This window comes from Photobacterium kishitanii (assembly GCF_000613045.3).
GTDB lineage: Bacteria > Pseudomonadota > Gammaproteobacteria > Enterobacterales > Vibrionaceae > Photobacterium > Photobacterium kishitanii.
Map to the genome: position 1 here is coordinate 519044 of NZ_LN794353.1, position 57671 is coordinate 576714.

Below are 57671 nucleotides of genomic sequence, written 5' to 3' on the forward strand. Positions count from 1 at the left end.
ACCTTGTGCCAAGGCACGATTAATAAATACAACGAGTACTAAAGAATCATTCACTACCACACCAGACAATGCCAAAATACCAAACACACTCAATAAATTAAGTGAGATATCAGCAAAATAATGCCCTGCAATAGCACCGATAATACCAAATGGGATCACCGACATAATAATCAACGGTTGAGTGTATGAACGTAAAGGGATCGCCATTAATGCAAAAATAGCAAATAGTGCCAATACTGCATCTCGAACTAAACTACCTTTTGTTTCACTCTCTTCTTTAGCTTGACCATCTAATTGAATTTTCACCGTTGGATATTGCTGGCGCAATAAAGGCAAATAACTATTATTGATAATGGTATATATTTCAGAGGGAGAAGCTTTATCTTTCTGCACATTAGCGCTTACCACCAGCGTGCGGTGTTTATCAACCCGATGAATACTATTCAACGCTGGAATAAAATTAATTGTTGCCACTTGTGAAAATGGCACCAGACTGCCATCTGATAATACCACCTTCATATTTTGTAAGTCGCCAACACTACGTCGTTCATGTACGGGATAGCGCACCATTACTTTAACTTCTTCGTTATTACGTAACAGACGTTGGACTTCAATACCTTGAAAAGCATGTCGAACTTGATTTGTAAGGTTAGCCACTGATAGGCCCAATAGTTTTCCAATTGGAGTTAGCTTGATATTGATCTCTTGAGTAGGCGCAGATAAATCATCTTCAATATTAAATACTCCTAAATAACGCCCTAACTGTTGCTTTAGTTGGGTTACTGCTTGCACTAATTGCGCACTATTATCACCTTGTAAACTATATTGAATATCACTTTTTTGACGATCAATAGATGCCTCATAAGCAATAGATTTAACCCCAACCAATGGTGGTATATTACTTTTCCAGTTAGCTAAGATATCAAAGCTCGTTATTGGCAAACTCTCACTTTTCTCCAATTCAACCAGTACAAACATATCGTTACTATCTCGCATATTAACAAAACTATGTTTTACTACATGAACGCCTTGCTGCTGATATATTTCCTCATCAGTTTTATAAAGAGCCTGTTCTAATTGATTAACAACCTTAATATTATTTGCCACTGAATTAGAGTCATTCATTTCCACCAGCACTTGAATATAATCAGAGGGTAGTTTAGGAAAGAATACCCACCGCAATTGCCCACTAAACACCAAAGCCAATGCTAAACATAATACGCCAACGAAAGTCGCTAATACGTTATATCGGTGCATAATAGCAACCATAATAAAACGTCGATAATGGACATCAATAAATCTATTTACAGCCTGATTAAAACGCCGTTTAACTCGTACTAGTGGATTGTTCCATTGCCGCTGCTGTACTAATCGGGATCGTGCTAAATGCGCAGGTAAAATCAGTTTAGATTCAATCAATGAAAAGGTTAAACATAATATAACCACCCACCCAATAGCCTTGAAAAATTCCGTACGAGGATTATCAGACAATAGCATTGGAACAAAAGCTGCCATGGTAGTTAACACCCCAAAAGTTGCAGGAACCGCGACCCGCTTAGCACCTTGAATAACATGCTCAATCGTTTGTCCTTGTTGCTCTACTTCAGAATAAACACTTTCACCAACAACAATCGCATCATCAACCACAATCCCTAGCACTAAAATAAAACCGAATAGCGACAATAAGTTAATCGAAATATTAATACTTTCTAGCGGCATAAATAACAATGTGCCTAAAAAGCAAAATGGCAGTCCAAGTAGCACCCAAAACGCTAACCTAACTTCTAGAAATAACGCCAGAATAATAAAAACTAATAATCCACCATATGCCATATTAGATAGCATCATGTTAAGTCGACCTTCTAGGTAATGCGACATATCTGCCCATTTATCAATATGTACCCCTTGCGGTAATTTGGCTTTTTTATTCGTTATATACTCACTGATTTGCTGCGATATTTGAGTCGCATCTTGGTTGGGAAGATTACGGATTTGTATGACTGCGGCGCGTTGTTGATTAAATCGATTAAGCACTGATTGCTCAACAAAACCATCTGTTACTGTGGCTATATTGGATAACTGGAGTTGACTTCCATCGGGATTAGTACGTAACACAACAGCCGCAAATTGATCGCCTTGATAAAGTTGTGCCGTGGTACGCACTAACACATCACCATCTTGCGCTTTTATTGCACCTGCGGGTAAATCCAATGAACGTTGCTGTAAGGCTTGTGCGACTTGCTCAATAGTTAAATTATAATTACGTAGTTGCTGAGATGATATTTCAATCGCAATTTCATCATTTTTAACCCCAGTAACAGTAACTGCGGTTGCACTGGTTTGCTGAATAATTTCATCTTTAACCACTTGGGCATAGCGTTTAAGTTGGCGATCACTCAATTCACCATATAGTGATAAAAACATCACATTACTCATAAACTCTGCCCGTTGAATCAACGGTGGTTCCATTTGAGCTGGAAAGGTAGTTATAGCATCAACACGTTGTTTCACTTGATCTAAAATCTTATCAAAATCAGCATCATTATCGAGTTCTAAGGTAACAACGCCTACCCCTTGATTAGCAACAGCGGTAACACGTTTAATATCAGCAATATCATCCACTGCTTGTTCAATTTTAACAATAATCCCTTGTTCAATATCCGCTGCTGCAGCGCCGGTATATTGACTGGTAATGGTTATTTTATTGGTACCAAAAGCTGGGAATATTTCTTTATTAATAAGATTGACTGAAAATAAGCCACCAATCATCACTAGCAACATCAATAAATTAGCAGCGACATGATTACGCGTAAACCAAGCAATGATTCCCGATGATTCCATTCACTACTCTCCGTTATCTACATCCTTAGAATGAATAACCGTCAGTGGAGGTTGCTCAATGAATTGAGGTGGATTTAAAACGGTTGTTACTGCAGTCCCTTCTAAGTAATTATCAGGCCAAGTTAACGACACTAATTCACCATCTTCTAATCCCGCACTGATATAGGCATATTTAAGATCCGTACGCGCAACCACCACTTTCCGCATTTGAGTTAAACCATTACTATCGACTAATACCACCTGATCATTTCGAATCACGTGCCGATGTAATTTAACCGCATTAGCAATCGGCTTCGCTGCAATTTTAGCCGTCACAAAAGCCCCAAAATTTAATACACCGGTTCGTTGTTGAATAGATAAGCGCCGTTGATAAGGATCAATAACATCAACAATGAGATAAACCATTCGACTTTGAGGATCAATCACGCCCTCTGTACCGATAAAACGTGCTGTCCAATGCTGAAAATCTTGGCCATGGTGCTCATTGGTTAGAATGACTGTTGTATTAGGCGAATTTGGATCAATAAATGAAAAAGCTTGAGGGGTAACAGGAAGACGAATACGAGCAACATCAGTACCGTATATAATCCCTAATTGCTCACCAATATTGACATGGCTGCCAACATTGATATGTTTTTCAGTAATTAAACCATCAAATGGGGCAGTAATAATAGTGCGAGCAACATTCCGTTGCGCCCGAGCTAATGCTGCTTGAGCAAATTTAACATTAGCTTGTTGTTGTTTTCGTTGAGGAATACGCAACCCTAACGCTGATTGCTTAGTTGTAGAGATATGACTTAAGGTTTTTTTTGCCACGATACCGCGAGCAATTTCTTGCGCCAAGAGTGCCTTTGCTTGAGCGAATGTTGCCTCAGCTTGAGCGAGATCAGCATGATAATCAGCGTCATCTAAATGGGCTAATACCTCACCTTTGCGGACAAACTGCCCTACCGCAAAAGCAGGCGACAAACGGTTAACAACGCCACTCACCTGCGCGACTAATTCTGCTTGATGCTTCGGCTTAACCATACCATAAGAACTAACATTAAATGCTAATTGTTGCTTTTTCACCGCCATCACTTCAAGCACAGGCACTATGGTTTCGACGATTTTTTGCTGAGTCTGTGGCCGATTTAATAATAGCGCTGCGGATAAACCCGCAAACAACAATAAAATCACTACCGGTAAATAACGCCGGATAAAAACACTCATGCTATTGAATCCCTTACTAGCAAACCAAAACGAAATATCGCTTTAATTTCAGTGTAGAGCATGAGTACATGGTGTGATGTTCATAAACGTAATTAAGCCATAATAACCGTCAAATCATAGCCACATCGATAGTTCATAATGGTAATGTTACCGATTAAGAAGTTGGCCAAAATTAGGCGCCTTATTACCATAGATTTTATGCATCAATACCATTAATAGCTCACCACAAGCTATCGCATCAAATAGTGAATTATGTGCCTGATATTCGGGTAAACCGACACTACAACGCGCACTGCCTAAACGGGCATCATGATGTAATATTTGGTTGTTATATAAAGATTGATACAGTGGTAACGTATCTAGCCACAACAATGGACAGTCATGAAGTTGATATTTATGCTGTAAATAAGTACTAATAAACCCTTGTTCCATAAAGCAGCCATGGGCAATACCGACTTTTCCCGTTAATGCCACCAGCAACCGCATCATCACCTCATCGAGTGCCTGTCCCTGTAATAACATTGCATGATCAATATGATTAATCACCGCGCTATCTGGTTTGATAATTGCTGTAGAATTCACCAATTCATTAACACTCGTACTGAGATCTACAGCGTTGACCATCATAGAAACATACCCTACCGATAAAATCTGATCTTGCTGCGCATCAAACCCTGTGGTTTCAAAATCAATCGCTAATAATGGCCATTGGTTAATCAATGTTAAAGGTTGTGGTAGCGGCGCACTAAATAACGCTTTAATCGGCAGAGGTAAATCTGGATGTTGCTGTAATAAGGTAATCCGTCGTTGATGTAAATCTCGCAGATAATTACCAAATAAGCGTTGCCACCATTGATGCCGCTGGAACATAAAGAGGGTTTTATTATTGGTAACCATTAGCAAAACTTCATTTTCATTATTTCTTGATAACTAGTGATCAACTTAAACGTTTCACGTAAATGGGTGCGCTCGAAGCTATTAAACGCATTCGGGTTGATATGATTATTCGGTATTTTACCTTGCTGTAATGCTTGAAGTTGATGGCTATAACGGATTTGAGAAATAAATTGAAACGCCCCTAATAAATCCTTAAATGTCGCATCATTAATAACCTTGTGCTCTAACAATAACTGCAATCTTTCTTCAGTATTAGCTTTATAAACCACAGCACCATCCGTGGTAAATAATTGTGCCGTGAGTTGTAAATATTGCACGCGTACTAGGTTTACAATAATACTCAATGCCGCGCTTTTAATATCAAGAGTATTCGCATTTTCACCTTCTTTAACCAAGACCCAATTTCTAAAAATACTCAGTGGTGGTTTTTGTAATAAGGCATTACGCGCTAATGCTGATATCACGCGCGCATTATGAACAAGTTGTTGACACATACATGCTTGTAAATCATTCACTAACTGTGGGTTTCCCGTAATATAACGACTATCAAGAAAAACACTCATCTCAAGCAACAAATCATATTCAGGATTAATCGCCCACTTTTGATAATAAGCTTTCCACACTGCTAATGGCTGACACCATTTATGAGTCACCGCCATAAAACGCCCACTACATAACTCATAGCCACATAGTGCCATCCCTTTACTGACATACATGGCTAAATGGTGAAAGTACACTTTATCAGCATCAGTCGCATTATCAGCTAAAATCAAACCGTGATCTTGATCAGAAAGCATGTGAACTTCATTGCGAGCATGTGAACCTGCAACTATCCAGCAATAGTCACACGGAGCGGCACCTAAATAAGCTTCAGCCATCACGACTAAACGCCGATTGTAGGCATCCATAATCATAGCCATTACTTGTCCAATCACACCAATGGCCACTTTAGCTTCAACTAACGCTTCAAAAATAGCTTGTCGTTCAATAGTCAGTTTAGCGAGCTGTTCTAAGCGTTCGATCTTATTAATTTTATCAATTAAAAAAATTGCTTGAATACGATGATTTTGCACTAAATCCGATGGCGTAATTAAGCCTATTGGTATCCCGTTATCAACCACCGGAATATTTTTTATTCCGTGTTGCATCATTAACGCTGCCGCCGTGATCACTAAATCCCCACGTTTAACACTATAAGGATTTTCCGTCATGACTGCAGTGATCATCTCTGTGGTCGAAATACCTTCAGCAACCACTCGCTTAGTCATATCTTTATCGGTGATCAGCCCTACAAATTGATTATTTTGCATAATAAACGCGCAGGATGAGTTGGCATTAACTCGCATCGCTTTCGCAACAGCCTGAATAGTTTGGGTACTTTCAACTAATACTATTTGTGAATTAAGCACATCGATAATCGGCTTAAAAAATAACCCTTTCTCATGCTGTGACCACACAACATTTAATCCACTCTGAAGCCTACTTTGCGCATGCGATCCAAAATGGGCTAAAGCATCCGGTTGATCTTTTAACTTTAGTAATAGCGCATTAATCGGTAAACAATAAATCAACGCATCTTCAATCACCGTAATAGTATAAGGATCACTAGCTGTATTCGTTTCAGCTTGTGTTAATCGAGAAAAACCAAAAAAGTCTTCTGCGGCTAATCTAGCCCTTAAAGTACCATCAAGGTTCCGTTGCTCAACCGCCCCAGTTCGTAGTAAATACAACTGATCACTTTCTTGTAAATCAATCACTTCACCTTTGCCAAAATAGCGAATAGTGATCATTCCAGCAACATCGCGTAACGTTTTTGGGGTTAATTTATCGAACGGATCAACCGCGGCCATAAATTCAATAATATTAGGAATCAAAGTTTCAGACATATCATTAATCGCTCGTATCACTTAACCATTATTTTGTAATCGTTACCATCAATAAAAAAATACTGATTGTTGGATAAATCACAATAAAATGAGAACAAATCTTATGATCTGCTCTCATTATTTCATCTCATAACAGTACTATTACCAAAACACCGAATAGAGTACTGCAAGAATAATTAAGATCGCGTAAGCCCCAAGATTAAACATCTTATCGGTTTTAAACATCTCAGGATCTAAATCAATCGCTTTCTTATCTACCGCTGATGTTGAACTACCTAAACTCACTAGCACGATCACTGCCATTGTAAATAATAAGGTATACATCATCTGATCCAAAAACGGCATATTTAATGGCATAAACTTCAGGAACAGTGCAAATGGGATTGATAATAGCACCCCGACAATTGCCCCTTTACTGTTCGTTTTATGCCAAAATAAACCCAATAAGAATACAGCTAAAATACCAGGACTAACTAAACCAGTATATTCCTGAATATATTGGAACGCTTGACCAATACCACCCAACATTGGCGCAACAATACACGCAATAATCAATGCAATAATCGCACTTGCACGGCCGACATTCACCAATCTGCTATCACTCGAATCAGGTGAAATATATTCTTTATAAATATCCATGGTAAAAATAGTTGCGGTTGAATTCAACATCGAGGCTAACGACGAAACTATCGCAGCAGCAAGAGCTGCAAACACCATACCTTTAAGACCAATAGGTAAAAATTGGGTTAGCCATGGATAAGCTTTATCTGCATGGGCAAAGGTAGGAATATTGGTTTGGCCTATATCGCCTAAACCAGCAAGTAAACCACTATCGTTAGTAATAACATAGGCAGCAATACCAGGAATAACAACAAGGAAAGGCACGATTAATTTTAAAAACGCTGCAAAAACAATACCTTTCTGAGCTTCACCAATTGATTTTGCAGCTAATGTACGTTGAATAATATATTGATTAAATCCCCAGTAATAAAGGTTAGCAACCCATAAGCCACCAATTAAAACAGCAATACCAGGTAGATTCATATACTGCGGATTATCTTGATCAAGGATCATTGTAAAATGTTCAGGTGCAGCGGCAGCCATACGCGATAAACCGCCCAAAAGTCCATCCGTACCACCAATATAAAGTACAGCGATCACTGTCGTAATTAAACCGCCAACAATAAGGAAGAAGACTTGAATAACATCAGTCCATACTACCGCAGATAAACCACCATAAATTGAGTAAACCAATGCAAAAAGGGCAAGTCCTAAAATAGAATAAACCAAAGGGATACCAAGAATAGTTTGTAGTGCTAAGCCACCTAAATACAATACAGACGTTAAGTTTACAAACACATACAGTGCAATCCAGAACACCGCTAAAATAGTCTTCAAATTTTTATTAAAACGTTGCTCAACAAATTCAGGAATAGTGTAAATACCTTTACTAATAAATATCGGTAGAAAATATTTACCAACAATTATCAAGGTTAATGCCGACATCCATTCGTAAGATGCAATCGCAAGGCCAATCGAGTAGCCAGAGCCAGACATACCAATAAACTGTTCTGCTGAAATATTCGCCGCAATCAGTGATGAACCAACCGCCCACCAAGGTAAAGATTTACCCGCGAGAAAATAATCCTCTGTGGTTTTGGTGTGTCCTTTTTTATTACGAGAAACAAATAACCCTACCCCAATAATAATTAATACATAGATAACAAAGACTGCAATATCTATACTCGATAACCCTAAGTAAGACGACATGATGTAACTCCATGATAAATACTGTAACCAATTGTAAACGTTATCATGAGATAAATAATGCGAAACCTCACACTCTGTGTTACTGGTATTTACTGATCACTGATACTGTGTAGTAGATCTCAATCATGGTTAAAAACGAATATATTACCCATTATGATAGCTAGCATGTGATAACGACAACAGAAAAAAGCGTTGATTTCGTTTAGGTCATTAATAGATCTATATAAGGATTGAAAATGCTTTTTTTGCCCTTATCTATATATAAAGAGGCTGTAAAGATACGGTTAAATGTCGATGAATTATCAATAGGGTCTCTTTACAATAAAACACAGTACATTTTTTATGTTGATATACTTTTTAAAAATCAACATGTTAATAGTAATCGTTAAAAAACATTAGAAAAACTAATCAAAAACTATTGACGATAACTCACCGGAAGCATATATTAATTACACGAACTGCCAGATGGAGTTCAAACCGCTATTAAGATTCGCCTTATTAGGGAATGCCTTATTAGCACTTATTATACCGAATCAATATCTTAACGGATTGATTCACTTAGTTCGCTGTTAAGTCGCCTAGTCGATAACGACATACTTAACAAACAACTAAGGCTATTGCTTATTATTGAGGATAGTTTTATGCGTAATGTAGATTTTACTCCCCTATACCGCCACGCTATTGGTTTTGACCGCTTATTTAACCTTGTTGAAGCAAGCAGTACTAAAACCCAAGCTGCGGGATACCCTCCGTACAATATCGAACAAACGGATGAGAACAACTACCGTATCACTATGGCAGTTGCTGGTTTCTCTGAAGAGCGTTTAGATCTTACTCAAAACGAGAATATGCTTGTTGTTACTGGTACTCGTGCACCAGAAGAAGACAAGAACTTTATTTACCAGGGTATTGCTGAACGTAACTTTGAACGTAAATTCCAACTTGCTGATTACGTAAGTGTTGTTGGTGCGAATCTAGAAAATGGTTTACTTCATATTGACCTTTTCCGTGAAGTACCAGAAGCAATGCAACCACGTAAAATTGCAATTGGACAATCAGCATCAGTAGCACCAACTGCCGAGTAAAACTCGCCGTTGTAAGTGCTCCTCTAGTAATAACGTTGAGCTATTAGCATCACCAATAACGCCTGTATTTAGGCTATGACTAATAGCTCCGTCACTATTCAACCCTATTATGGGTTATTCAAAAATTTAGTTGGATTGATTATTGTTATTCCAAAGGCTCACATGAACGATTTTCATGGACCTTAACGGCACACCTATTAAGCCGTGATTCGAATAAGAAAAACTAATCAACTCAGCGCACAAAGGATATTAAAATATGAGTAAGATTATCGGTATTGACTTAGGTACAACTAACTCTTGTGTTGCTGTTTTAGACGGTGATACACCACGTGTTATTGAAAATGCGGAAGGTGAACGTACCACTGCATCAATTATTGCTTACACTGATGGTGAAACCTTGGTCGGTCAACCAGCAAAACGTCAGGCAGTCACTAACCCTGAGAATACTTTATTTGCGATTAAGCGTTTAATTGGTCGTCGTTTTGACGATGACGAAGTTCAACGCGATCTTGATATCATGCCTTACAAAATTGTAAAAGCAGATAACGGCGACGCATGGGTTGAAGCGAAAGGCCAAAAAATGGCAGCACCACAAGTTTCTGCTGAAATATTGAAGAAAATGAAAAAAACAGCAGAAGAATACTTAGGTGAGAAAGTAACAGGCGCGGTTATTACCGTTCCGGCTTACTTTAATGATGCTCAACGTCAAGCAACAAAAGATGCTGGTCGTATTGCAGGTCTAGATGTTAAGCGTATTATCAATGAACCAACAGCTGCCGCATTAGCTTATGGTCTAGATAAAAAAACTGGCGACAGTGTGATCGCAGTTTACGACTTAGGTGGTGGTACATTCGATATTTCTATCATCGAAATTGATAATGTCGATGGTGAACAAACATTTGAAGTACTAGCTACAAATGGTGATACTCACCTTGGTGGTGAAGACTTTGATACTCGCTTAATTAACTACCTTGTGAGCGAATTTAAGAAAGATCAAGGTATCGACCTTAAAAATGATCCGTTAGCGATGCAACGTGTAAAAGAAGCCGCTGAAAAAGCGAAGATCGAATTATCATCAGCACAACAGACTGATGTTAATTTACCTTACGTTACGGCAGATGCAACAGGTCCTAAACACTTGAATGTTAAGATCACACGTGCAAAATTGGAATCACTGGTTGAAGACCTAGTACAAGGTACACTAGAGCCTGTAAAATTAGCATTAAAAGACGCTAACTTGAATGTGAGCGATATAACTGACGTTATCTTAGTCGGTGGTCAAACACGGATGCCTATGGTACAAAAAGCAGTAACAGACTTCTTTGGCAAAGAGCCACGTAAAGATGTCAACCCTGATGAAGCCGTTGCTATGGGGGCTGCAATCCAAGCCGGTGTATTAGCCGGTGATGTTAAAGATGTGCTATTACTTGATGTAACACCACTATCATTTGGTATTGAAACCATGGGTGGCGTGATGACAACCTTGATTGATAAGAATACGACGATTCCAACAAAAGCGAATCAAGTGTTCTCAACTGCTGAAGATAATCAAAATGCAGTAACGATCCATGTTCTTCAAGGTGAGCGTAAACAAGCAGTACATAATAAATCATTAGGTCAGTTTAACCTTGAAGGTATTCAAGCTGCACCACGTGGTATGCCACAAATTGATGTCACATTTGATTTAGATGCGGATGGTATTTTGAATGTATCAGCCACAGACAAAGCGACAGGTAAAGCACAAAAGATCACTATTCAAGCATCAGGCGGTTTAACGGACGCTGAAATTGAGAAGATGGTTCAAGAAGCAGAAGCTAACAAAGACGCAGACAAACAGTTTGAAGAGTTAGTCATTGCGCGTAACCAAGCAGACCAATTGATTCATAACACCCGTAAGCAAATGACTGAAGCCGGTGATAGCTTCCCTGAAGCAGAAAAAACAAATATTGAAGCAGCTATCACAGCACTTGAAGCGGTTAAATCTAGCGATGATAAAGCCGCAATAGATACTCAAACTCAAGCACTGATGACAGCGGCACAAAAAATAATGGAACATGCTCAGGCTCAAACCCAAGCAAATACTCAAGGACAATCTGACGCGAACCAGCAACAAACCGCGAAAGATGATGATGTTGTAGATGCTGAGTTTGAAGAAATGAAGTAAAACGTTACTGTTGCTGCCTCGATAATAGGCAGCACATAACATAAACTTCACAATAACAATGGGCGTAGGGATTTTAATCTCTCGCCCTTTTCGACGATCACAATAGAGAGAATCCCATTAGGCTAACTATCTGTGCCCTTTTAAATCATTAACCACTTAAGCGTAATGCTATTTTTGGTTATTATATGTTTAGACGTACGATTTAGAATGTTCCAGATAGTTGTCCCGATAGGGATAAGAGGTGTTACCAATGTCAAAACGCGATTTTTATGAAGTTCTTGGTGTCGCCAAAACTGCATCTGAGAAAGAAATTAAGAAAGCTTACAAAAAGCTAGCAATGAAATTTCACCCTGATAAAAACCCAGATGATCCAACTGCAGCAGATAAATTCAAAGAAGTAAAAGCTGCCTATGAAATTTTAATGGATAAAGAAAAACGCACAGCTTACGATCAGTTTGGTCATAATGCGTTTGAAAATCCAGGTATGGGTGGGGGTCATGGCGGAGGTCATCAAGGCTTTGGTCAGCAAGGTGGTTACAGCGATTTTGAAGACATGTTTGGTGGTGCTTTTGGCGACATGTTCTCTAATGCACGCGGTGGTCGAGGTGGTTTCGGTGGTCGTCACTCAACTCGCCCTCAAAAAGGTGAAGATCTTCAATACACCATGGAAATTGATCTAGAGGATGCGATTAACGGCGCATCACGTGTTATCGATTTACCGGTGTTTGAAGGTAATACACAAACCAATAAAAAACTTAACATCAAGATCCCTGCGGGGATCGAAGATGGTGGTCGTATCCGCTTAACGGGTAAAGGTCATCCTGGTATTAATGGTGGTGCTCAGGGTGATGTTTATATTCAAATGAATATTCGTCTTCATCCACGTTATACTCGTGAAGGTAATAATCTTCTTTGTAAAGCGACCACTGATTTTGTAACCGCAGCATTGGGCGGCAAGGTGGAAGTAAATACCTTAGGCGGCGCAATCAGTTTGAAAATACCGGAAGGTACTCAATCAGGTCGTAAATTCCGTCTTAAAGGTAAAGGGGTTACGGATCGCAAAGGCAACACTGGTGATTTAATTGTCCAGCTTGTCATTGAAACACCACTGAACCTTAGCGAACGCCAAAAAGAATTGCTGAATGAGTTTGCAGCAGCTTAATCAGCGCTAAAATAGACCCATTCGATAATGAAGCCAATATCAACGAATGTTATCATTCCAAGATATTGGCTTTTTTGCATTCAACTTAGATTAAAAGTAGGAACAACTATGCTAAAAAAAATCATTACCACTAGTTTGTTAGTGATTACTGGCATCAGCTTCACTGCCTCTTGTGCATTTGCTGCAAACGTCATGGATATCAACCGGGCTGTAGAAAATAGTCGTCATTTGCTTGAAGGAGAAACCTTCACTCTCGATGAGCCTTGCCGTTTATTTGCTAACTACAATTACAAGATCTACCACTGCCAAGCAATGATCGCTCCACTCGCATTAATTAAAGATAAAACCTTAGCTGCGACCAAAGAGGATGACAACCTACTCCATCGTCAAATCGCTTTTGTACATAAAGAAGATGGCTTTGCTATATTTCGATTACTGCCCGTTTCCACTCACCCTATCGCTGAAGAAAATGACGACGATAGTAGCTATACACCACCAGCGGCGGCCAAAAAACAACTGTCATTTTTAGGGTTTAAAGGTAGTCATAAAGAAGAAAAATGAGTTAATAATCGCTCACCTTAAATGACTTAATAACGTAATCATCTACACTAAAATCACTTTGTCATGATCTGTAAATAATTCAGTAAAATTAACTACGCCTTTGGCTAAAGCCGATCTAGAATACGCAGCAATCACTATGCTGCGTTATTTCTATACTAAATTTATGAGTCTGATCTTTACCCGTTATGATTGAACATAAAATTGAACAATGGGGCATTCGCCGCGTTGAAAAACACCTTAGCCGTAATCAGCCCTTATTTACGCGAATTTCAGATAAAAGATTATGTCAGCTTTGTGTTGGCTTATCATTCTTGATTGGTTTTATGACAACGTTCGTTATCGTCGCGTTTGAAATTTATCTTGAGCTATTAGGTGAGAATTGGTTAGCGTGGGACAATTTGGCCAAACTACTAACGATCAATATTGTTTTTATTGGCTTAGAATTATTACTATTGTTTGAAATCGGTTTTATAACCACCGCACTACTGATCAACCGCGCCAGTGCAGAGAATCACTTCTGTGACAAAATGAAAGCATCATTAGTCCGAGCTGTAATGGAACTCTCAGAGCCCATTGATAATATCCACGGCATCAAACCATATAGAGCACTGAGTAAGTTTCGCTATATCAAAGTTGCCCTTTATTCAGGTAAAGATATTCTGAGTAACTTTCTGATCAAAGCGGTATTACAAAAATCAATTTCACGCAGTAGCGTACGAGTTTATATACCGTTAATCTCAACCTTAATCACAGGATTTTGGGATGCATGGGTCCAACAAAAGGCATTACGTGAAGTGAGATTACGAATTTCAGCGCGTATTTATGTACTGAATCAAGTCACTATCCACCAACAGAAACCAGTATCAATGACTTATCGCACCGCCCTACTACGTTGTATTGCTGTGCGCCAAAGTTATAAACAAGAATGTGATGTTAATTTAGAATTATTCTATGACGAGATTTATAAGCAAGCCCCAGTAATGCTAACGGATATAGAATCGCCAACATTGCTATTACAAAGTTTAAACCTATTAAACTCTACAGAATATAACGATGTGATCAATATACTCACAACCTTGCTCTTTTTCCGCCAGCGTTTAACAGCAAATGAGAAAAAACTCTTGGCTCAATGCGGTATTATTCAGCAGCAGAAAATCAATCCGTTATTAGCCTAAACATCTAGATTACGGGTTATTTACTTTTAATCAGTAAGAGTAAATAACCCACATTCTATTTATAATTGATCACTCACCACCATAACTAAAGAATCATTCATCTATACTAATGGCAGCGTTTATTTATTAATCTTTATTCTGCATCTGCTTTTTAAGGCGGGCTAAATTAATTGGGTTAGAGCGCACAGTGAAAGTAATATGTTCATATTCATATTCTTCCTTGGTCACACTCATGCTTGAACGAATTTCACCAATAATACCATTAGCGGTATACGGCACGACGATTTGATCTTCAATCATCTCGCCCTGCGCCACACTCACGATATATTGATGTAATTTAGTGATATCAGCCGGATTACGGGTCGATGTCATGATCGCATCAGGAAATTCAGCCATCAATGATTGCTGTTGCTCTACGCTCAATTGATCAGATTTATTTAACACTAATTGCTTAGGGATGTCATCCACGCCCACTTCATGCAGTACTTCATGTACAACATCAAGCTGCGAACGGAAAGAAGGATCCGATGCATCAACCACATATAACAATAAAGAGGCATCATGTGCTTCTGCTAGTGTCGAGTGGAATGAGGCCACTAAGTCATGGGGAAGCTTTTTAATAAAACCAACCGTATCTGAAACTAAAATACGAGGCTGAGTAATTGGCTGTAAGGCACGAACAGTAGTATCAAGGGTGGCAAACAATTTGTTCTCCACGAGCACTTCACTGCCTGTCAATGCACGCATCATCGATGACTTGCCCGCATTGGTATAGCCCACTAATGCCACACAAAACAATTCAGATCGTTGAGCACGACGACCTTTAAGCTCATCTTGTACACTAACGAGTTCACGTCGTAACTCAGCTAATTGATCGCGTATTTTACGACGATCTAACTCAAGGGTCGTTTCACCTGCACCTTTACCCATTTGGCGTTCTTTATTGCCACTGGTTGACTCACGCAAGCGTGGTGCTAAATAATTAAGACGAGCGATTTCAACCTGTAATCGTGCTGTACGAGTACGAGCATGACGGCTAAATATTTCAATAATAATACCGGTGCGATCAAAGACCTCAACACCTAATTGATTTTCCACATTACGTAATTGTGATGGACTTAAATCGCAATCAAAGACCACAACATCAGCACTACCAAACGGCAAGTCTTCACTCAGTAGTTCACTAAAAAGCATCTCATCAACAATATCATCGTCATCGTCGAAATCATCCACAATACCTTGATTACCCGTCAAGTGCGCTATTTCAGCCATTTTACCGGAACCAAGCACATTCATGCGTTGGGTTGAACTTAGCTTTTGTGATTGAGTACCGACAACTTTAAAACCAAGAGTGGTAACTAGACGTGCCAATTCAGCTAATGATGCTTTGGCTTCATCACCTTTAAACTGCGGCGTTTGGATTGAAATCAGTAAAGCGCGATTACGCGAGGCTTTTGCTGTTAATTGCATATTTTTCTATTGTGCACATACGCGCACCCTATTTTTTATATTTCCTCCATCCTACGCTGTTATCAATCAGCTTTATATAAAAATAGCCCTTCGTTTAGATTATCGCTTAAACGTATTAGTCTTTACGTTCTACTTTCTCAAATAACGGCGAGTGTTATCAGCTAATATCAAGGTTAACTGCTCAACTGATATTTGATGGTAGTTAGCTACTGCGGCGATAATATCAACAATCATACATGGATCACCTATCTTGCCGTTATATTTACATGGCGCATCAGATTCAACCAGCATCATCGAGAGTGGTATGGCTTGCACAAATTGCCAATAATGATCATCGACAAAAATCCACGGGCTAACTGAGATAAAATGACCTTGTTGATGCAATTGCGTTAGATGAGATAATGATCCTTCATACCAATGGAATAACGCACCTCCAACACCATATTGGTTTAATATTGGCAATGCTAACTCAATATCATCCTCCACAACATGTAAATTGACAGGTAAATTATAATCCGCAGCAATTGCGACAAAACGTGTCATTAACTGTGCGCCTTGCTGTTTTAACAACTGTTTCTGTAAAGCTGTTTTGTCGTCAAGATAAAAGAAAGGAATACCAATTTCACCAATACCACTCAGCAAATGATGATGTTGATGGATCAGCGCAATAACTGCTTCTATCATAGCTTCATCTGTGGCAACTTCCGGATGAATACCTAAAAACAATTCAATCGCATCAGGGTATTGTTGCTTTAGTGCTAGTACTTGTATTGCACTTTTAAAGGTCATTGATACTGCCCCAATGTTGTTACCTGCGGCAATAAAAGAAGCAATACTTTCAGGCGCTACAGATTCTAAGTGGCAATGAATATCAGTGATCATCATTAATATCTATCAAGTAAAACAAACACCATACGCAAAATGCTCTCAAGCTGCCATCACTGACTAATGATATAAACCAATAAATAACAAAAACCCTCTATTAACTATAATGTTAATAGAGGGTGATAACATTACATTATCCACTAATATTCACTGGATAATACAATCGATTTATTTAGTAACAGCAGTCGCATCTGTAGACGTAGCAACTGTTGATGCACTATCTTTTGCTGGTGTAGCAACATGAGTACTTAATTTAACTTGCGTAGGTGAAGTTAATCCAGCTTGTTTAAATTGCTGCTGCATTGCTAACATTTGTTGCTGTTGCTGATGCATTAGCTTCGTCATGTTAGATTGCATAGTATTAAAATCACCGGGATTACCCATAGTGTTCCAAGCGTTCGCAAATGCTTGATTCATATCAATTTGTTGTTTTTGCATTGCATCAAAAAATTTCTTATCTACTTTTTGATTATGGCCGTTACCTTGGAATTGTACTATCTCATAATGGAATGGACCTTGTGGTGTTTGAACAACACCTTTAGTCACACTTTTCTCACCATCTTTAGTTTTTACTGTATTAGTCGTTTGATCTGGTAACACCTTAGTATTCGCTTTGGCTATCATTTCTCGATCAACACTTTGAATCCAACCAGTATTACCATTAGTAGTATCACCTACTTTTTCCCAACCATTATTTTGATAAATGGTAATTAATGGCACAGCCGATTTTATTGTTTCCACAACAGGAGAACTAACGCTTGGGTTTTCATAGACCTTAATCGTTTGAATACTGCTATCCGCCCATGCTGCTGTACTTAGACAAGTGACAGCGACAATACCTGTAATTGCCATTGCTAAACGTTTCATATCGACCTCTGATGCGTATTTAAATAACTTAAAATTAAATTAAAATTGTGGCTATAAATAAATCACTAGCTAACAGCTATATTAAGAAATTAAAATGAATCCAAAATGAATAACAGTCTTTTTATATCATATATAATAAGACTAAAATGAAATTTAACTAATTAAAAATCATTCATTACATTATACCTAATTTATTTATTCTTATAAGAACGTTAATTATTCATAAAAAACAAATAAACGTTCTATCATTATTTATAATGCTAGGAATTATTTTTAATCTTGCCTAATAATAATTTCACGAGGATAATACTTTTCTTTTTCATTAATATCATACTCAGAAGTCCCTTGACCTAAATCGCTAATAGGCGCTTCAGTTGCGATCTCAACACTGACCCCAAATTCATGCTCACGTGCTTTAAACGCATCAAAGATAGCTTTTTCAGCCACCGTTAAATGAGTAAGATCCTTACCTTCAAGAGAAAGTATTTGATCAAGGAGTTTTTTATCTGCAGGAGACATAACAACCAGCCTTAATAATTTAATTATAATAGAAATATTCTAATTAAAGAAGATACGCCATTACGCTTAATATACTAGTCTCTTATTGTTATAGAACTTGAGCAATAATTTTTCATTTGTGTCGCTTTATTTTATTACATTCATACCATTAGTAATTAATTGTCGTAACCATTGATGACTAGGATCTAAATCAAAGTGTTTATTCCATAATAAGAAATATCCGCCAGGTTCTAATTCAATAGGAATAGGACGACTAACAAGATCTGTATCTTTAATCATTGCTAATGCTGCAACTGAGGGATAACACATAAATAAATCACTCTGTTCGCACAACTTTACCCCGGCGTAGAAGTCGGTCATGTTTACGGCATTATCAAGTTGTTTATGCTCTAGTGCTAATATTTCATCAAGCAGCCACCGCTTAAGGCCACCTATACTGACTTGTAAATGACGATATTTCAAAAACACATCCAGGCTCCAAGGCTCACTCAATGCTGGATGGTCTTTACGCATTAAACACACTGGGTAGTCTCGCGCTAGTTCAATATAATTCAATGATGGTGGTACATGACGATAATGGCTTGATGAACGTTCATCCCATTCAAAAATACCAATTCCAAAATCAATTTCACAACGTAATAAACGCTGCAAACTATCATCATTCCACGTTTTGCTGGTTAAGCTAATATCGGGAGCTTGTTGTAGCAATTGAGGCATAAAACGAGGGTAAGTTAATGAATAAGCAGTTTCTACGAGATCAATATGAAATTGACGTTGACTCAATGCAGGATCAAACACTTCCGCACGTGTTAATTGATTAACCTGCTGTAAGATATCATACACAGAATCTGATAATAACAGTGCTTTCGGCGTTGGTCGCAAACCATAAGGTGTCCGTTCAAACAAAGGATCAGCAAACGTTTGACGCAATTTCGCCAACTGTTTACTCACCGCAGATTGACTTAGATGAAGTCGCGCAGCAGCAGCAGTAACACTCTGCTCTTCTAGCAATACATTTAATATACGTAATAAATTAATATCAAAATTTTTCATTTGCTACTTTCCGAAATATCTAAGCCCACCTGCTACCGTCACAACGACTCTATTCTGCTACGCAGATGTTGATGAGCCGCATCTGAAATATCATTCCCCCATACTTGACGTTGTAATCGTTGTGCTGCAACTAACGTTGAACCAGAACCAAAAAAAGGATCAGCGACAACATCACCAGCAACAGAACTTTGTTCAATTAACGTTTCAAGTAACGGAACGGGTTTTTCTGTTGGATAACCACGATAAACACGCTTAAATTCAAGTACATCTGGAATAGATAAGTTAGCTAACTTACGCTTCCCTTTTTCAAAAAAAAGAATAAATTCATAACGAGCGCGATAATGATACCCCATACCAATCGCGACTTTATCCCATACAATCGGCTTCCAAAACTTAAACCCTGCCTGCTCTGCTATTGGCTTAATATAGAACATGGTTTCTTGATCACAAAACAAATAAAAATGACTATTGGGTTTTAAAACACGATAAGCTTGCTCAAATAAGGTCTGAAATCGTTGATTCGGAAAAATATCAAACCATTGATTACTTGAGGATTTACTGTTTTTTAAGCGCGTTGTAGTGCCTATTTTTCGATGCTTTTCTAACGACTCATACGGAGGATCAGTAATCAAAAGATCGATACTATTATCCGCTAATGAAGACAGCCATTCGACGGCATCTTGTTGATATAATTGCATTGAAAAACCCACACTAAACATTAAAAAGCAATAACGCCTATACATGGTCGAATAGGCGTTAATTTCGTTAAGTGTTGTAGCAAAAAAAGCACAATATAGATAGTAACAAACCATCAATCATCAGTAATTTTAATCAACTGTGCTATTTACCATCATTGTGAGTTTTCTTGCTTCACGTCGACACAGTGGCGTTAATAAGGTCATATTGTTTTTGATAAAACTATCGACGAATGCAAAATTAATTTGGCTATAGGCATTTAACACTTGCCCCATAGCTTGCTGTACTAGCATCGATTTATCAGCGGCAAGGTATAAAATAGTTTCACTTAAAAGCGCTTCATTCGTTTGTTGCTTATGCTTTAAATGTACTAAAACCGATGCTCGTTTCAACCATACACTGTCAGACTCGCGCCATTGAATAAGGTAGCTTTCTAAGTCTCTTTCTTGAAGGATAACTTTGCCTATCAAGTTTGTAGCAAGACGATCTAATGTATCAACATTATCGGCTGTTTCTAACATTTCAAGATAAATATCAAAAGATGCCAACGTTTGATATTCAGAATAGTATTCACCAGCATCTAATGCTAAATAACGTTCTTCTCTATAAACACCAGACCATAACCACAACAATAATCGGTGATAATTTTCAATTGTATCAATATGGGTATGTGCAATAGCTAATTGAAATATTTTATGGCGCTTTTCTGAACTAACACCATAAAAAGGTTGTTGAGTATTAAGATCATACTGCATTTTTTTTGCAACAAGTGTGCTGCCTTCTGCTGCTAAATGCTGCTGCATAAGGATAACCATTGGTATAACTAATGACATAGTCTTTCCTCTTTGTTAGCTCTCATTACTGCTGAGCATTAATGCAGGTAATGGTTAATAACTTTATTATAATCAACGTTATTGTGTTTTTTTAGCTTACAAAAACAACTACCTTGACTTTTTCATATTGCAGCCAAAATCTCAAATCATTTATTGCAGTTTCGAGAAATTCATCCCTATAAACGCAAATAATAATAACATTTACTTATATTTGAACTCTAAGTTTCCATTTATCGCAGTTCAAAATAATAATTATTCTCATTAGTATTCGCTAAAATTATCCTATGTAGGTATCATCGTGAAAACTAAACTAAAAATTCTTACACTTTGTGCAGCTACTCTTTGGTCATTACCCTCTTTTGCAGCTACTTACCCTATTACTGTGACCGATGTAGCTGGACGTACGATTACTTTTAACCATCCTCCACAAAATATTGCTCTCTCAACTAGCCGTATTTTTCCATTACTTGAAATTATTTACCAACAAGATGCTGCCAAACATTTAGTTGCGGCACGTAATGATATGCAAGTTTCTGCACCTAGCATGTATGCCAATTACATAAAGCATTACCCATCTCTCAAAAATGTTGCCAAAATTGGGCTAATAAAATCAGGGGAATTTGATGCTGAAAGATTTATTAATTTAAAACCTAAACCTGATTTATTCATTGTTGACCTATCCAATATTAAATTGGCACAAGATAACGGCTTGTTAAAAAAATTAGCCGCAGCTGGTATTAAAGTCATTGCTGTAGATTTCCGTGAAAATCCAATTAAGAATACTGTTCGCTCGGTTGAATCGGTGGCTAAAGCTGTTGGACGTGAAGCTCAAGGACAAGCATTTGCCCGTTATTACCTTGATCACGTTGCCGAGCTTCAGAAAAAACTCGCCCAGTACCCAAATTTGAAGCCCAAAAAAGTCTTTATAGAACGAGCAGCCGGTTACAGTGATTCTTGTTGTCGTACCTTTGCTGGCGGTAATATGGGTGCTTATATTCCTTTTTTAAAAGCGATTAATATTGCCGATAAGCCACTTGATGGCGCGATAACAGGTCAAATGTCGCCTGAAACAGTGATCACAGCTCATCCTGATGTTTATATTATGCAAACAACCGGTTGGGTTAATGATAAAGGTCAACCAACTCACGGAATTCCATTAGGTTATAACCCTAACCCTGCTGCAATAAAAGCCGCTACATCAGCATTAATGGATCGTGACTGGTTACAAGCTGTCAGCGCCTACCAAACCAAAAATGTCTATTCGATTTATATGCCATTTTATAATTCGCCTTATAATTTAGTCGCAATGGAATACTTTGCAAAATGGATTCATCCAAATGTATTTAAAGATTTAAACCCAGAAAAAACCTTTGAAGAAATGAATAAGCAATTTGGTCACCGCATTGTCAGTGGCGATTTTGGCCAGAATAACTTTAAGGCCATGCAATAATGACATCAATCTTACTTGAGTTAAAAACACATAAAATCCGTAACCGTAACAAAAAAGTAGCATTAATTTGTTTTTTCGTACTCAGTATTATTTGTGTGGTTGCCGATATTTTTATTGGCTCACAAGGTCTGACATTTTCTCAAGTTATTCACGCGCTAATTCATCCTCAAAGCAGTGATATTGCGAGTAAAATCATTGTCTGGGATATTCGTATGCCAATGGCTCTTATGGCACCATTAATTGGTGGTGCCTTAGCCCTAGCTGGCGCACAAATGCAAACCACATTAAACAACCCCTTAGCCGATCCTTATACTTTTGGAGTCTCAGCTGCTGCTGGGTTTGGGGCTTCATTGGTGATCACTAATGTCATCGCCATTCCTTTTATTCCGGCTCAGTATCAAATAGCGTTAATGGCCTTTATTATGTGCTTATTAACCACTTTTTTAATTGCCGCTATTTCATCAGTAAAGCGAATATCAATTGAAGGGGTAATGCTGTTCGGTATTGCGGTAATGTTTGCTTACGACAGCTTGCTAACCATGATGCAATACGTCGCCAGTGAAACGCAGTTACAAACGTTAGTGTTTTGGCAAATGGGATCACTTGATCGTGGTAGTTGGGAGAAGATTACTGTACTTGCGATCGTATTACCGATTGTATTATTGATCATGATGAAAGATGCATGGCAATTATCGACACTGAAAATTGGTCATGAACGAGCTCAAGCGATGGGCGTTAATGTTAAGCGATTACGTGTTAAAACTCTGTTATTAGTGTCGGTTATTACTTCGCTTGCAGTATCATTTGTCGGTGCAGTTGGTTTTGTTGGCTTAGTTGCTCCGCATATTGCACGTATGGTACTAGGTGAAGATCAACGTTACTTTTTACCAGCATCGTGTCTTGTCGGCGCAGTATTACTTGAACTCGCCTCTATCGCTAGTAAAAGCATCATGCCGGGAATTATTTTACCGCTAACGGTAGTGATGTCGATAATCGGCATTCCTTTCTTTATCTATTTGATCATTAAAAAAGGAGGGCGTTTCTAATGGCACTTACAATTAATAATATTTCAGTGACATTTGGCGACAAAACAATTCTAGATAAATTGTCGCTACCAGTTATTAATGCTGGTGAAATGGTCGCTATTATTGGTAAAAATGGGGCAGGAAAATCAACTTTATTGCGCCATATCACTCAAGACTTACGCCAACATTCACAACAAATATTATTACATAATAAGCCGCTCACTTTAGATAGCATTGGTTATTTACCTCAGGATCATCGTATTTCGGCCACAATTACTGTCGTTGAATTATTAATCACCACCTTAAATATGCGCTCACATTCTTTATTTGCTAAAGCGAACAGTGCTGAAAAAAGCTTACAATTATTAGAGCAAATGGGAATTTTACATTTAGCCAATAAAGTGTGTACTGAATTATCAGGTGGGGAGAGCCAAATGGTTGGACTTGCGCAAGCGGTAGTTAATCAACCTAAAGTGCTCATTCTTGATGAACCAACATCAGCCCTTGATATGCATAACCAGATGAAGCTACTTGATTTTGTTAGACTATACACCCAAGAAAACCAAGCTTGTGTCTTAATGGTTATCCATGATCTTAATTTAGCGATTCAATATTCCACTAAGGTTGCAGCACTGCATCAAGGTCAACTTTTCGCTTATGGCAACCCAATAACCACCATCACCCCGCCACTAATTTTATCTGTATTTGATGTTGATTCACATGTGGCGATTATCGATGAACGTCCAATTGTCGTTGTGAAATCAGCTCGCAATGCTAATTCCAATAAACCTTAGCTATCAAAAAAGCCTATATTAGCATCATGCTTATATAGGCTTTATTACATACAAACTATGCATTAACTTAATCGTGAGTCGTGATAAGTACTTTCTTCGCTAATGACATCGCCAAATTATTATCGTAATAAGCTGCTTCATTGATGAAATGTGGAAAGGCTTCATAATCACCATCCCAAAAAATTTCACTGCCATCGAATAACGTGAAGATCGGATCACCTCCGTGTAGCGGCTCAAAATCATTATCTTGTACCGCACGGTGCACCATACCGATACGCTGTCCTTGGTCATCTAAAGGTAATGATAACGTTTCATGATAGCGAAATGCTTCATAGCTTGGAATTAACGGTAAGAGTTCATCGGTGTTATATAAATGCACGAAATCAAGAATATGCCTCGTCATTTCATCCATCCATTCAAGAACGTCCTGACGGATCACAGATTGAGGCTGAGGACCAATTTCAACAATAACCCCTTGAGCTGAAATTGAACTCAGGAAGTGATGTTGCTCAACTGAAGTGTGATCTTCAAGAACAATAACCGCATCAGGCATATGCATTTTTACATACGCCCCTAATTGACGATTAAAACTATCAGATTGTAACAAAATTAATGAAGGCCCCATGTTACTGGTCGTGTTGTGTAAATCGATAATAAAATCGACCTTAGCATCACCTTTTGGACCAATCTGTTGATTTATCGCTTTAGCTCGGCTCTGTTCGTAACTCGCCAACTCATTATTTTCTAAATCAGCCAAACTAAATTGACGATTAAGATCATGATCAACATACCGTTTATTATCATCATGGGCTTTAGGGTTAGCAAATATTGTCTCAACACTAAAACTATCACGGGCTAGCGTTGTTGATTGCTGCCATTTACGTAATAGGTAAATACCACTAAATTCATTACCATGTGTACCACCCACAACTGCTACTTTTTTTATTTTACTCATCCGTGTGTCCTAATATTCAGTTATTAATTTCAGTGTACTGAATTTAATCGCTATTGGAAGTGTATTTATCAGACAAAAAAGCTATTAGATATGGCTAAATTGGCCGAGTTTGTGCCAATTTCAAATAGGAATGCAGCTCATCATTTTTATATTCGATAGCTGAATGAATACTCACGTAGCGGTTAGCATATACGGCACAGCGATAGCGATTATCACCTTTGATTATTTCAATCTCGATAACCCCATCAACTAACTGCCAATGCCCTTGCGTATGAAGACGATTAAACAGAGTATATTCATCTAAAGTACCATTGGCATGTAAACGTAACTCAGTAATATAACCTGCGCTGCAAGTCTTAATCCAATACTGCTCACATATTTCATCAAGTTGAAAATTACGTTTAGTTTCAAGCCATTGATTCATAACTTGCTGAAGCTCAAGGTCTAATGGTGGTAATTGATTAACATCAAATAAGCGTACACGTTCTGTTTCGCGATAAAACAATTGTAGTAATTGTAGCGTCTTTTTTTCAAACATCCTTGTTCACCAACTGATTAGCTAATGTTTCGGCTTGCAAGCTGTTATCTTACTAACCGTATAATCTTGTAAGATATTAATAGATAGCAACAACAACGACTAACAACTAACGTAATAATGCAATCAACGTCACATAAAATATGTCAGAACGTAAATAGCAATAACCTGCTCGTTATTTACAGTTACATTTGTACTTTACCTCGTAACTGTTTGGTTTGACCTCGTTGATTTTTCTTATCCATTCTTCGTACCTGAGAACCCTTCGTTGGCTTAGTTGCTCGACGTGCTTTTTGAGTTGTCATTACGCTTTGAATCAATTGTTTTAAGCGTGATAAAGCCTCTTCGCGGTTCATTTCTTGTGTGCGATGCTGTTGGCTTTTAAGAACAATCACGCCATCTTTCGTTATGCGACTATCAGATAATTTAAGTAAGCGTTCTTTGTAAAAACCTGGCAGTGATGAACGATTGATATCAAACCGTAAATGGATAGCGCTCGACACTTTATTAACATTTTGCCCACCCGCCCCTTGTGCTCGAATGGCTGTTAATTCAATCTCCCAATCAGCTAAGGTGACAGAATTAGAAATCACTAGCATCGATATTTACCCCTTCAACGCTATATTTATATTAACTCTATAATATCACACTCAGCGTCCTAATAAGCGCAGTCTACAAGTAAACAATAACTTGTAGAATATTATTAATTAGCCCACTTCTTTTTACATACAATCATTTACGCTCATAAGTAATCACAATTGATTAACTCCATTTACAAACCTTGCACTAAGCTGACATTTGAACGCTGTTTTTAATTATGATCGAGATATTGATATTGCGTCACAAAGAACATCGAGGTTATTACATGCAAAAATTATTACTCCTAGCTGCACTCGTGATTTCAAGTTCTGTTTTTGCGATGCCCCACGGTAATCCCGCATCTATTTATTGTGTTAACCATGGCGGTAAATCCGTTATTGTTGATGGTCAAGGCTATTGCCGTCTCCCTAGTGGAAAAATGTGTGATGAATGGGCTTTTCAAAAAGGTCAGTGTTCATCATCACAACCGAAACAAAATAAATGGATAAAATACTGTGTTAAACATAAAGGCACCGCAATTGGTTCTAATTGCCACTTTAATAAGCAAGGCACAACCTGTGATCTAAAACAATTCTACAATGGCACCTGTAAGAAAAAGCCTAAACACCCAAAAGTGTATTAATTAATCTACTGCCATAAAAATAATGCTCAACCTATTCATAATAGGTTGAGCATTATTATTTTCTTAAATTTTAATAACAACAATTAATATTGTGAATTTATGACTACCTCTTCGCCATAAATACCATTTTTGGCAATCGGACGATTGGTTGAATTTGCAGCTCGCATTACACGAATACCAATAGCGCCTGCATCACGAGCTGCGGTAATATCACCATCAGAATCACCGTAATAAACTTTAATATTCTCAGCTTTTATATATGGTGTTTTGGTGTTTGTTGTTTTACTCGAACCTGCAAAAATAACTTTGTGCATATTTTTAATACCAAAGACATCTTTTAGATATTGAGTAGTAATTTCACATTTCGATGGATCGCGACCAGTAATAAAGTAAATATCATCACCGCGTTTTTGATGCATTGCGATTAACTCTTTACCTATTTGCTTAGGAAGGCTGAATTTTTCCCAATCACAATTCATTTTATCCCAGAATTTCTGATCTTTTAAATAACTAAAACTGTTTGGGGAAAAGACTTGTTTGCCGCGATAAAAACCAGGAGAACTGAACAACACTGTATCATCAATATCAAAGCCGACAGCCATTGGTGGCTTACCTTTGAGTTGTTGAGCAATTTGATCGACTGTCACCCAATCAACACTTTTAGGTTGACCCATTTGCGTTAACTGAATAGTACTGTAACCTGTCTCTGTTGCAGGTACTTTTGGCTCTGCCATTACAGAAGTAGAAACAAGACTAAAGGCTAGTAAAGAAGAAATAGTAATCGCAGTAAATGTCTTTTTCATTTTAGAATAAATCATCAAAAAAATTGAATGGATAATCTAACTATTCATCTTTACATATAAAGTGACAATTATCACATGACTCATTATTTTATATGCAATATAAGATCCATAAAAAATGAACGTAAAAAATAACATTCCTTTTCACTAGTGATATTTATAAAAATAGTTATCAGTTATTATAATTATTAAGAACTAACATTTTACTGAAACAGATTGAACTAATTTATTCTACTATTACTCTAACCGATAAATATTTATAGTGATTGATAATACAATGAAAAAACTGCTTCTACCTATAATGCTGGGTGCATTACTTACAGGCTGTAATGAAACAACAACCGTTAGTAATAATGGTGATTTTACAGCTCAACAAAAAGCACAAATTGAACAGATTGCTAGCCAATATATTATTAACCATCCTGAGGTGTTAGTAAAAGCCTCAAAGACCTTGCAACAACAACAAATGCAAGCGCAACAAAATGACGCTAAACAAGCTGTTATTGCGAATGCAGATCAACTTCTAAAAGATAAAGCAACGCCATTTATTGGTCCTAAAGATGCCAAAGTAAATGTGATTGAATTCTTTGATTATCAATGCATGTACTGTTCTAAGATTGCTGATGTAGTTAAGCAATTAGAAGCTAAAAACCCAGATGTGAAATTCATCTTTAAAGAAACGCCAATTTTCGCATCGCGCTGGGAAGCTTCAAAATATGCAGCAGACATGGGTAACTGGATCTACCAACAAAAAGGTGGCGCCACTTATGCTAAATACCACAATGCTGTATTTGCAACAGGTAAAGATGAAGGTAAATTAACCAAACAAGATATCAACACTATCGCAACCAGTGTTGGTGTAGATGTATCTAAATTTGATGCTAACAATACATTTATGAATAACTTTGAGTTATTTAGCAAGTTAGGCTTCCAAGGAACGCCTGCGCTAATTGTTATGCCAAGTAACAACATTACCGAAGATAATATTCATATTATTAATGGTTATAACCCTGATGCGTTAGCAAAAGCAATCAGTGACGTAAAAGCAAGCACTAAATAACCATCGCGGTTATTCAATATAATAAACACAACAAGGCCTTATTTTTAGCCTTGTTGTGTTATTGAGCTTATTTAAGCTTTATTTTAGTAATACTGAAACATCTGCTGAACTTCTTTATAATTTTTGGTTTGTGTTAACGATAGCATTAATAAAATCCGTGCCTTTTGTGGATTAAGTGTACCCGCAGCAACAAAACCATATTTTGCGTCATCAACTTCAGCGGCTAATGTCGTCGACCCCGTTGGTACTCGTGAACTACGCACCACCATCGTTCCCTCTTTACTCGCCTTTGCTAATTCATTAAAAATTGCTTTATACATATTACCGTTACCAACACCGGCACTGACAATTCCATCAAATTTAGCATTCACTAACGCGGTTACTGGCAATGGTGATGCATTTGAATAATTATAGACAATCCCTACTTTAGGTAAGCTCGTTAATTTTGACACGTCGAAATGCGCAGCTGTCGTATGATGACGCTCTGGCGCGCGTTGATAGGTAACGTCACTATTATGAATATAACCTAGTGGACCAAAATTTGGTGCCTGAAATGTATCAACGGCCGTCGTGTTAGTTTTAGTCACATCCCGCGCATCTAACACCGTATCGTTCATTGCTAACAATACTCCACGCCCTTTTGAATCTTCATCAACAGCAGTAACAACGGCATTATATAAATTAGCAGGGCCATCAGCACTCACTGCTGTTGATGGTCGCATCGAGCCAACAAGAACAACGGGCTTATCACTTTTAATTGTCAGATCAAGGAAATAAGCAGTTTCTTCCATCGTATCAGTACCATGGGTTACCACAACACCATCAACATCGTCTCGAGCTAATAATTCATTAATACGTTTAGATAAAGTGAGCCATACTTGATCATTCATATCTTGGGAGCCAATATTAACCACTTGCTCACCGGAGATATCCGCAATTTTAGTCATTGCAGGTACCGCTTTAATTAATGCTTCAACCCCAACTTGACCAGAAGTGTATGCAGATTCTGTTGCCGATTGCCCTGCCCCTGCAATGGTTCCTCCTGTTGCTAAAATTTTAATATTGGGTAAATCATCAGCAGCGGTAGCCAACGAACTAATACACAAACCAGCGATCAGCATAGCAACACGGATAGGATTTTTATTCATCACTCACACCATAAGTTATATTATATAAGTTTATTTATGGTATGAATGTTATTGTTAATGGGATATTTTTTTGTGCTCAATATCACTGTTTATGCACACCCCTAGTGACCACAATCACACAAGAGTAACAGCACCCACAAACAACAACAAAAAATAAACACCTACATAACAAGTGCTTATTTATATTTCATATAAGAACTTGAGCTATTATTGTCACTTCTTAATCAATAATTGGTTATGCAATTGCCGTCATAGGATCAATGCTATAATAATCACTTTGACACTCATCACCCACAGTCGTATCAATATATTGTTGGATATTATCAATATGATCTGCTTCCCATAAGCACTGAAAATAGCCTTCTTTTATATAAACAAATGTTGAGTGCAATACCATATTATTTGGTAACCCCACTTCAAAGACAGCAACCTCATTCACATTTTGTTGTAAATTAAGGAGTTGATGTTGACTTACATAAAACATAAAGCGCACACCTTTTAAAATAATTGTCAATTAAGTGTAGACATAATTATTCAGTGTATTTTCATCAGTGCAAAATATCACCAGTATATTAATTGTTTATATCGATACATATATATTCTATAGATGATAAATATCACACTAAATTCCTGTCAAAATAACCTTGCTTTTAATGTGATGAATTACTTTATGGTAAATGGATTAAACCACCTAATTACTGATATGTTAGAATTTATTAATAATGATTTTTTATTTTACACTTTTAGTTGATTATTTGAACAATGAGAGCAATAACGCACAAATTAACCTCACAAGGTTTTTGGGTGTCACTTTTTATAAGGGGTTAACAAGCATTTTACTGTATCCTAGAAGTCCTTTATATGCTTGCCGCTATAATGCGACCAGCTGAACAAATGCTCCTTACTTAGACATTTTTATGCATTTCAACCAAAATATACCAGTACGCTTCCCTAAAGGGATTTTCGCAATGTGGAGTGTTTACAGCTTCACAGGTGCCGCTATTCTCGCTTCAATCGTGTTCTCACTATTGTTGTTTTTATCTATTGATGATGACCCACTGATGAAATTCCTCTTTGGTGGCTTAGCAGTCATTTTTGAATTGGGTAAATTCTTTGCGTGGTACGAAGTTGGAGAACGCAAAGCACGCCGTAATTACAGCGGCACTTTCACCGCATTTACGTTTTATGCAGTACTAGCGGCTATTTCTATTGGTGGTTCTGTTGGCGGTATTAATAGTGCAACCAATAAAGCACACAGTGAAGCGAACGTGCAGCAAAGTAAAATCAATGCGTTTAATATGCAAATTCAAGCGATTGAAAAGCAAATTGATCTAAATAATATTGCCGCTGAGAAGTACATCCAAATGGAGCGCATTGCTTCTGGTGTAACACGTATCCAGAAAGAAAATGAAGCACTACGTAAACAGCAACAGCAAATCGCAATTGAACGTGATACAACGCCAATTGTTGGTCAGGGTTCAGTACTTGGACTGATTGATAGCCTAGCAACAACATTCAATGTTAGTAATCAAGCTGCTCAACTTGGCTTGGTTATTTTCTTATCGGTATTGCTTGATTTCTTTGCCGCATTTTTTGTTGGTCTTATCGGTGAGGAAAATCGTTTCCGCTACCAATTTAAGCGTCAGCAATTACTATCGGTCAATGGTTATAACGTCCAGGATCAACCGCAGTTACTAACTCATTTTGATCCTTCTTCCATAGGCACATCATCTATCACCGATATTAGTGACGAAGATGAAATTATTGTTGAAGAAGTTGAACCAGAGCCGCCAAAAACAGCCTATGAGCAAGCTGTAGAAGCACTCACTAAAAATCAAGTTAACTGCAGTAAACGTGCCGTTAGTCAGTTACTAAAACTAACGACTGACGAAGTCGATGCCATTTTTCACGAACTATTAACTCAAGGTATCGTAAGTAAAAAACCCAACAACCATTACCAATGGCATGGTACTGATGCTGTAACAAGTTAATTGTTCAATTCAGCCTATTCTTTAAGCCCAAAATAGAGACTCTATTTTGGGCTTTTTTGCACTAAAAAGTGTCAACAATGACATCTAATCAACTGATAATTCGTAATAAGAATATCTCGCAATCAAAATTAATCATCCGTTTATTTATCTCAAGCACAAATTTATAATTACAGGTAGAATCGGCGCACTTTTCTCAGGACAATGTTTTTTAATGATTACTTTTAGTCGTTTCAAGCAAATATTTACTCATTCGCTTATTGCTACCAGTGCCTTAACATTAGTCGGATGTGCACAGCCTTTATCTACTCTAAAAACGGCAACCCACAGTAATGTCGATAATTTCAATACTTCTTTTTATCAGCATACGCGTCCTTACACACAAGCGAATCCTGATAAAACAGGTTTTTACCCACTTGGTGATGGCCAAGCAGCATTTCTTGCTCGTTTAGCTGTCATTGAAGGTGCACAAAAAACAATCGATGTGCAATATTATATCTACCGTGATGACGCAACCAGTAACTTACTCACTTGGTACTTATATCAAGCAGCAGAGCGTGGTGTACGAGTACGTCTATTATTAGATGATATGCAAAATCGTGATGATCAAGCCTTAGCCAGCCTATCTGCGCACCCAAATGTAGAAGTTCGGTTGTTTAATCCATTTGGTAATCGTAGTTTTAAACCACTAAGCTTTTTAACTGACTTTGATCGTCTCAATCGCCGTATGCATAATAAATCCATTATTGCTGACAGTGTATTTGCTATTACCGGTGGACGTAATATTGGTGATGAATACTTCTCAGCTAATGATAATGTCGAGTTTGGTGATTTTGACCTGTTAATGATGGGAAAGATCATTCCTCAGATTTCACGTCAGTTTGATGAATACTGGAACAGCAGACCAGCAACACCTATCGAAGCCTTAGTCTCTGAGGCACATTTACCAACGACAGCACAGTTAGCTCAATGGCAACAAGCTCAGAAGCAATATTTGAGCTCTGATTATGCGCGTTCATTAAAGCAACACCCAATGGTACAAAAGCTATTAAATCAAACACTACCCTTCTACTGGGCTGATGCAGAACTGGTTTATGATACGCCTTACAAAGTAGAAAATAGCCAAGATGATTTATTACTGCATCAATTATCCGCAATGATCAGCAAGGCAAAAACAGATTTCTTATTAATTTCACCGTACTTTGTACCAACAGAAGCGGGCGCGACTGTATTAGCAGCAGCGGCTAAAAATGGCTTAAACATTACTATTGTAACGAACTCACTAGCCTCTAATGATGTCTTTGCTGTTCACGGTTGGTATGCTAAATATCGTCAAATCATGCTTAAAGGTGGCGTTAAACTTTACGAAACCAAAATTAACCCAGAACTTAAAAAGAAGCATTCATGGCTAGGTAGCTCTCGTTCTAGCTTACATGCTAAAACGTTTATTATTGATCGCAGCAAGGTCTTTGTTGGATCGTTTAATTTTGACCCTCGTTCAGCCTACCTTAATACTGAACTTGGCGTCTTTGTTGATTCCAAGCCATTCTCTGATGTTTTTTATAATAATTTAAATAACTTATTAGAGAAAAGTGCTTACCGTTTAGCGTTAGATAATAACAATGACATCATTTGGATTGATGATATCAATGGTCAACAGCTTGACTCAGAGCCAGACAGTAGCGCAATGTTAAAAATGGGCGCTTGGCTGGCTGGGATTCTGCCAATAGAAAAGCAACTATAAAAAAAAAGCCCTTCATCACCATTTGGCAATGAAGGGCTTTAATCTATAAAGCAAAATTTAATTAACCTTTAGTACGTAGTACTGTTTTTTTAGATGCATGCTTTTCAATATAATCAATAATCATACCAGCAATATCTTTACCTGTTGCTTTCTCGATACCTTCAAGACCTGGCGATGAGTTAACTTCCATTACTAATGGACCACGTTCAGAGCGCAATAAATCAACACCAGCAACGCTTAATCCCATGATTTTCGCAGCAGCAACCGCAGTCTTACGCTCTTCAGGAGTAATTTTAACCAATGCTGCACTACCACCACGGTGAAGATTAGAACGGAATTCACCTTCTGCACCTTGACGTTTCATTGCTGCAATCACTTTATCGCCAATCACGAAACAACGAATATCTGCACCACCAGCTTCTTTAATGTATTCCTGCACCATGATATTAGCTTTTAAGCCCATGAATGCTTCAATAACACTTTCAGCCGCTTTACGTGTCTCAGCGAGAACAACACCAATGCCTTGCGTACCTTCTAGTAGCTTAATTACTACTGGCGCACCACCCACCATATCAAGTAAATCTTTAACGTCATCAGGCTTACTTGCAAAACCAGTAACAGGCATACCGATGCATTTACGAGATAACAGCTGCATTGAGCGCAATTTATCGCGAGAACGACTAATTGCAACAGATTCGTTAACGGTATAAACACCCATCATTTCAAATTGACGTAATACTGCTGTACCGTAAAATGTTACTGATGCACCAATACGAGGGATAACTGCATCAAAATCCACTAAATCTTCACCTTTAAAGTGAATCGATGGTTTTTGTGAGTTAATATTCATATAGCAACGAAGTGCATCAATCACCTTGATTTCATGGCCACGTTGCTCTGCCGCTTCAATCAGGCGAGACGTTGAATACAATGACTGATTACGAGATAAGATACCGATTTTCATTACTATTACTTTTCCTTGCTTTGAATTAGGTAAGAAGCTTCCGGATCAACAATGATACGACCATGCATAGCGGTTCGCCCTAGCAACATTCGAAAAGCCATATTATCACGGCTTGTTAACGATATTTCTATTGGCCATTGTTGACCATTAAAATCAATAGTTGAAACAATAAAGTAGCGCAATTGTTCATCGCCACCAGAGTTTCTCACAACACGCTTGTCAGCAACTTTAGCCATACAAACCTGTTCAATATCAGTATTATTATGAATTGGATGTAGCCAGAATTTCACCCACAATTCATCATTTTGAGTAAACTCTTCAATTTTGAATGTATGAAGACAAGAACTACGTGCTCCTGTGTCAATTTTCACATGAATATCATCAACACCAAGATCAGGTAAAGCGGCAACTTCGCGCCAACCAACAATAAATTTATTATTTTTATTCACAATTGTTTCTTTATTAATCATTACAATAACCCAAACTTCCTTAACAGCTAACTAAAGCACTTTTATTGAAATACAGCATATAAAATCGAAACCAGTAGTCTCTAATTATGAATAGCTAACTGCACTTTAATTAAACTATTATCAATATATAAGGAAATCATTAACTAACTGAGCACTGAATTGACCTGAATCAGTGCCAATAACGGCGATAAAACCACCATTAGATGACTGTTTTTTAGTATCATCGTGGCATATATTACCACATATTAGCCATATAAGATTTTTTATTAATCTCATTAAGCAATAAGTTTCAATGTGATAACAGTGATGAATCCCTTTGTTATTCGTAGCAGAGTCACCCAAACATAACTATTGGTCTGCCCTCAGTATATCGGAATACAATAACAATAAAATACTAGTATATAAAAAGACCATTTTTGATTATTTTAATTCCAATAAAAAAGAGCTGATTATCAATCCTATTTAAATCTTTTCAGTTACAACCCTCACTCATGTTACTCTTTCATTATTAATCAATAAAAACGTATAAACATGTCAGAACTAAAACAACAACTACTATTACTTGGCATGGCTGACTTGCCTGTTGACGCTTCAACCCAGCAGCAATTAGAACAATTTATTTCAGCATCATCGGCGCATTTTGAGCATGTCCGCCAACAACGTCCAAATAGTACATTATTAGACTTATTACTTGGATTTATGACGTTACATCATCAACAAGTGCATCAGCAATGGCAGCATCAACACACTACAGCAATAAAAATGAAAGCGGTTCTTAATAATACAATTGGTAACGATTATGCCCGTAATTTCACTCATCAAGATCAACATTACTTACTTGCCGTAACACATCTCTGGCTAATGGTACAAGGTGCCTCAGGTATTGATTACAGTTACAGCAACGAACAAGCTGAAACCCAAAGCCACATCATAATTAATGGTGAACAGACGGTACAACCCACACAGCTTAACATCGAAGTAGAATCGCTCAGATGTAAATTTATGCAATCATATTATTTAGGAAAAAACCATAACAAAGCGAAATTTCGCGCCCGCATCAAGCAACTGTTCAGAAAAGTATAACAGCGTTATATCTTATAACTTTAAAATAGCATTAACTGCCTTCTTTAACCGCGCTACTGACTTGTCCTTACTTCATAAATTACCGACAATACGGCTGTATTTCTCTTTAATGAAATAAAATCTACTTATTGTCGGTCTCATAGGAAATATTATAAATACTTATCGCTTTAATGTAGATAGTACCTTGGCCCAACACAAAGAATCATATATCGAACAACGCTAAATATCGTCACATTATACGTTGTTTACTTGGAGCTCTAGATTGAAAAAGTTATACCAATACCTCTATTTAACCTTTGCCTTACTAATCACTGGGTTTGGCATTACCTTTTCATCAATAGCAGCGGCTACACCGCAATACACGACAGGTTGGGTTAAAAACCCTCAACATCCACCAGTTGAAGTTAGACTGATGCTTACCGGTCAAAAAGATCCCGCTAAACATACCGTTCAAGGTCTGCTAGAAGTCAAACTTGATACTGATTGGAAAACCTATTGGCGCTCACCTGGCGAAGGTGGTGTTGCTCCCTCTATAAATTGGGATATGTCATCAAATATTGCTAAAGTTGATTGGCAATGGCCTTTACCCAAACGCTATGAATTCTTAGGTGTTGAAACGCTTGGTTACAAGCATGACGTTATCTTCCCACTTTCAATTCATATCAAAGATATGAATAAACCAGTATTCCTCGCTGGCAAATTAACTATGTCGTCATGTACTAGCATTTGCGTACTAACCGATTACGAACTTTCATTCGACTTTATCCCAAGTAAGTTAATGCCATCGACAGAAGCGATGTTTTTATATAACAAAGGTGAAAGTCAGGTACCCAAACCATCTCCAACAGTCACTTTAAATAGCCTCTCTTATAACAAAGCCGAAAAACAAGTAACAGTTGTAGCGACTAATACCACGGGATGGCAGCAGCCCGATGTAATTATTGATGGTGATTCGCAAGCCGCTAAAGACACCTCATTCCTTAAATCAGCCACAACTATAGAAGGTAATACACTTTACGCGACATTACCTGTCACTAGTTGGTTTGGTACACCCAAATTAGTGGGGCAACCACTGCATGTGACTATTGGTGATCATGATATTGCCGTTGAAATGACCGCAAAGGCGACTGATATACCCGTTAATATCCCAACTTCGGGTAACAACCTTCTAAAGATTATTGGATTAGCCTTACTCGGTGGCCTTATTCTTAATATTATGCCGTGTGTCTTACCGGTATTAGGGATGAAATTAAGCAGTGTTATCTCTGCTCAAGGATTAGCTCGCCGTCAAATTCGCACCCAATTCTTAGCATCTGCTGCTGGAATTATTGTTTCATTTTGGTTATTAGCTCTATTTCTTGCTGCAATGAAATTATCGGGTCAGGCTCTTGGATGGGGAATTCAATTCCAAAGCCCATGGTTTATTGCTGCCATGATTGCTATTACGGTGCTATTTGGTGCCAATATGCTGGGCTTGTTTGAAATTCGTCTTTCAAGCAATACCAACACTTGGCTAGCCACCAAAGGAGATAATTCTCATTTTGGGCATTTCATTCAAGGCATGTTTGCGACCTTACTAGCAACACCGTGTAGTGCACCATTTTTAGGCACAGCCGTTGCGTTTGCATTAGGCGCAGATTTAGTGACTTTATTTGCTATTTTTACAGCACTTGCTATCGGTATGGCTGCACCGTGGTTATTAATTGCCATTTTCCCACAGTTAGCAGCATTAATGCCAAAACCAGGCTTATGGATGGATCGTGTTAAAACGCTATTCGGCCTAATGATGCTCGCAACATCAGTATGGCTATTGAGCTTGATGACTAGCTTCTTTAACACGGCTACAGTATGGGGATTAGGTGCTGTAATCTTAGTGATTATTTTATGGTTACTAGGACGAAAGAAAGGCCGTAAAACAGTTATTATCACCTTAGCTGTAATGTTACTTGGCGCAGGTGCTAGCTTATTTACTGGAAGTTTAACTGCTAATAAATGGGCAACACCGCTACCAGCCGATCATCATTGGATCCCATTAGATACAGCCCAAATAGCAACGGAAGTAGCGCAAGGAAAAACAGTTTTTGTCGATGTAACTGCACAATGGTGTATTACTTGTAAAGCCAACAAAATGGGCGTGATTTTACAAGAGCCTGTTTATTCGGCCTTAGATAGTAAAAATATTGTATTAATGCGTGGCGATTGGACTAAACCTTCAGATTACGTTACTGGCTTTCTACAATCACATGGCCGCTTTGGAGTACCGTTTAATATCGTTTACGGTCCGAATGCACCTAAAGGCATTGAGCTTCCCGTTATTTTATCAAGTGATAGCGTTCTTAATGCACTAAAAAAAGCAGGTAAATAATGTCATCAAATATCAACAAATCACCTCGCCATAAATGGCGAGGATGGCTCAAAAGCATTATTATTTTTATAATTATGTTTACAATTGCTAGTACAGCATTAGAAATGTGGCGTAATCGTCATTTAAATCAAATGCAAGTATCTGCAGCAACCCAGCAAGCCTTCACCACAATTGATGGTCAAAAGGTCGATATCTTTAAAGATAGCTATGATCAAACTGTACTTGTGTATGCATGGGCAACATGGTGTGGTAGCTGTAAAATAGTATCGCCGATGATTAACTGGATTAATAATCAATCATGGTTAAATATCAAGGTAGTCACAATCGCGATGCAATCCGGTGATGATCGCCGCTTACATGCCTATCTAAATATGAAAGGATATGATTTCCCGGTTGTAAATATCAATAGCAATTTATTAACGAAGCAATGGAAACTCTCTAGAGCACCGACTATTTTAATCATTAAGAATGGTAAAATTCAAAGTACAACCGCAGGTTTAGTCACTCCTCCTGGATTACTCGCCCGCTTAGCATGGGTTGACATGAAATAATAAAAAACCCAGCGACTTTATATACTCTTTCAAATAAAAAAGTTATGGGTAGCTGGGTTTCTTTTTAATATTTATTTAATCGCCGTATTTGCCAAAAATGACGTTTCCAATATGGATTATCTAATCGAGAAATAATAACGCCTTTTGATTGCGAGGCATGTAGAAATTCTGAATTACCTAAATAAATCCCCACATGGCGTGTATTACGTCCGGTTCGGAAAAAGACTAAATCCCCCTCCTTAGCCGCATTAGGTTTAACCTGTTTACCTTTTTTGACTAATTCTAATGTCGTCCTTGGTAGCAGCTTTTGATAAACACTGGAATAACCGACCTGCACAAATGCCGAACAATCGATACCTTTCTTCGACTCACCGCCATAACGATACGGTGTTCCTTTCCAGTTGTGATAGACACCATCAAATACGCCGTTATTCAACGGTAATGCAGGTTTTGTTTTTAACTTAGGCGGCGGCGTTAGAGACTTAGTTGTTGCAGTGTCATTCATAGCAGGTGTTGAAGAACAGCCAACACTTGCTAATAAGACAAATAAAATTAATATCGTTTTTTTTGTAATTAATCCGTTTTTCACTATTTATCCTACAATCCTTCGGTGGAAATAAATATGTTTAATACAACTAATCAAATGTTATCGTTACATTCACTATACTAGCGTAAACCATAACCAATAACTGTGGTATTGATTCAATTGTTCCATATATTACTATCTAATCTACCCGATAATACACGAAGAGTTATGCCATTCAAGAATGTAAGCTGAACAACAGCATACAATTAGACAATAAAGGTGCATTGCTAATTGGTGGCTAAGCGCATAGAGGAATATAAACAAAAATTCATTACAATTGATAAAAATATCAAAAAAAAGCTCACACAGAAGTGCAAGCCAAAATTAATACAATAGAAGAGACAAACATGATGAAATGTCATCAGATCCTACTGTAAATCTTTTGATATTTAATGCTAGAGCTTTAATATCAGTATTAGAGACAATTCACGCCATCTTGTAAATAGCCAAATTATCAATAACATAAAACCCTATGAAAATAAGGAAACGAAATATTTCATTATTATTCATAGGGTCAACGTTTTATATTAAATAAACAATTATAGGTAAAGCTTAGCTACATCTGAAGGCTCTAACTCTACACCTTCAAGTGAGTCATTCCAGTTCAAACCAACTAAAACACCATCTTCTACTAGAGTGATCATCCAATCTTCAAGAAAAATGTCTAGTGGTAGTTCACTCGGTTGAAACTCAGCCCACTCATCAGCACATTGCATTTTAGCATCGGCTTCATTTGACCAAAATGGCATCACTTCAGAGTCTTCAAATTCAGAAGAGGCAACAGATAACCAATCACCCTCTTCGTTACGAAGGCTCCAAACAACGCGTGTTGCTTGTGTTTCTGTTACGAACAAAGCTTTATTTGCTTGGATATCTGCAGTTAATTTAGTCATTATTTTCTCTCAATCAAAATGCCATAATCTGGCTTTATCGGTTAAATATATCAACCTTACCCTACCTAGATATTTTATCAAAAAAAACACCTTAGCAGCATTATTATTTAGTAATGATTCACTGTACAGCAACGATAAAAAATGAACAGCATCAATAAGCCGCTTTTCTTCACTGTGTATATTGACTTATAAAAATTCAATGACAGAATAACGATGAATGTTATCACTTCACACCAGGATGGTATCTAGGGCTCTGAGTGCCACTATTGATCATTCATCAAAATAGCTCCTCAATATTGCAATGACATTGAGGCAATAACCACTCTCTATCTTAGGTGTTAACATGCAATCACATCGAGCAGGTAATATGCTTGCGGCATTTTCATTTGTTCTATGGGGAATATTACCTCTTTATTACCAATATTTACCTCAAGCAAATACCAATGAATTACTTGCATTAAGACTTATTTTTTCGGTTCCTGTAATGCTCATCGTGATGATATTACTTCGGCAACCCATTCCGGCGATAAAAGATATCGTTGCTGATAAAAAATCATTACTGATGTGCGGTATTGCGGGCGTTATAATGAGTGTTTCTTGGTATGCCTTTACATGGGCGATCACTCATGGCGAAGTACTAGCTGCGAGTTTAGGCTATTTTATCAACCCTTTGTTTGCCATTGCTCTTGCAATGTTTTTCTTAAAAGAAAGACTCACCAAAGCACAAGTTATTGCTGTTATTTTGGCTATTTTAGGCATTGGCTATCAGGTATGGCAATACGGTCAATTACCTTGGCTTTCTTTAATTATGGGCAGTTTTTTTGCCATCTATGGTTTAACAAAAAAATACATCAAATATGATGCACTTACATCTGTCATGATAGAAGCCGCAGTACTGACCCCTTTTGCCCTTATTTATATGGTATGGCTATATTTTAATGGTGATAGTGTTGCTCTTACCTCAGGCACCACTACATTTTTATTGTATGCAGGAGCAGCTCCAGTTACCGTAGCGCCATTGATATTTTTTGCCTTGGCCCTGAATCGTACTAGCCTGACGATGGTAGGTTTAATGCAATATATTGAACCAAGCTTGCAACTTTTATTAGCGGTATTCTTATTTGGTGAAGTATTTGATCATACCAAGGCCATCAGCTTTGGCCTGATCTGGCTAGGTTTAGTTTTCTGTACGCTAGAAGCTTTACCGCCTTTATCTCGACGTAAGAAAGTAACAATATCAGACCATTAACCATTTTATTTTTTGATACCAACGCAAACACCGTGTTTTTAGCGATGTTTGCGTTTATGCTGTAACAAACTTCACTATGTCTACTATGATAATGACCACAACTAGCCCTGACTCAGAAATTAAACAATTACAATGCGCTCTTGCTGAATTTGCTCAACAACGAGATTGGGATCAATTTCATACTCCAAAAAATTTAGCGATGGCATTAAGTGGTGAGGTAGGAGAACTAGTAGAAATTTTTCAGTGGTTAACCCCAGAACAAAGCCAGCAGTTATCTTTAGAAAAGAAACAGCATGCCAGTGAAGAGATCGCTGATGTCATGATGTATTTACTACGATTAGCCGATAAATGTAATATCGATGTGATGCAAGCGTGTCAACAAAAGATCCAACAAAACGCAGCGAAGTACCCAATTAGTAAATGCTATGGTTCCGCAAAGAAATATAACGAATTAGATTAGTGTCACTCACTAACAATAAAAAAGCTGACTCTAGGCCAGCTTTTCATAAATAATTTACTTTTCGCCGACACCGCGGTTTTCTTTTTTAGCTAAAGCTATTTTGCCAAAACCTAACTTACGAAAGTAACTATCACGATATTCTCGTCCTGCTTTACTACAGGTCGATACAGCTTCAACTTGCTGCTCCATTTTTAGGAATGTCGTTAAATCAATACCTTCAGCAGCAGCTACCGCTTCATGAATGTTACGGTGTATATCAAAAGAGAAAATTAAACGCTTTTCTTCTTCTTTGTAGGTATAAACAATAGTACGTGACATAACGTCCCCAATAGAGCATAAAAGGAGAGCGAATTTACCGTATAAGGGCTCAAGATGGAAGTAGAACCGTCTTTACTGTAACGATTTACTTTACAGCGTGTTAATTATCAACAACTTCACACTGTTGTGAAGTGAGTAAGCCACGTTGAAATAGCTCATCTTCAGCCATTGGCTTATAAAAATAAAAACCTTGGATATAACGTACACCTAATGAAGCAATGAAATCTAATTCAGCTTGCTGCTCCACGCCCTCAACCACAATATCTGCCTGAGTAATCTTCCCCAATTGAACGGCTATTTTGAATAACTCTTTGCCACGTTGACTATCAAGGTTCAAAACTAAAGAGCGATCAATCTTAACCTTATTAAATTCAAAGCGTGATAAGTAAGCCAGTGATGAATATCCAGTACCAAAATCATCTAACGCTACAGAAATACCTAAATGTTGTAATTGTGACATCACCTGAGTGACTTTAGTCTCATCTAAAATCAATAACTCTTCGGTAAATTCTAGTTCTATATGGCAAAAAGACAACGAACTACCAATAATACGATTTTTAAGAGTTTCAACGAAATTTTTTGAAAGCACTGTATCCGGTGAAATATTAATCGATAATTTGAGGTTAGGGTTAACAACAATAAATCTTTCCGCTGCTTTTATCGCTTTATCTAGCACCCATAAATCGAGTTCAGGCATTAATCCTAACTGATTAAAAGCAGGTATAAATGTAGGTGGCAAAATCTGCCCTTGGTGATTCCTAAAACGAATTAATACTTCACACCCACTCACTTTATTATTTTTTATATCTACTTGAGGCTGAAAATAAAGAATAAACTCACCTTCCGCCTGTAGTTTTTCAATTTCTCGTTGAGCAGTAAGATTATTATGCAATGAAGGGATAAAACTGGTTAAACGTGTTTTAACCTCAATTTCATCACTGGTAAATAAACGATTAGAAAATATATCTGAAACACCAATACCTAAACTACGTTTATCCATTAATCTAAAAAATGGTAAATATATAACTATACCAAGCACTATTAATAGTAATTGTAATAAAGCACCAGCTATTGAACCACCCGTTGCCACATAACCACTAATAATCGGTGGCATTAACCAGCTATGGACTTCAGTTAAATGTGGCACAATACCAATATAAATAGCACCATAAGCAATAACAAAACTCACCGCAGGCACTAATAAAAATGGGATAATCATAACCGGATTAAATATGATAGGAACACCATATAAAATTGGCTCATTAACATTAAAAAGGCAGAGCAACAAAGCTGCCTTAGCCAATACTTTATAACCTTTACTTTTCGCAAAAAACAGCATGCAGATAGCTAAACTTAGCATATTGCCGCTACCACCGATACCAGTAAAAAAGTCATAAAAATTAGTACTTAATATATTAAGATCCGCACCAAAATTATGCCACTCGGTAATATTTAACATAGTAACATTATAGAGTTCTGTTTTATAAGTGTGCAGAATATTATGACCATTAATCCCTATTGACCACAATAAACCACGTAACACTTCATAAATGAGTCCATCAAAAAATGAGGTTGGATCTAAGCGGGGAATAAGTGACCAAGAAATTAATGTTGATGCCTGTTCAAATATTTTACGAAATAAGAAACTTATAGATAGTACCATTGAAATAGTGGCAATTGAACCTGCCAACATACTCATAGAAATATCAATAAATGAATCATCCGATTTTATTTTAAATACTCTAGTATTTTTTAGCTTAGCAATAATTTCACAAGAAATATACGCAGTCAGTAATGATATTGGAAAGTTATTTGGTAAAGGAATTAATGGTGATATTAAATTCCATTGATAAGAAACAATAAAAAATACCGTTAATGATGTTGCGATCACCGTTCCCTTTGGAACACGCTTCACTGCTGATAAATAAGTAGCTAAATAGAAATTGACCAAAATGGGAATCATAATCCCTGTTGTTTGGCCGACATAATGTACTGTTTGACCAAAATCATTAAAATTGAAATGATCACAAACAAGTGCAACTAGGTCACAAAATGTCGAAATTAATACCAGCGGTAATGCCATTAAAAAAACATTCGAAACTGCAACCAGATATTTATTCGCAGATAAATAAGACATCTTTTTAAACATTGGCATAATATTTTCTGCTTCTATACTAAACGCTTAAACTAAATAGATATAATTAAAGGTAACTATATTGTAAAAATAATCATCTCAAATATAGTCATTTTTAAATAAATGAACAAACAAATTTCATCTAAAAATCAATGATTAGCTATAAAAAACGTTCAATATATTCCACATACAGAGAAAAAAGCTCAACTGCAGCAATGTAAGCCAGTAACCATTCACCGCCTTTTCCCATAGTTATGCACAGAAACAGTGGATAAGTCCATAAAACACACAACTAAAAACACTTAGATAACATACTTTTTACAAAAAACCACTTAACCATAGCGAGTCTCGGTTACTTAATAACCTACTATTAATTATCGATCTTAAAATAATGAATAACCTGATTCTCACTTCCTTTCCATACCAAAGAAGGATTTCGTTGCGTTTGGTCATATTTCCCATCAACCATCACATCAATTAAGTTAGCAATTTGTTGTTGTTCAACTGTGAGCTCAGATAATAAATACCCCGTCCATAGCCAAATATCTTTTCCACTGCACTCTCGACGTACACGTTGTACTAATTTCAATACAGCCGCAACATTTTTAGGATGAAGAGGATCTCCGCCAGAAAGTGATAAGCCACGACGTTTAATACGCGTATCATTAAGGTCATTAATAACCTGATCTTCCATCTCTTGGGTAAACGGATGACCCGCATCTAGACGCCATGTACTTTGGTTATAACATCCCTTGCATTGATGCACACAACCAGAAACAAAGAGTGTTACACGAGTACCCGGACCATTAACAATGTCGACAGGGTAATAATTGTGGTAATTCATTTTCGATCTCGATTAACTAAAGCTAGCGTCGAATAATTCAACCAACGCTTACAAATAAAAGAAGTGCCCTAAAGCACTTCTTGTTTTATAACTAGACAACGTTATTAATAATGGTTACATGTGCTTAACGCGACGTTTAACTTCTTCTTGCTTACCAAAGTTAAATGGACGAGCATCAGGACTACCTAAGTAACCACATACACGACGCGTTACAGAAACTCGTGATGGCTCATGGTTACCACACTTAGGGCAAGTAAAACCTTTACTTGTACAATCAAACTCACCAGTAAAGCCGCAATCATAACATTCATCAATAGGCGTATTAGTACCGTAATATGGTACTCGGGTATAACTGTAATCCCAGACATTTTCTAATGCTTCAAGATTATGCTGAATATTTGGGTATTCACCGTAACAAATAAAACCACCATTCGCGATATCTGGATATGCCATTTCAAAGTCAATCTTGTCATATGGATTAACTTTTTTCTCAACATCTAGATGGAAGCTATTGGTATAAAAACCACGATCCGTTACACCGTCAACCACACCAAATTCTTTGGTATCAATTGCACAGAAACGACTACATAAATTTTCACTTGGGGTGCTATAAAGGCTAAAGCCATAACCAGACTCTTCCTTCCATGCATCTGTTGCGTCACGTAAGCGTTGAACAATAGCTACCGCTTTTTCTCGTAACATTTCACTATCATAAACATGGGTCTTATTGCCATATAACGCATTCACTGTTTCATGAATACCGATATAACCGAGTGAAATTGAAGCACGACCATTTTTGAAGATTTCTGATACATCATCATCTTCTTTTAAACGCACACCACATGCGCCTTCCATATAAAGGATAGGAGCTACACGCGCTTTTACACCATTTAAACGGGTAATACGAGTATCCAAAGCACGACGAGATAATGCCAAGCGCTCATCTAAAATTTCAAAGAAACGCGCTTCATCACCTTTTGCCTCTAAAGCAATGCGTGGCAAGTTAATACTGACTACACCAAGGTTATTTCGGCCTTCATGAATCAGTTCACCATTTTCTTCATAAGGACCAAGGAAACTACGACAACCCATTGGAGTTTTAAACGAACCTGTTACTTCAACCAATTTGTCATAGTTTAAAATATCAGGATACATACGCTTAGATGCACACTCTAACGCTAATTGCTTAATATCGTAGTTAGCATCGCCTTGTTTATGGTTAAGACCATCTTTAATTGCGAAAACAAGCTTCGGGAATACTGCTGTTTTATGATTTTTACCTAAACCTGCAATACGGTTTTTAAGAATAGATTGTTGAATTAAACGCGATTCCCACGATATACCTAAACCAAAGCCAAATGTTACAAAAGGAGTTTGACCATTCGCGGTGTGAAGCGTGTTTACTTCATATTCTAGTGATTGAAATGCGTCGTAGCATTCTTTATGAGTACGCGCTTGTGCAAAAGCAATCGGATCAGCAATCCCCCACTCTGTCGCTACCTCTAAATGCTTAGCATAGCTAACGGTAACATAAGGTGCTAACACCTCATCAATACGGTTAATCGTTGTACCACCATAAATATGGCTTGCAACTTGTGCAATAATTTGAGCAGTTACTGCTGTTGCTGTAGAAATTGATTTAGGTGTATCAATTTCTGCGTTACCCATTTTAAAGCCATGCGTTAACATGCCGTCTAGATCGATCAGCATACAGTTAAACATTGGGAAAAAAGGTGAATAATCTAAATCATGGTAGTGAATCTCACCGTTTTCATGTGCTTTAACAATATCACGGGGTAACAAATGCTGAGTTGCATAATGCTTAGCAACAATACCAGCAAGCAGATCACGTTGTGTCGGAATCACTTTACTGTCTTTGTTTGCATTTTCATTTAACAATGAAGCATTGCTTTGCTCAATTAAGCCACGGATCTCATTATTCAGGCGACTTTTCTTCTCACGAGAAATATCACGATCATGACGATATTCAATATAAGCACGAGCTACAATCTTGTGTGGGCCTGCCATAAGCTGTGTTTCTACCGCTTCTTGAATAGCATGAATATCAACATTCTCTGTATCAGCAAATTGCGCTAATACCGCTTCAGCTACTGAGGTAGCATAAGCCTCATCCATTGTATGACACTCTGAATCGCTGATGGAATTTGCTGCCCCAAGAACAGCTTCTTTTACGCGTAAAACATCGAAGGATACACGGCAACCATCACGCTTTATTACTACAGGATTCACACAAGGCTCCTAAAATCACAGAAAAATGACACTGTCACTTAAACACAAAATATAGTGTTCTATTTATAAGCGGCAACAAGATGTGGTGTATTAGGCGCGATCTGGCGCAAAGAAACCTTGATCGAGATCAATTTATAGCACGAGCAGTTTGTCTTGTGAACGATGATTATGAAGCGCCACAAATTTTTGAATGTAAGCTTATTTATAAACCCTATTGTCAATAAATTTATCATCACATTCATTCAATATTTTTAAAAAATTACTTGCCTTTCGTGCAATTCTTGAGACTATCCTCTATTCAGTAATCATGGATGTAACACATGGATTTGTCATCACTCAATACGCGCATTGATAACACGATATTTAAAAATCTTCGTATTGGTTTTATTTGGGCATCTAAAATTTCTTTAATCACGATAATGCTCATTACCGTTGTTATTTGGATCGATTTTTTTAACACCAAAAATAATAATTTATTATTAACCACTGTGGGTTTTAGTATTCAAGCGCTACTCTTTGCCCTCGGATGGCTCTTTTTTGCCCACAATAAAACCCTTCAGCATTACAAAATAGTTTCATCTAGTTATGCTTTGTTATTCGGATTAACGTGGGGAGGTGCTATTATCAACCTTAATAACTTAGGTCATGCCTATGTTATTGTTGAAATTGTAGGTAATCTGTTATTTCTTGTCGTACTACTTAGTTTTTATGCCTATCGTACCGCGGTTTATCTCGCAACGATCCCTATTTTAATTTTTACCACTTGGTATAGTATTGAAGATCCTCGATTTGACCTACTTTTTGCTTTCACCAAACTCGCTATTACCATAATCATTATTGAATCAGGCCGACAACTACTCTTTAAATGGTTCACTGCTCGTATTAAACAAGAACATGACAATAAACGTTTGCTAAAACAACTGGCAAAAATATCTTTTACTGATCAGTTGACACAAATTAATAATCGTCGTTTTTTTGATTTTGCAATTAATAAACAAATTATAAATGCTAAACATTACCATCATCCACTTTCGATTATCTTAATTGATATTGACTATTTTAAGCTTTTTAACGACAACCTCGGACATGTTAAAGGTGATATGTGTTTAAAGTCAGTGGCGACAACAATCAGTAGTAGTTTATTGAGGAATACTGATACCGTATCTCGTTACGGTGGTGAGGAATTTGTGGTCTTACTGCCAAATACTGATAACCAAGGCGCACGTTGTGTTGCTCACCGTATTCAACAAAATGTAGCAGGCTTAGCGATTACCCATCCAAGCTCTGATATTAGTCAAACAGTCACCGTCAGCCAAGGTATTGCCACATTGAAAGCAAATCAACTTCCTAGTCAATTAATTGATGTTGCTGATAGCTATCTTTATAAAGCGAAGGAATTAGGACGTAACCAATATTACGGCACATAAAAATGAAAAGTGTTAAGGCATTATTACTCTAAATAGTAACTAGCGCCATACTATGGATACTCACAAACTATAAATAATTAAGTATTTAAAACAGATCAGGCATAGTCAATATCAAGCCAATCATGATGATAATAACTATGCCTATTTTCGCCTTGTTACTACTATTACTGCCAATAAGCGATAGCTACGCGCAACCTTTCACTCTCATGAGTTGGAATATGCAATGGCTATCACTAAATCCCAAATCACCTATTGTACGCTCAGCGGCAGATTATCAAGCCTTAAAACAACTATTTACCATTCATTCACCCGACATCCTCGCATTTCAAGAGGTAGATAGTACCGAGGCTTTATACCGAGTAATCAATCAACAACACTATAAAATATATCTTTCCTCACGAACCAATAGTCCACAAGATAGTTTTAAAATAAATAATCAATACACAGGGTTTGCGATTAAGCATGGTATTGATATTGAAGATATAACTGATTTATCACAACTAAGCTCTCCAGCTATCGCAGCAGGTAATTCAATCCCTTTTAACAACAAATTACGTTATGGCAGTATGATACGTATTACCATTAATAAACAATCAATTATTTTACTTAACCTTCACCTAAAATCAGGTTGTTTTACGGCTAAACAATTAGCCCAACAAAAAGATAAATCATGTAAAACCCTGGCTCAGCAACTTAAACTGATTAAGCATTGGGTTAGTACTCAACAAGCAAGATCACAACCTTTCATCATTGTTGGTGATTTTAACCACCGCATTAAATCCGGTAAAACATTTATCGATAAAATTACTAACGATCCAACAACTATCCGCCACGTTTCTGCTGCAATTAGTGCTAATTGTACGGTAAAGTTAGCCAGCAGAGTAACCCGTTATCGTACCTACAGAGCTCTCATCGATCATCTTTTTACGACCACAAATATTAAAGCTCTTGATCAACGTCAGATTCAGTATGATAAACAGCAAATATCACAATTTACACTCAGTGATCACTGTCCATTGTTGTTTACATTAGCGGTTCATTCTTCGTCACATACATAACTAATCAGTTGCGTACCCACCATTACAATAACGTACATCAGGAATAATATTATGCTTATTGAGTAAACGGTACATCGTGGCCCGTGATACGCCAAGATCTTTCGCCGCAGATGCTACTTGCCCCTTGTGTGCCTCAAGCATAGCGACTAATACATCCTTTTCGGCTTCATCTTTAATCGTTCGTAAACTTTGTTTAATATTATTTTTCTTCGGTAAATCAAAATGATCCAAACTAACTTCATTACTATCATTTAATAATGAAACCCGCTTAACTTGATTGATTAGTTCACGAACATTACCTGGCCAGTTATATCGAAGTAATAGTTGCTTGGCCTCTTCACTATAATGCATTGCGAGCGTATTATATTCCTTAGAGTATTTTTGCAAATAATACTCAGCTAATAAAATAATATCAGCACCACGTTCTCTTAATGTAGGTACTACAACATGAAAGACATTCAACCGATAATAAAGTTCTTTATTAAAGTTATCATTTTTAACCGCTAGTTCTAAATCAATACTTGATGAAGTAATCACACGTACATCAAAAAAACCTTGGTCATTTAATTTTTCATTTTCTGGTTGTTGTAAATAATTAAGCAATTTTAACTGTAATGGCTTAGAAAGCTCTTCGATACCATTGAATAGCACCGTCCCATTAGTAATAATATCATTCGAATTTGTATGCCGAAGTGGATCTAAAAAAGCAGTGCGTTGATCATCTTCTGATAATGAAGAGCAATTAATTACAACTATATCGTCATTACGACGTTTACTTAAATTATGAATCGTCTTTGCGATAAGTTCTTTCCCAACCCCTTGTTCGCCACTCAAAAGAACATTAACATCAGTCATGGCAACTCTTTTTACCATATCTCTTAGGTGTTTAATCGATTTAGACTCACCATATAATCCAATTTCACATTGATGATTGGCATCAATCCAAGACGTTGACTCAATATCCAACATCCCTAGCTGATGACCTGCCGTGTCTAATAATTGACTTGAGGGTATTGGTGTTGAAAAAAAATCAACACAAAAGTTATTAATGAATTGGCAAATAGAATCAATTCTTAATTGCTCTTTTTTTATTATTGCTATCCATTTAACATGCTTTGTTTTATTTGCACGCTGGGAAATACTATTTAAGCTAAAATCATTATTGCTCAAATCAACAATACAAACACATGGACTATACTCTTCTAATATTGCATCAGCTGTTCGCAAATCATAACAACAATGGGTTTTCCAACCAGCTTGCTCTAACAATGCAATCCAAGGTTCATAAGTACACCCCATAGCAATCAAACGTCCATTACTCTTTTTTTTATCATTTATAGCTACCATTAGAGTCACCCTTTAAGAAAATAGCCATTCTCGATTTATATTAAAAAATATAGGTAACAACAATGTATTTTGCATTGTATCAACGATAAGAATAGCAATAAAAATATACCAATTGAAATTCATTAATAATATAATATTTTATATATTTGTTATATTTCATAGTATTAAGAATATTTAAGATAAAAATAGTCATATAAATTATTTACTTTAAAAAAAGAAAGAAAAAAGAAAATATTGAACTTTATTGTTTTTTTATACATTTAAATATGCATTAAAATACAATTATATAGACATCAACGGAATAAAATAAACCATGATGATGAGCAAAAAAGCAAGGATAATACGAGACCTTACCCTACTTTTGTTTTATCCTTGCCTAAATAATGATATGTAATAAATAGGACGACAGTATGTCTACTCCATTAGATGCTGCAATGATTGAAACAATTTTGAGCTTTGATAGTGAAAAACGTTACAAACACTTAGTGAAAGAAGTGGTTGCCAACCGTGAAATATGGATTCTTACCGATGAACATGGTTGCGTTATGCTCAATACTGATGATGAAGATTGCGTACCTGTATGGCCGAATAAAGAATTTGCAGAAGCATGGGCAACCGGTGAATGGGAAACATGTAAAGCAGAAGCTATCTCATTAAATAAATGGCATAGCCGTTGGACTCACGGCCTTGAAGATGACGAACTTGCATTAGTCGTATTCCCAATTCCTGAACAAGAAGGTCTAGTGATCTATCCTGATGAATTTGATTATGAATTAAAAACATTAGCGAATAAGCGTCGCTAATTAGATCAAAGTACCTAATAGGCTAGCATTAAGCTGGCCTTATTTTTAAACGCCCAGCATCTAATAAGGTATATTTTGAATACTATTATCGAACAAATTAAACAAACACCAGCTAGTGTTGATTTTAACGATGTTATTGCTACCATCAGTAAACATTATCACTATCAACCCGTACGGTTTACTAACGGCCTGGCAAATAATATGATCATCAATCAAGCAGGCACTAACGAAGGGTCATGCAAAATATTTGCGTTTGCATACTTACACCAACTATCACAAACTGAAACTTTAGCCTGTTTTGGTGCATTTTACCGTAAGGATGTACTTCAACATCCTCAACATACCGATCATCAAAATATTCGTCAATTTATGCTATCTAGCTGGGAAGGGATCACTTTTGACCATTTTCCTCTCACACTAAAAACAGCAATATAAAAGCCATTAAGTCAATTCATACCTAATGACTTTATATAATAATAGAAATACACCTACAATGGTTTTTTACAGTGACTGCATTTTTGTGGCGGCTTCATAAAAAAAGGAGAACGGCTAGCCTGACCACAACTATCACAAAACTTTGTTGATCGGATTGTAAGTAATGTTACGGGTACTAATAAAATCAATATTGCGATCATCCATGCTACTGGTGGTTGCATAAAGATAATGAAACCACCAATTACAACATTACTAAACACAGTATAAATTGGCCATAATCGACGCTTTTTAGCCACATCATTACCACGTTGGAATAGCATCACACTCCCCACCGTTAGTCCTAGCCAAATTACAACGAAACCAATTAGTAAATTTTCCTGCATTTTTTTTCCTTAAAAAATATTTCTCTAAACACAACACCTATTAACTAGATATCATATGGTTACTGCGTTAAACAACTTTCAATAATTGTTACTCATTACGTCAAATATTGACAGCTATCTTGTTACTATGCCGCATTTTTAGTCTATTTAATAACCACATTTCGAACAAAACCCACATGTAGCAAAAAAGTTATAATTATGATGCAAAATATTGTTGATTATATTAATAAAAGCATTATATTTAGCGTCAGAACAGGATGTTCATTGAAAATGCCTACTTAGCTGCCATTTGCTAAAGATAGGTTTAAGGAGTGAAAATGGTTACGATTTCATATTCTCAAATAGCGATGCACAATGTGCGTTCTATCGTGCATAACTGCGCTACGCCCAACCGCCTTAGTCTTATTAACGATTGGCGCTATAACAACATTCAACAACCTCATCAACAATTTGAGGCATTGTATGAACACGCTAAATTCGCGCAAATAGAACTTAACCAACTAATTAAAAAATCTGCGTTACGTACTGATTGCCACGCAATTCTCCCCGGTCAAAAGTCTCGAATACGTGCCCAACAAAAAATCACAACTGAACTACATGGCAAATCCGAAGCATTAACGGATCTCGTACGTGGCTCAATTGTTGCTACTAATATTGATAATTTAATCTCAGCTTACGATTATTTAATACAATATACCGATGTTTGTGGTGTTAAAAACCGCTTTAGTCGACCAACAGATTCTGGCTATCGTGATATTAAACTATTAATACGGTTACCAAACAGCCATTTTATTGCCGAGATACAATTGCATCTCAAAAAGATAGCCTCAATAAAAAATGGCGTTGAACACTCAATTTATGAGCAAATTCAAAAAATCGAACGTCAAGCAATGACTGAATCACGCTTGCTACATGAATTAGAACACCAAAAAATTAAAAAATTACGTCAGCAATCACAGCATCTCTATCACCGTGTGTGGCAGCATTATATGGGCAATAACTGTTTAGCAAGTTAATCATTGATGCGGAGATTGTATGTGGTTATGAATAATGTAAATATGCTGTAATAAATAATTCAAAAATATGAATACCAGCACAGTATTCAATTCCCATTCAGGGTAAAGTTATTACTATGTGAACAGATAATAGATAACAACCAACACTCTACATACAAACTTTTTAGTTATGCCCGTTTTAGTATGTTTTGATATTGCACTGCAATATTTTTAGGAGTTGTTTAATGGACATAAAATCTGTTTTACGTACAAGTTTTGTTCTTTTTTGCATGCTCAGCCGCTCTGTTGTGGCTGCGCCAGCTATTACTCCCGCATTTAATACCCACGACCAATCACAAACGCGTCAAACACAAGCAAGTCGTAAAGCCTTTCAACGTGACTTAAGTGGCTTATACAGTATCCAATCATGGAAAGATGATAATCTACGTCAACCATTTAAAAATTTTGACGATCTTTATTTAGCAGCGACTGACGCACAAATTGAATTACAGACATTACTTCAGACTGTCAGCCTTGCATCTACAACCAATATTATTATTCCTAATATTAAATCAGCACAACGTTCTCAACAAAAAATCACGACTGAATTACGAGGTGAAGTAGATAAAATCACCGATATTGCACGAGGATCTATTGTTGCTAAAAATATTCCAGCATTAGTTCAAGCTTATGAATTACTGGCAAAAGAAGCAACAATCGTAAGTGTGAAAAATCGCTTTAAAAATCCAACGTCATCAGGCTACCGTGATTTAAATGTGCTGGTACGCCTACCTAACAGTCAGGTTATTACTGAAGTTCAACTACATTTAAATAATATATCAACGATTAAAAATGGCCCTGAGCACGATCTCTACGAAAAAATTCAGCGAATTGAACGTGCAGCATTACAACAACAACGTCCATTATCTGAGTTTGAAGTAGCACAGATTAATAAGCTACGACAACAATCTCACCAGCTTTACCAAACAGCATGGTTAGGTTATCTGCAACCTCAAGCCGCATAACATTTATATTTATTGAAACAATAGAGCCCGAGATCGAATATTGAGAACAAAAAATCGAGCGGGCTTTTAGACTATATAATTCCATTTGAACATAAAAAATCCCCTTTCTTAAATCTATCCCTCTTTAAATATCTCATTTATTCATTTTTAAAAATATCATTTGAAATAAAAATGTTAATTATATGTACTTATTAATAATAAATTACGTATATAGATTGGATTTATTCCGATATCGATAAAAGGCTTTATTTGAGCGATATCATAATTACATTTATTTACTCTCAATGACTGCATTTTTTTATCGTGAAAACATTTTCTATCTCTTATTATCCAGCGCTAGATAACGGACGCTTTTCAATATGGAGATAGATAATGGTTACTATTTTTAGCCTTGTAATTATATTCCTTGTAGGCTTATTAATTTATAAAAAATACAACCCGCAAACAACATTACTGCTTGGCGGTATTATAATGATGGCCGCGGCTATTATATTTAGTACTGGCACACCGCTTCCAGAAAATATTTCAAGCGGTAATCAGTGGCTTGATATCTTTACATTTCTAAAAAACACCACCGCAAAAACTGTCGGTACACTTGGTCTTATTATTATGGCTGTTGGTGGTTTTGCTAAATATATGGATCATATTGGTGCCTCACGAGCACTGGTTAATATTGCAATTAAACCATTAGGTTATTTTAAAGCGCCTTATTTAGTTATGGCACTTGGTTACATCATGGGGCAAATACTCAATATCTTTATTCCAAGCGCATCAGGTCTTGGATTATTGTTGATGGTAACGCTTTACCCTATTTTAGTGCGTCTTGGGGTCAGTAAAATGTCTGCTGTAGCAGTTATTGCAACAGCAGCTTGTTTAGATTTAGGACCAGCGTCTGGTAACGTCAATTTAGCCGCTCGTACTGCTGATATTCCTGTCACAGAATATTTTATTAGTTATCAATTACCCGTTGCGATTGCGACTATGGTAACAATCGCTACACTGCACTTTTTTGTCCAGCAATGGTTCGATCGTCGCACAACAACTAATGACAACGTTGAACTTCAAACAGAAGAAATCCAAGTTGCACCACCAGCGTGGTACGCTTTACTGCCGATTATACCGCTGGCATTGATCATGATCTTTAGTCCAATGGCTATCGCAACCGTAAAAATAGATGTTGTAACCGCAATGTTTATTTCAATTGCTGTAGCAATGGTTTGTGAAGGGATTCGTCATGGCGCAAAACCGATCTTTAAAGACATTTTGGTTTATTTCGATAGTATGGGTAAGCAATTTGCACGTGTAGTAACACTGGTTATTGCAGGTCAGGTATTTGCTCATGGTATGAAAGTAATTGGCTTACTTGATACCGTAATCAACTTTGCTATTAACGCCTCAGTATCACCGGCATTAATGATCATTTTAATGGTTATTATCATTACCTTTGCTGCAATTTTAATGGGTTCAGGCAATGCGCCGTTCTTCTCATTTGCAGCAATGGTGCCAGATATTGCTGATAAGGTAGGTATTAATGCGGTTGTTATGCTGATGCCAATGCAATTAGCCTCCGGTATTGCTCGCTCAATGTCACCAATTACCGGTGCAATCGTTGCTGTTGCTGGTGTCGCTGATGTGTCTCCATTTGAATTAGTAAAACGCACAGCCATTCCAATGATCGGTGCATTAATAGTATCAACCACAATGTCACTTATCTTAGGTTTATAACGAATCAACTACACTCAAAAAAACCGCATCAAATAAGATGCGGTTTTTATTGTTTAATTATTAATCATAATTTAAATACGTTCCCATGGACCATTCACATCACCGGGTTGATTACCTTTAGTCCACCATTTAGCACGGTAGTTATTACCTTCAAAGATAACTTCGTTACCGGCAACATACGCTTTATTTGCAGACCAATTACCAATCTCACCTGTTGTTTCTTCTACCCATACAGCTGCTGTTCCTGGTGTTTCACCTTTGGTCCACCACTGAGCTACATAAGTGATACCATTATAAAGAACACTATCACCACCACTATATTCTGTTGTTGGGCTCCATGTATCACCACCAGCGGCTTGTCCTGTCACATTCACAACAACCGTTTGCTGTACTGACGCTTGGCCATCTGTCACAGTAACCACAACAGTTAGCGTTACATCTTCAGTCGTTATTGGTGCTGTCACGGTGATATCAGCACCGCTAGCCGTTGCAACAACCTGTCCTATTGA

The 57671-nt window shown here is 37.1% G+C and carries 53 protein-coding genes (2 of these 53 running past the window's edge); 24 read left to right on the forward strand and 29 right to left on the reverse strand.

Annotated elements, in window-relative coordinates:
* The 5 genes from PPBDW_RS17635 to PPBDW_RS17655 all read right to left on the reverse strand — a co-directional run.
* Positions 1–2841: the 5' portion of an efflux RND transporter permease subunit gene (locus PPBDW_RS17635; protein ID WP_036790948.1), read on the reverse strand. 282 nt of this gene lie to the left of the window's left edge; the window shows 2841 of its 3123 coding nt (coding positions 1–2841); the start codon lies at positions 2839–2841; its stop codon lies beyond the left edge, outside the window.
* Between the two features lie 3 nt (positions 2842–2844).
* Positions 2845–4053: an efflux RND transporter periplasmic adaptor subunit gene (locus tag PPBDW_RS17640; protein ID WP_054262161.1), complete on the reverse strand. Its 1209-nt coding sequence runs from the start codon at positions 4051–4053 to the stop codon at positions 2845–2847.
* Positions 4054–4200: 147 nt separating this feature from the next.
* On the reverse strand, positions 4201–4950 hold the full coding sequence (locus PPBDW_RS17645; protein ID WP_054262162.1) for a 3'-5' exonuclease: 750 nt from the start codon (positions 4948–4950) through the stop codon (positions 4201–4203).
* Entirely contained in the window at positions 4950–6836 is a 1887-nt protein-coding gene (locus PPBDW_RS17650; protein WP_036790950.1) for a DUF294 nucleotidyltransferase-like domain-containing protein, read from the reverse strand. Before PPBDW_RS17650 ends, PPBDW_RS17645 begins: the two co-directional genes overlap by 1 nt.
* A gap of 141 nt (positions 6837–6977) precedes the next feature.
* Positions 6978–8606, reverse strand: coding sequence for a sodium/sugar symporter (locus PPBDW_RS17655; protein ID WP_045042500.1), 1629 nt, complete (start codon positions 8604–8606; stop codon positions 6978–6980).
* A 641-nt stretch (positions 8607–9247) separates the two neighbouring features.
* Here PPBDW_RS17655 and PPBDW_RS17660 point away from each other — a divergent pair.
* The 5 genes from PPBDW_RS17660 (at position 9248) to PPBDW_RS17680 (ending at position 14753) form a co-directional block, all read left to right on the forward strand.
* Positions 9248–9691: an Hsp20 family protein gene (locus PPBDW_RS17660; protein ID WP_036790956.1), complete on the forward strand. Its 444-nt coding sequence runs from the start codon at positions 9248–9250 to the stop codon at positions 9689–9691.
* Between the two features lie 256 nt (positions 9692–9947).
* Positions 9948–11855, forward strand: coding sequence for a molecular chaperone DnaK (gene dnaK, locus PPBDW_RS17665; protein WP_036790959.1), 1908 nt, complete (start codon positions 9948–9950; stop codon positions 11853–11855).
* 250 nt (positions 11856–12105) lie between these two features.
* Positions 12106–13017 (forward strand): DnaJ C-terminal domain-containing protein, encoded by a 912-nt coding sequence (locus PPBDW_RS17670; protein ID WP_036790961.1) that lies wholly within the window; start codon positions 12106–12108, stop codon positions 13015–13017.
* Between the two features lie 108 nt (positions 13018–13125).
* The gene (locus PPBDW_RS17675) at positions 13126–13578 is read left to right on the forward strand and encodes a hypothetical protein (RefSeq protein ID WP_036790964.1); all 453 of its coding nucleotides are present in this window, start codon (positions 13126–13128) and stop codon (positions 13576–13578) included.
* Between the two features lie 185 nt (positions 13579–13763).
* Positions 13764–14753 carry an LBF_2804 family protein gene (locus tag PPBDW_RS17680; RefSeq protein WP_036790967.1) on the forward strand — a complete coding sequence of 330 codons (990 nt, stop codon included), beginning with the start codon at positions 13764–13766 and terminating at the stop codon, positions 14751–14753.
* Positions 14754–14879: 126 nt separating this feature from the next.
* On the opposite strand, the gene hflX is transcribed toward PPBDW_RS17680, so the two are convergent.
* The 7 genes from hflX to PPBDW_RS17715 all read right to left on the reverse strand — a co-directional run bounded on the left by hflX (position 14880) and on the right by PPBDW_RS17715 (position 21076).
* Positions 14880–16223 carry a GTPase HflX gene (gene hflX / locus PPBDW_RS17685; RefSeq protein WP_036790969.1) on the reverse strand — a complete coding sequence of 448 codons (1344 nt, stop codon included), beginning with the start codon at positions 16221–16223 and terminating at the stop codon, positions 14880–14882.
* A 129-nt stretch (positions 16224–16352) separates the two neighbouring features.
* Positions 16353–17108, reverse strand: coding sequence for a TatD family hydrolase (locus PPBDW_RS17690; protein ID WP_243423027.1), 756 nt, complete (start codon positions 17106–17108; stop codon positions 16353–16355).
* Positions 17109–17276: 168 nt separating this feature from the next.
* The gene (locus PPBDW_RS17695; protein ID WP_054262163.1) at positions 17277–17975 is read right to left on the reverse strand and encodes an SH3 domain-containing protein; all 699 of its coding nucleotides are present in this window, start codon (positions 17973–17975) and stop codon (positions 17277–17279) included.
* Positions 17976–18248: 273 nt separating this feature from the next.
* Complete coding sequence (locus tag PPBDW_RS17700) at positions 18249–18494, reverse strand: hypothetical protein (RefSeq protein ID WP_036790975.1); 246 nt, start codon at positions 18492–18494, stop codon at positions 18249–18251.
* Between the two features lie 126 nt (positions 18495–18620).
* Complete coding sequence (locus PPBDW_RS17705; protein ID WP_036790978.1) at positions 18621–19547, reverse strand: LysR substrate-binding domain-containing protein; 927 nt, start codon at positions 19545–19547, stop codon at positions 18621–18623.
* A gap of 38 nt (positions 19548–19585) precedes the next feature.
* Positions 19586–20245, reverse strand: coding sequence for a DNA-methyltransferase (locus PPBDW_RS17710; protein ID WP_036792875.1), 660 nt, complete (start codon positions 20243–20245; stop codon positions 19586–19588).
* 129 nt (positions 20246–20374) lie between these two features.
* Complete coding sequence (locus tag PPBDW_RS17715) at positions 20375–21076, reverse strand: DNA alkylation repair protein (RefSeq protein ID WP_036790981.1); 702 nt, start codon at positions 21074–21076, stop codon at positions 20375–20377.
* A 298-nt stretch (positions 21077–21374) separates the two neighbouring features.
* On the opposite strand from PPBDW_RS17715, the gene PPBDW_RS17720 reads away from it, so the two are divergent.
* From PPBDW_RS17720 to PPBDW_RS17730, 3 genes are read left to right on the forward strand one after another with little or no spacing between them, the layout of a single operon-like run.
* A complete protein-coding gene (locus PPBDW_RS17720) occupies positions 21375–22526 on the forward strand; it encodes an ABC transporter substrate-binding protein (RefSeq protein WP_036790984.1) in 1152 nt (383 codons plus the stop codon).
* Positions 22526–23572, forward strand: a complete 1047-nt coding sequence (locus PPBDW_RS17725) for a FecCD family ABC transporter permease (RefSeq protein WP_036790987.1) — start codon at positions 22526–22528, stop codon at positions 23570–23572. Before PPBDW_RS17720 ends, PPBDW_RS17725 begins: the two co-directional genes overlap by 1 nt.
* Entirely contained in the window at positions 23572–24345 is a 774-nt protein-coding gene (locus tag PPBDW_RS17730; RefSeq protein WP_036790990.1) for an ABC transporter ATP-binding protein, read from the forward strand. The genes PPBDW_RS17725 and PPBDW_RS17730 overlap by 1 nt, the downstream gene beginning before the upstream one ends.
* A gap of 67 nt (positions 24346–24412) precedes the next feature.
* Here the strand turns inward: PPBDW_RS17730 and PPBDW_RS17735 are convergent, their stop codons facing one another.
* The 3 genes from PPBDW_RS17735 to arfB form a co-directional block, all read right to left on the reverse strand.
* The gene (locus PPBDW_RS17735; RefSeq protein ID WP_036790993.1) at positions 24413–25300 is read right to left on the reverse strand and encodes an aspartoacylase; all 888 of its coding nucleotides are present in this window, start codon (positions 25298–25300) and stop codon (positions 24413–24415) included.
* Positions 25301–25394: 94 nt separating this feature from the next.
* Positions 25395–25838 (reverse strand): hypothetical protein, encoded by a 444-nt coding sequence (locus tag PPBDW_RS17740; RefSeq protein WP_036790996.1) that lies wholly within the window; start codon positions 25836–25838, stop codon positions 25395–25397.
* 182 nt (positions 25839–26020) lie between these two features.
* Positions 26021–26434 (reverse strand): alternative ribosome rescue aminoacyl-tRNA hydrolase ArfB, encoded by a 414-nt coding sequence (gene arfB / locus PPBDW_RS17745; RefSeq protein WP_036790999.1) that lies wholly within the window; start codon positions 26432–26434, stop codon positions 26021–26023.
* A gap of 266 nt (positions 26435–26700) precedes the next feature.
* Here arfB and PPBDW_RS17750 point away from each other — a divergent pair, with 266 nt between their 5' ends.
* Positions 26701–27057, forward strand: a complete 357-nt coding sequence (locus PPBDW_RS17750) for a DUF333 domain-containing protein (protein WP_036791001.1) — start codon at positions 26701–26703, stop codon at positions 27055–27057.
* A gap of 83 nt (positions 27058–27140) precedes the next feature.
* On the opposite strand, the gene aphA is transcribed toward PPBDW_RS17750, so the two are convergent.
* Positions 27141–27860, reverse strand: coding sequence for an acid phosphatase AphA (gene aphA, locus PPBDW_RS17755; protein WP_036792877.1), 720 nt, complete (start codon positions 27858–27860; stop codon positions 27141–27143).
* 274 nt (positions 27861–28134) lie between these two features.
* On the opposite strand from aphA, the gene PPBDW_RS17760 reads away from it, so the two are divergent.
* Entirely contained in the window at positions 28135–28917 is a 783-nt protein-coding gene (locus tag PPBDW_RS17760) for a DsbA family protein (protein WP_036791004.1), read from the forward strand.
* An 83-nt stretch (positions 28918–29000) separates the two neighbouring features.
* On the opposite strand, the gene ansB is transcribed toward PPBDW_RS17760, so the two are convergent.
* Positions 29001–30065, reverse strand: coding sequence for an L-asparaginase 2 (gene ansB / locus PPBDW_RS17765; RefSeq protein ID WP_036791007.1), 1065 nt, complete (start codon positions 30063–30065; stop codon positions 29001–29003).
* A 235-nt stretch (positions 30066–30300) separates the two neighbouring features.
* Positions 30301–30549 (reverse strand): hypothetical protein, encoded by a 249-nt coding sequence (locus PPBDW_RS17770; RefSeq protein WP_036791010.1) that lies wholly within the window; start codon positions 30547–30549, stop codon positions 30301–30303.
* Between the two features lie 433 nt (positions 30550–30982).
* Between PPBDW_RS17770 and PPBDW_RS17775 the strand changes: the two genes are divergently transcribed.
* Both PPBDW_RS17775 and PPBDW_RS17780 read left to right on the forward strand, forming a co-directional pair.
* Complete coding sequence (locus tag PPBDW_RS17775) at positions 30983–32056, forward strand: Preprotein translocase subunit SecY (protein ID WP_080888867.1); 1074 nt, start codon at positions 30983–30985, stop codon at positions 32054–32056.
* Positions 32057–32267: 211 nt separating this feature from the next.
* Entirely contained in the window at positions 32268–33797 is a 1530-nt protein-coding gene (locus PPBDW_RS17780) for a phospholipase D family protein (RefSeq protein WP_036791016.1), read from the forward strand.
* 61 nt (positions 33798–33858) lie between these two features.
* Here PPBDW_RS17780 and rimK read toward each other — a convergent pair whose 3' ends face one another.
* Together rimK and PPBDW_RS17790 are read right to left on the reverse strand one after the other, a co-directional pair.
* On the reverse strand, positions 33859–34761 hold the full coding sequence (gene rimK / locus PPBDW_RS17785) for a 30S ribosomal protein S6--L-glutamate ligase (RefSeq protein ID WP_036791019.1): 903 nt from the start codon (positions 34759–34761) through the stop codon (positions 33859–33861).
* 5 nt (positions 34762–34766) lie between these two features.
* Positions 34767–35231: an ATP-dependent zinc protease family protein gene (locus tag PPBDW_RS17790; RefSeq protein ID WP_054262164.1), complete on the reverse strand. Its 465-nt coding sequence runs from the start codon at positions 35229–35231 to the stop codon at positions 34767–34769.
* Positions 35232–35762: 531 nt separating this feature from the next.
* Here PPBDW_RS17790 and PPBDW_RS17795 point away from each other — a divergent pair.
* From PPBDW_RS17795 to PPBDW_RS17805, 3 genes are all read left to right on the forward strand, one after another.
* Complete coding sequence (locus tag PPBDW_RS17795; protein ID WP_036791023.1) at positions 35763–36314, forward strand: hypothetical protein; 552 nt, start codon at positions 35763–35765, stop codon at positions 36312–36314.
* A 262-nt stretch (positions 36315–36576) separates the two neighbouring features.
* Positions 36577–38679 carry a protein-disulfide reductase DsbD family protein gene (locus tag PPBDW_RS17800; protein WP_036791026.1) on the forward strand — a complete coding sequence of 701 codons (2103 nt, stop codon included), beginning with the start codon at positions 36577–36579 and terminating at the stop codon, positions 38677–38679.
* Positions 38679–39230 (forward strand): thioredoxin domain-containing protein, encoded by a 552-nt coding sequence (locus tag PPBDW_RS17805; RefSeq protein ID WP_036791029.1) that lies wholly within the window; start codon positions 38679–38681, stop codon positions 39228–39230. The genes PPBDW_RS17800 and PPBDW_RS17805 overlap by 1 nt, the downstream gene beginning before the upstream one ends.
* A 64-nt stretch (positions 39231–39294) precedes the next feature.
* On the opposite strand, the gene PPBDW_RS17810 is transcribed toward PPBDW_RS17805, so the two are convergent.
* Entirely contained in the window at positions 39295–39819 is a 525-nt protein-coding gene (locus PPBDW_RS17810) for an NlpC/P60 family protein (RefSeq protein WP_243423028.1), read from the reverse strand.
* Positions 39820–40355: 536 nt separating this feature from the next.
* Positions 40356–40709, reverse strand: a complete 354-nt coding sequence (locus PPBDW_RS17815; RefSeq protein WP_036791032.1) for a DUF2750 domain-containing protein — start codon at positions 40707–40709, stop codon at positions 40356–40358.
* A 343-nt stretch (positions 40710–41052) separates the two neighbouring features.
* On the opposite strand from PPBDW_RS17815, the gene rarD reads away from it, so the two are divergent.
* Positions 41053–41958: an EamA family transporter RarD gene (rarD, locus tag PPBDW_RS17820; RefSeq protein ID WP_036791035.1), complete on the forward strand. Its 906-nt coding sequence runs from the start codon at positions 41053–41055 to the stop codon at positions 41956–41958.
* A gap of 85 nt (positions 41959–42043) precedes the next feature.
* Positions 42044–42418 carry a nucleotide pyrophosphohydrolase gene (locus PPBDW_RS17825; RefSeq protein ID WP_036792883.1) on the forward strand — a complete coding sequence of 125 codons (375 nt, stop codon included), beginning with the start codon at positions 42044–42046 and terminating at the stop codon, positions 42416–42418.
* A 54-nt stretch (positions 42419–42472) separates the two neighbouring features.
* Here PPBDW_RS17825 and PPBDW_RS17830 read toward each other — a convergent pair whose 3' ends face one another.
* The 4 genes from PPBDW_RS17830 to nrdD form a co-directional block, all read right to left on the reverse strand.
* Positions 42473–42736: a DUF2960 family protein gene (locus tag PPBDW_RS17830; protein ID WP_036791038.1), complete on the reverse strand. Its 264-nt coding sequence runs from the start codon at positions 42734–42736 to the stop codon at positions 42473–42475.
* Positions 42737–42836: 100 nt separating this feature from the next.
* Positions 42837–44891, reverse strand: a complete 2055-nt coding sequence (locus PPBDW_RS17835; RefSeq protein ID WP_036791041.1) for an EAL domain-containing protein — start codon at positions 44889–44891, stop codon at positions 42837–42839.
* Between the two features lie 349 nt (positions 44892–45240).
* Positions 45241–45714 carry an anaerobic ribonucleoside-triphosphate reductase-activating protein gene (gene nrdG, locus PPBDW_RS17840; protein WP_036791043.1) on the reverse strand — a complete coding sequence of 158 codons (474 nt, stop codon included), beginning with the start codon at positions 45712–45714 and terminating at the stop codon, positions 45241–45243.
* 114 nt (positions 45715–45828) lie between these two features.
* The gene (nrdD, locus tag PPBDW_RS17845; RefSeq protein ID WP_036791046.1) at positions 45829–47964 is read right to left on the reverse strand and encodes an anaerobic ribonucleoside-triphosphate reductase; all 2136 of its coding nucleotides are present in this window, start codon (positions 47962–47964) and stop codon (positions 45829–45831) included.
* Between the two features lie 320 nt (positions 47965–48284).
* On the opposite strand from nrdD, the gene PPBDW_RS17850 reads away from it, so the two are divergent.
* A complete protein-coding gene (locus PPBDW_RS17850) occupies positions 48285–49391 on the forward strand; it encodes a GGDEF domain-containing protein (protein WP_036791049.1) in 1107 nt (368 codons plus the stop codon).
* Between the two features lie 137 nt (positions 49392–49528).
* Positions 49529–50449: an endonuclease/exonuclease/phosphatase family protein gene (locus PPBDW_RS17855; protein ID WP_181950655.1), complete on the forward strand. Its 921-nt coding sequence runs from the start codon at positions 49529–49531 to the stop codon at positions 50447–50449.
* Here the strand turns inward: PPBDW_RS17855 and PPBDW_RS17860 are convergent, their stop codons facing one another.
* Entirely contained in the window at positions 50450–51796 is a 1347-nt protein-coding gene (locus PPBDW_RS17860) for a sigma-54-dependent transcriptional regulator (protein WP_036791052.1), read from the reverse strand. It lies immediately after the preceding gene.
* A gap of 410 nt (positions 51797–52206) precedes the next feature.
* Between PPBDW_RS17860 and PPBDW_RS17865 the strand changes: the two genes are divergently transcribed.
* A complete protein-coding gene (locus PPBDW_RS17865; RefSeq protein ID WP_036791054.1) occupies positions 52207–52599 on the forward strand; it encodes a DUF2750 domain-containing protein in 393 nt (130 codons plus the stop codon).
* Between the two features lie 75 nt (positions 52600–52674).
* Positions 52675–53034: a HopJ type III effector protein gene (locus PPBDW_RS17870; protein WP_036791057.1), complete on the forward strand. Its 360-nt coding sequence runs from the start codon at positions 52675–52677 to the stop codon at positions 53032–53034.
* 53 nt (positions 53035–53087) lie between these two features.
* On the opposite strand, the gene PPBDW_RS17875 is transcribed toward PPBDW_RS17870, so the two are convergent.
* Positions 53088–53417, reverse strand: a complete 330-nt coding sequence (locus PPBDW_RS17875; protein WP_036791060.1) for a hypothetical protein — start codon at positions 53415–53417, stop codon at positions 53088–53090.
* Positions 53418–53734: 317 nt separating this feature from the next.
* Here PPBDW_RS17875 and PPBDW_RS17880 point away from each other — a divergent pair, with 317 nt between their 5' ends.
* The 3 genes from PPBDW_RS17880 to dcuC all read left to right on the forward strand — a co-directional run bounded on the left by PPBDW_RS17880 (position 53735) and on the right by dcuC (position 57162).
* Positions 53735–54433 carry a nucleotidyltransferase family protein gene (locus PPBDW_RS17880; protein WP_054262166.1) on the forward strand — a complete coding sequence of 233 codons (699 nt, stop codon included), beginning with the start codon at positions 53735–53737 and terminating at the stop codon, positions 54431–54433.
* A 224-nt stretch (positions 54434–54657) separates the two neighbouring features.
* On the forward strand, positions 54658–55437 hold the full coding sequence (locus PPBDW_RS17885; RefSeq protein WP_036791062.1) for a RelA/SpoT domain-containing protein: 780 nt from the start codon (positions 54658–54660) through the stop codon (positions 55435–55437).
* A gap of 372 nt (positions 55438–55809) precedes the next feature.
* Positions 55810–57162 (forward strand): C4-dicarboxylate transporter DcuC, encoded by a 1353-nt coding sequence (dcuC, locus tag PPBDW_RS17890; protein WP_036791065.1) that lies wholly within the window; start codon positions 55810–55812, stop codon positions 57160–57162.
* A gap of 71 nt (positions 57163–57233) precedes the next feature.
* Here dcuC and PPBDW_RS17895 read toward each other — a convergent pair whose 3' ends face one another.
* On the reverse strand, positions 57234–57671 hold the 3' end of the coding sequence (locus PPBDW_RS17895) for a glycosyl hydrolase family 18 protein (protein ID WP_036791068.1). The gene runs 1908 nt beyond the window's last position; only the last 438 of its 2346 coding nucleotides appear in the window; its start codon lies off the right edge, out of view — the gene reads right to left on this strand; it ends in the stop codon at positions 57234–57236.

Excerpts from the sequence above, each read along its gene's own strand:
- PPBDW_RS17660 (WP_036790956.1), top strand. The coding sequence starts at position 9,248 with ATGCGTAATGTAGATTTTACTCCCCTATACCGCCACGCTATTGGTTTT.
- PPBDW_RS17855 (WP_181950655.1), top strand. The coding sequence starts at position 49,529 with ATGCCTATTTTCGCCTTGTTACTACTATTACTGCCAATAAGCGATAGC.
- PPBDW_RS17795 (WP_036791023.1), top strand. The coding sequence starts at position 35,763 with ATGTCAGAACTAAAACAACAACTACTATTACTTGGCATGGCTGACTTG.
- PPBDW_RS17860 (WP_036791052.1), bottom strand. The coding sequence starts at position 51,796 with ATGGTAGCTATAAATGATAAAAAAAAGAGTAATGGACGTTTGATTGCT.
- PPBDW_RS17735 (WP_036790993.1), bottom strand. The coding sequence starts at position 25,300 with ATGAGTAAAATAAAAAAAGTAGCAGTTGTGGGTGGTACACATGGTAAT.
- PPBDW_RS17710 (WP_036792875.1), bottom strand. The coding sequence starts at position 20,245 with ATGCAATTATATCAACAAGATGCCGTCGAATGGCTGTCTTCATTAGCG.
- PPBDW_RS17670 (WP_036790961.1), top strand. The coding sequence starts at position 12,106 with ATGTCAAAACGCGATTTTTATGAAGTTCTTGGTGTCGCCAAAACTGCA.
- PPBDW_RS17740 (WP_036790996.1), bottom strand. The coding sequence starts at position 25,838 with ATGTTTGAAAAAAAGACGCTACAATTACTACAATTGTTTTATCGCGAA.
- PPBDW_RS17775 (WP_080888867.1), top strand. The coding sequence starts at position 30,983 with ATGCATTTCAACCAAAATATACCAGTACGCTTCCCTAAAGGGATTTTC.
- PPBDW_RS17675 (WP_036790964.1), top strand. The coding sequence starts at position 13,126 with ATGCTAAAAAAAATCATTACCACTAGTTTGTTAGTGATTACTGGCATC.
- nrdG (WP_036791043.1), bottom strand. The coding sequence starts at position 45,714 with ATGAATTACCACAATTATTACCCTGTCGACATTGTTAATGGTCCGGGT.
- PPBDW_RS17695 (WP_054262163.1), bottom strand. The coding sequence starts at position 17,975 with ATGAAACGTTTAGCAATGGCAATTACAGGTATTGTCGCTGTCACTTGT.
- PPBDW_RS17850 (WP_036791049.1), top strand. The coding sequence starts at position 48,285 with ATGGATTTGTCATCACTCAATACGCGCATTGATAACACGATATTTAAA.
- PPBDW_RS17640 (WP_054262161.1), bottom strand. The coding sequence starts at position 4,053 with ATGAGTGTTTTTATCCGGCGTTATTTACCGGTAGTGATTTTATTGTTG.
- arfB (WP_036790999.1), bottom strand. The coding sequence starts at position 26,434 with ATGCTAGTGATTTCTAATTCTGTCACCTTAGCTGATTGGGAGATTGAA.
- PPBDW_RS17715 (WP_036790981.1), bottom strand. The coding sequence starts at position 21,076 with ATGTCATTAGTTATACCAATGGTTATCCTTATGCAGCAGCATTTAGCA.
- aphA (WP_036792877.1), bottom strand. The coding sequence starts at position 27,860 with ATGAAAAAGACATTTACTGCGATTACTATTTCTTCTTTACTAGCCTTT.
- PPBDW_RS17725 (WP_036790987.1), top strand. The coding sequence starts at position 22,526 with ATGACATCAATCTTACTTGAGTTAAAAACACATAAAATCCGTAACCGT.
- PPBDW_RS17790 (WP_054262164.1), bottom strand. The coding sequence starts at position 35,231 with ATGATTAATAAAGAAACAATTGTGAATAAAAATAATAAATTTATTGTT.
- PPBDW_RS17880 (WP_054262166.1), top strand. The coding sequence starts at position 53,735 with ATGGTTACGATTTCATATTCTCAAATAGCGATGCACAATGTGCGTTCT.
- PPBDW_RS17690 (WP_243423027.1), bottom strand. The coding sequence starts at position 17,108 with ATGATGATCACTGATATTCATTGCCACTTAGAATCTGTAGCGCCTGAA.
- PPBDW_RS17825 (WP_036792883.1), top strand. The coding sequence starts at position 42,044 with ATGATAATGACCACAACTAGCCCTGACTCAGAAATTAAACAATTACAA.
- PPBDW_RS17655 (WP_045042500.1), bottom strand. The coding sequence starts at position 8,606 with ATGTCGTCTTACTTAGGGTTATCGAGTATAGATATTGCAGTCTTTGTT.
- PPBDW_RS17730 (WP_036790990.1), top strand. The coding sequence starts at position 23,572 with ATGGCACTTACAATTAATAATATTTCAGTGACATTTGGCGACAAAACA.
- PPBDW_RS17650 (WP_036790950.1), bottom strand. The coding sequence starts at position 6,836 with ATGTCTGAAACTTTGATTCCTAATATTATTGAATTTATGGCCGCGGTT.
- PPBDW_RS17770 (WP_036791010.1), bottom strand. The coding sequence starts at position 30,549 with ATGTTTTATGTAAGTCAACATCAACTCCTTAATTTACAACAAAATGTG.
- hflX (WP_036790969.1), bottom strand. The coding sequence starts at position 16,223 with ATGCAATTAACAGCAAAAGCCTCGCGTAATCGCGCTTTACTGATTTCA.
- dnaK (WP_036790959.1), top strand. The coding sequence starts at position 9,948 with ATGAGTAAGATTATCGGTATTGACTTAGGTACAACTAACTCTTGTGTT.
- PPBDW_RS17760 (WP_036791004.1), top strand. The coding sequence starts at position 28,135 with ATGAAAAAACTGCTTCTACCTATAATGCTGGGTGCATTACTTACAGGC.
- ansB (WP_036791007.1), bottom strand. The coding sequence starts at position 30,065 with ATGAATAAAAATCCTATCCGTGTTGCTATGCTGATCGCTGGTTTGTGT.
- rarD (WP_036791035.1), top strand. The coding sequence starts at position 41,053 with ATGCAATCACATCGAGCAGGTAATATGCTTGCGGCATTTTCATTTGTT.
- PPBDW_RS17680 (WP_036790967.1), top strand. The coding sequence starts at position 13,764 with ATGATTGAACATAAAATTGAACAATGGGGCATTCGCCGCGTTGAAAAA.
- PPBDW_RS17645 (WP_054262162.1), bottom strand. The coding sequence starts at position 4,950 with ATGGTTACCAATAATAAAACCCTCTTTATGTTCCAGCGGCATCAATGG.
- PPBDW_RS17780 (WP_036791016.1), top strand. The coding sequence starts at position 32,268 with ATGATTACTTTTAGTCGTTTCAAGCAAATATTTACTCATTCGCTTATT.
- PPBDW_RS17815 (WP_036791032.1), bottom strand. The coding sequence starts at position 40,709 with ATGACTAAATTAACTGCAGATATCCAAGCAAATAAAGCTTTGTTCGTA.
- rimK (WP_036791019.1), bottom strand. The coding sequence starts at position 34,761 with ATGAAAATCGGTATCTTATCTCGTAATCAGTCATTGTATTCAACGTCT.
- PPBDW_RS17885 (WP_036791062.1), top strand. The coding sequence starts at position 54,658 with ATGGACATAAAATCTGTTTTACGTACAAGTTTTGTTCTTTTTTGCATG.
- PPBDW_RS17705 (WP_036790978.1), bottom strand. The coding sequence starts at position 19,547 with ATGAAAAATTTTGATATTAATTTATTACGTATATTAAATGTATTGCTA.
- PPBDW_RS17700 (WP_036790975.1), bottom strand. The coding sequence starts at position 18,494 with ATGTCTCCTGCAGATAAAAAACTCCTTGATCAAATACTTTCTCTTGAA.
- PPBDW_RS17805 (WP_036791029.1), top strand. The coding sequence starts at position 38,679 with ATGTCATCAAATATCAACAAATCACCTCGCCATAAATGGCGAGGATGG.
- dcuC (WP_036791065.1), top strand. The coding sequence starts at position 55,810 with ATGGTTACTATTTTTAGCCTTGTAATTATATTCCTTGTAGGCTTATTA.
- PPBDW_RS17830 (WP_036791038.1), bottom strand. The coding sequence starts at position 42,736 with ATGTCACGTACTATTGTTTATACCTACAAAGAAGAAGAAAAGCGTTTA.
- PPBDW_RS17750 (WP_036791001.1), top strand. The coding sequence starts at position 26,701 with ATGCAAAAATTATTACTCCTAGCTGCACTCGTGATTTCAAGTTCTGTT.
- PPBDW_RS17835 (WP_036791041.1), bottom strand. The coding sequence starts at position 44,891 with ATGCCAATGTTTAAAAAGATGTCTTATTTATCTGCGAATAAATATCTG.
- PPBDW_RS17865 (WP_036791054.1), top strand. The coding sequence starts at position 52,207 with ATGTCTACTCCATTAGATGCTGCAATGATTGAAACAATTTTGAGCTTT.
- PPBDW_RS17875 (WP_036791060.1), bottom strand. The coding sequence starts at position 53,417 with ATGCAGGAAAATTTACTAATTGGTTTCGTTGTAATTTGGCTAGGACTA.